Source organism: Streptomyces violens (genome assembly GCF_000717745.1).
Lineage (GTDB): Bacteria > Actinomycetota > Actinomycetes > Streptomycetales > Streptomycetaceae > Streptomyces > Streptomyces violens.
In genome coordinates, this window is record NZ_JOBH01000008.1 from 56,112 (window position 1) to 111,962 (window position 55,851).

Sequence of the window (55,851 nt, forward strand, 5' to 3'; positions counted from 1 at the left end):
CAGCACGGACCAAGCCCGCGCCAGCGCCGCACGCTCTGCCGGGTCCGGGACAGCCCACGCCCCGGTCGTGACCCCGATCCGCACGCCGCGCGGGACGGCACGACGCACCGCGGTGACCGCTTGCGCGACCACCTGCGGCTCCAGCGAATCAAGGCCTTCGGCATCCTTAGGATGCAGATGGATGTCCTCAGCCCCCGCGGCCACAGCCCGTACGGCTTCCGCGGCCAGCTCGCTCGGCGACACGGGCAGAGACCGGCACTCCTCGCGCTTGCGCGCCCCGTTCAGACATACCTGCAACATGGCCGCGACTATGCCAGCCACCACCGACATCGCCGGTCAGGGCCCGGGCCCCTGACGCACCCGGACGAGGAGTAACAAGCCCTGAGGCTGTTCAGTCGGCGGATCAGGAGCATACTGGTAGCAATGACAAAGCCAGCTGCACTGAAGCGCCATTTGCCTACCAGCCCCTTCAAGGCCCCGGATACGCTGCCTCTCAAGCAGTTTGTCGTGGGCGACCGGGTCACCCACGACGTGTACGGCCTCGGCCGCGTGATCGCCATCGAGGACGGGATCGCGGTGCTCGTGGATTTCACCTCGGCGCAAGAGCGGATCATGAGTCCGTACGCCAAGATGAGCAAGCTATAAGACCGTTATGCCCGGTCACGGCGTGCTGGGCTCCGCCATGTCCTTGTCACGAATGGGAGACCTCTCATCGACCTGACCTCGCTGTTCTCCGCCCCGGAAGGGGCGCCCCGCCGTGCCACTCCGGCATCGCTGCCTCCGACGACGAACCCCTTCCAGGCCCCGGACTTTGAGGAGAGCGAGACCTTCCCGTTCCAGGACGCACAAGATGAGCTGCGGCTGACGTGTCCCGGGACCACAAACCCGTGAGCTGAACCCGTGAGCTGAACCCGTCCGGGCGGGCTCGCGGACACACACGGTTCGTCCCCGGCCTGCCACCGGGGACGAAGGGCACCAGGGACGAAGGGACTGTTCGGGGCTCTTGGCGCGCACGCGGCGGAGCGCTGTCAGTGTCAGCCGAGCGGGACGCCTGTCCGGCTCTCCAGGGCTTGAATGAGGTGGGCCTGGAACTCTTCGTCTTGCGATGCGGGATGCGGCGTCTGCACCTGTTGGTGGTACCAGTAGCCACCGGTGCTCGGGGTCACGTCGTGGTGGGTGGCGAGCCACGCTTGTGTCTGGTGCCCGGCAGTCAGGTCATCCGGTGCGCCGGCACCGCCCATACGGGTGGGGACCCACCCGGGGTCGACCGCATGGCTCGAGGTTCCTTCCCACCGGGAGGCGAGCGCAAGCGCGAGGGCGGTGACCCACAGTTTGGTGTCGTCGTAGGAGGCGGTGCCGGCGGTCAGCCTTCGCAGATCGGTGGAGCCGGTTCGGTGCATGGAGCTGCTGAGGTAGATGAGCCTGTCCGGTATATCCAGCAGGGCCGTCAGCATGTAGGGCGCGAGAGTATTAACGGTGACCGCTTCAGGAGAGTGCATGGCGCCGGCGTTGTGGATGACGGCGTCGAAGCGGCCGAACTCGGATGCCTGCCGGGCAACACCATGGATCTCGTCCAGCTTGGCGAGATCTCCGATGAGGACGCCTTTCCATCGGGCAGTGTCATCCGCTTCGGTGAGACGGGCCGGGTTGCGGACGTGGATGACCACGTCGTGCCCGTCGTGGGCCAACGCCTTCGCCGTGTTGTGCCCGAGGCCGCTGGATGCTCCGGTCACCAGAATCAGTGCCATGTCAGTCACCTTTCGTCTGTGGGGCGCCTGTGGGGTGCTGGGTGCGGTGCCTGGCGCGGTGAACTGGACGGCAGTATCCGCCAATTATCGAGGTCGTGCGTTCAGCGGCGACCTTCTCGACCGTGTTCGAGCCTCGGTGTTCGAGCCTCGGTGTCCGGGGCGAGTGTCCCGTAGGCGAGGGTGAAGCCGGGCGCGAACCGGTGCCGGCCCCTACTGGGCGACGTAACCGCCGTCGACGGGGAGGGCCACGCCGATGACGAAGCTCGCACCGGGGCTGCACAGCCACAGCACAGCCTGGGCGATTTCCTCGGCGGTACCGAGACGGTTGATGGGCTGATTGGCCTCGGCCTCGGCACGGTCGAGCTCCCCCTTGGTGATCATGTCGCTGACCATGGGGGTGTCAATGGTGCCGGGGCAGACCGCGTTGATACGGATGCCACGCGGGGCGTATTCAAGGGCGGCGCTGCCGGTCAGGCCGATCACGCCGTGCTTGGAGGCGTGGTAGGAAGCGCGGCCTGGGATGCCGACCAGGCCGCCGAGGGACGAGCAGTTGACGATGGCGCCGCTCCCCTGGGCCCGCATGTGGCGCAGCTCGTGCTTCATGCTGGCCCAAATACCCCGCAGGTTAACGGCGTTGACCTTGTCGAAAACAGACGCCTCCTCGTCGGCGGCATCGGCCGGCGGGATCTGGATGCCGGCATTGTTGTAGGCCATGTCCAGGCGGCCGAAGGTTTCCACCGTACGGTCGACTGCCGCGGCGACCTGCTCCTCATCGGTGACATCACAGACGAGGGCGAGGGCCTGGTGGCCTTCGTCGGTGAGCTGCTTCACGGCCGCGTTCAGGGCGTCCTCGTTGATGTCGGTGAGGGCCACGGCGGCGCCCGCTTCGGCGAAGGCACGGGCGGTGGCCAGGCCCATACCGGAGCTGGCTCCGGTGACGAAGGCGACCTGGCCGGTGAAGTCGTACGTGGGGTTCATCCGGTCTTCTCCCAACAAGAGCGGTGCGAGCGGTACGGGATTCAGTGCCGCGACGGTGCCGATACGGCTTCGTCGTCCCGCGCACGGGCAGCCGTGGTGCGCCGGATGACAACCCGTGCGGTGTGGGACGTGCCGAGTACGGCGAGGGCAACGAGCGGCAGCAAGGTGAGGGCGGCGGAGACGGCGCCGACCAGCGCGGGCCCGGTCAGGCCGAGGGACGTACCCATGGCCGCGCCGGCGATGGCGGAGCCGGCGGCGATGCCGGTGTTGTACGCGGAGGTCGTCAGCGCCGAGGTGAGGGTGGGGGCGTCGCCGGCGAAGCGTACGGCGAGGGAGGTGACGACCGGGTTGACGGTGAAGCCGGCCAGGGACATCAGAAAGACCAGGGCGATGGCCGCCACCGGGCTGGTCGACAGCGGGATCAGCAGGAACAGCATCACGGCGGTGGCCGCGGCGGCGGTGATGGTCGTGGCCATCGGGCGGCGGTCGCCCAGTCGGCCACCGATCGCGGTGCCGCCGAGCGCGCCGACGCCGAAGGCGATCAGGACCAGCGGTACGGCAGCGGCCGGGATGCCGGCCCGGTCGGTCAGCAGCGGGGTGATGTACGTGTACGTCGCCAGGACCCCGCCCATGATCAGTACCGCGGCGGTCAGCGCCAGCCACAGCCGGCCCTGCCGCAGCGCATGGACCTCGGCCCGAACCGACACCCGGACACGCTGCTCCGTCGTGGGGATGAAACGGCCGACGAATGCGGCGGCGAGGGTGGAGAGCACGGCCAGCGCCCAGAACGGGCCACGCCAGCCGACGAACTGACCGGCGAAGGAGCCGATCGGCACGCCGACGACGTTGGCCAGGGTCAAGCCGCCCATCATCACACCGACGGCTCGCGTCGAGTTGCCGGGCCCCGCGGCCGCGGTGACGATCACGAATCCAACGGCCCAGAACGCTCCGGTGGCCAGCGCGGTCACCACACGGGCGAGGAGAACGACCGTGAAGGAGTCGCTGAGGGCAGCGACGACATGGCCAAGGGCGAAGACGGCCAGGGCCCAGACCAGGGTCTGGCGCTGGGGCATGCGCAGAGTGGCCATGGCCATGACCGGCCCGCCGACGATCATCCCGACGGCGAAGGCGGTGATCAGCAGACCGGCGTGCGAGACGCTGACGCCGAGGTCACCGGCCATTTCCGGCAGCAGCCCTGCGATGACGAACTCGGTGGTACCCATCAGGAACGTGCCGGCGGCGAGCACCCAGACGACGAAGGGCAACTTGCCGGGTGCGGGAGTGCTTCCGGATACGGAAGACATGCGTGCGGTTACTCCTTGAACAGAGTGCGAGGTGACAGGATGCGAAAAGGGGGATGAGTTCAGGGCTTGAGCAGCGCCTTGATCGCGCGGCGCTCGTCCATCGCCTTGTAGCCCTCGGCGACCTGTTCCAGCGGCAGGGTGAGGTCGAAGACCTTGCCCGGGTCGATCCGGCCGGACAGCACCCGGTCGATCAGGTCGGGCAGGTAGCGGCGTACGGGAGCGGGGCCGCCACGCAGCCCGACGTGGGAGAAGAACAGCTCCTGACCGTCGACGGCCACCTCGTGGGGCACGCCGACGAAGCCGACGTTGCCACCGGGACGCGCCGACTGCAGAGCCTGCTGCATGGCCTCAGCGGTCCCGACGCACTCCAGCACCGCGTCGGCACCGATACCACCAGTGAGGTCCTTGACGCGCTCCACACCGTCCTCGCCACGCTCGGTGACGATGTCGGTGGCGCCGAACTCCAGGGCGAGCTTCTGCCGAGACTCGTGGCGGCTCATAGCAATGATTCGCTCCGCGCCCAGTTCCTTGGCCGCGATCACACCGCACAGGCCCACCGCGCCGTCACCGACGACCACGGCGGTGGAGCCGGGCTTGACCTCGGCGGACAGCGCGGCGTACCAGCCAGTACCCATCACATCGGACACGGCGAGCAGGCCGGGCAGGAACTCATCGGCCGGGTGCCCGTCGGTGGCGACCAGGGTGCCGTGGGCGTTGGGAATGCGCACGTAGTCGGCCTGGCAGGTGCTCATGAACTCGCGGTGCAGGCAGCTGGACTGCCAGCCGTTGCGGCAGTTCGCGCAGGTGTTGTCCGAGGTGGCGAAGGAGCCGACGACGAACTGGCCGGGCTTGACGTGGGTGACCTCGCTGCCGACCTCCTCCACGACGCCGACGTACTCGTGGCCCATCGGGTGCGGGTCACCGATCGGCTCCAGGCCCCGGTAGGGCCACAGGTCAGAGCCGCACACGCAGGTGACGGCCGTGCGGATGATCGCGTCGGTCGGCTTGAGGATCTTCGGGTCGTCGAGGGTCTCGAAACGCACATCGCCGGGGGCGTGGATCACTGCTCCGCGCATGAGGGGTTCCTTACGTGCTGAGGCGTCCGGTACACGGCGGTACCGACAGGCGCCGAGTTCTGGTGCGTGTGTCCCCGGGGCGGGGCCATGCTGCTGGCCTCGTGCCCAGGGCCGGGCCTCCCTTTCCCGTACGTCGTCGCTGCGGGGCCGGGAAGTGCCACGCCAACCAGGGAACCGCCCTTTCGCGTGCGCAGCGAGTCACCATCGAAGGGTGTACCAGCAGTACACCCCTACGGCGGCGTGCTCGTCGTACCGTCGAGGTGTGGACAACCGCGAAGAAGTCCGCGAGTTTCTGACCTCGCGGCGAGCAAAGATCACCCCCGGGCAGGCCGGCCTGCCCGCCGGGCCCCGACGCCGCGTCCCAGGGCTGCGCCGGAGCGAGGTCGCCGCGCTGGCCGACGTCAGTGTCGAGTACTACGCCAAACTCGAACGCGGCAACCTCGCCGGCGTCTCCCCCGCCGTCCTCGAGGCCGTCGCCCGAGCCCTCCACCTCGACGACGCCGAACGCGCCCACCTCCTCCATCTGGCCCAAGCCGCCGACGGCTCCGACGCCCTCACCAGGCCCCGGCGCCGCCGCACCAAGGGACAGTGGACACCGCACCCCAGCCTGCAGTGGACCCTGGACGCGATCACCGAAGCACCGGCCTTCGTCCGCAACGGCCGCATGGACCTGCTCGCCACCAATCGGCTCGCCCGCGCCTTTCACAGCGACCTCTACAACAGCAGCTGCCAACCGCCGAACTTCGCCCGCTTCAACTTCCTCGACCCGGTCTCCCGGCGCTTCTACCCCGACTGGGACTCCGCCGCCGACATCGCCGTCGCCATCCTGCGCACCGAAGCCGGCCGCAACCCGCACGACAAGGACCTGCACGACCTCATCGGCGAGCTGTGCACTCGCAGTGAGGAATTCCGTACCCGCTGGGGTGCCCACAATGTCCGCCTGCACGGCACCGGAATCAAGCGTTTCCACCACTCGGCCGTGGGCGAACTCACCGTCGCCTACGAGGGCCTGGAGATGGCCGCCGAACCCGGCCTCACCCTCACCATCTACACCGCCGAACCCGGCTCCCCCTCCGAAGAAGGCTTGCGCCTCCTCGCCTCCTGGGCCGCCACGCAGGAATCGGAACCGTCACCGTCGCCGTCGACGGATTCCGTGTCGAGCAACTGACACTCGCGTATTCGGTCGGGTACTTGGCAGGCGAAGTTGTCCGGCCTGTACTGCGGCGCCGGCTCGGGCGGCCAGGGAGTTCCCGGCGAGAGGTGTACTGACAGGGCATCCCACGGCGTCGACCGTGGCCATACGATCGCGGCGTGGACGTTCAGAAGGAAGTCCGCGAGCCCTTGGTCTCGCGGCGAACCGATCTCACCGAGTCAGAACACTCCCCTCCCACCGAGCCGTCCTCGGCGCCGACCCGGCGTACGTTCGTTGCCACCACCGCCGCCGTCGGTGGTGCCGTGATCGCGGGCGGTGTCACCGCCGGGTCGGCCCTCGGCGATGCGCAGGCAGCCGCCGAGCCCGCGCCCACAAGCCGCGTCGCCCTGACGGTCAACGGCACCCGGCGCACCGTCACGGTCGACAACCGCACCTCGCTCCTCGACCTGCTGCGCGAGCACTTCGGCCTCACCGGCTCCAAGAAGGGCTGCAACGCCGGCGCCTGTGGTGCGTGCACCGTGTTGGTCGACGGCCAACGGGTCAACTCCTGCCTGACACTCACCGTCCGGCTGGAGGGCGCCGAGGTCACCACCATCGAGGGACTGGCCGACGGCGACGAACTGCACCCGCTGCAGCAGGCGTTCATCGAGCAGGACGCCTTCCAGTGCGGCTACTGCACCCCCGGCCAGATCATGTCCGGCGTCGGGTGCATCAAGGAGGGCCACACCGGCTCGCCGGAGGAGATCCGGGAGTCGATGAGCGGCAACATCTGCCGCTGCGGCTGCTACGTCAAGATCGTGCGCGCGGTCGAACAGACCGCGGGCCGGAAGTGAGGGTCAGCAGCTGTGCATCCCTTTGACTACACCCGCGTCTCCGACACCCGTGAAGCCCTCAACGCGGGCCGCCGCGGAGGCCGTTACATTGCCGGGGGCACCACTCTCGTCGATCTGATGCGCGAAACCGTGGAACGCCCGGGCGCGCTGGTCGACATCAGCGATCTGCCGCTGCGCGAGGTCACGGTGACCGAGCGCGGGGGCCTGCACATCGGTGCGCTGGTGCGGATGGCCGAGGCGGCCGCCCATCCCAAGGTACGCACCCTGTACCCGGTCATCTCCGAGGCGCTGGAGCTGAGCGCGTCGGCTCAGCTGCGGAACATGGCGACGATCGGCGGCAACATCATGCAGCGCACCCGCTGCACGTACTTCCGCGATGTGACCGCCGACTGCAACAAGCGTGAGCCCGGGGCGGGTTGCGCGGCCCTGCACGGCTACAACCGGACCCACGCGATCCTCGGCACGTCCGACCACTGCGTGGCCACCCACCCCTCCGACGTCGCCGTGGCCTTCGCGGCACTGGAGGCGACGGTGCACGTGCTCGGCCCGGACGGGGAACGGACCGTCCCCTTCGCGGACTTCCTGCTCCTGCCGGGACACACGCCGCACCGTGAACACGCCCTAAGAAACGGCGAGTTGATTACCGCTGTCGAGATCCCCGCTCTCCCCCGCCCGTTGCGGTCCGGATACCTGAAGGTGCGCGACCGTCAGTCGTACGAGTTCGCCCTCACCTCGGCGGCCGTCGCGCTGCACGTACGCGGCGGGGTGATCCGCGAGGCGAAGGTCGCCGTCGGTGGGGTGGGGACCGTGCCGTGGAAGCTGCCCGCCGTCGAGCGGCACCTCGTCGGCGAGCGTCCGTCCGATGCCCTGTGGGAAGCGGCAGCCTCACGGGCGGCGGACGGAGCCCGTCCCCTGGCCCACAACCGGTTCAAGCTCGAACTGCTGCAGCGAACCGTCGAACGCCAGCTGCGCATCGTAGGAGGTACCAAGTGAGCCCGCAGCCGCAGGCCGCCGTCGGAGCGCCGCTGTCCCGGGTGGACGGGCGGCTGAAGGTCACGGGCAAGGCGAAGTACGCCGCCGAGCACAACGTCGATGGTGCCGTGCACGCCGTCATCGTCGACGCCACCATCGGCCGCGGCCGCATCACGTCGATCGACACACGTGCCGCGCTCGCACAGCCGGGCGTGCTGCGAGTGATCAGCCACCGCAACGCACCGAAACTGCCGTACCGCGACAACGCGATGTCGAACAAGTCCAACAACCCGCCCGGCCGGCGGCTCCGCGTCTTCCAGGACGACCGGGTCCTCTTCCACGGCCAGCCGGTCGCCGTCGTCATCGCCACCACCCTGGAGGCCGCCCAGCACGGCGCCAGCCTGGTCAAGGTCCACTACGACGCCGCACCGCCCTCGACCGAGCTGACCAAGGCCAAGGCGGACAAGCCGACGAAGTACGCGCGCGGTGACGCCGAGGCGGGCCTGCGGAACGCGGCCGTGCGGATGGACCTGACGTACAGCATGGCCCGCAACCACCACAACGCGATGGAGCCGCACGCCACCATCGCCCGCTGGACCGGCGACAAGCTCACCGTGTGGGACAAAACCCAGTGGGTCCTCGGTACGCAGACCGAAATCGCGGCCGCGTTCGGCCTCCCGCAGGACGATGTACGGGTCATCTCGCCGTTCGTCGGTGGCGGCTTCGGCAGCGGACTGCGCGGCTGGCCGCATGTCATCATCGCGGCGCTCGCCGCCCGGGTGACCAAGCGCCCGGTCAAGCTCGTCCTCAGCCGCAAGCAGCAGTACTTCGGGACGGGCTTCCGGCCCGCGTACGAGTACCGGCTGCGCGTGGGCAGCGACCGGCACGGGCGCCTGGCCGCCATGGCCCACGAGCTGGACGCCGAGACCTCCTCGTACGAAACGTTCACCGAAGGCGTCCTGCCGCCGGGCCAGATGCTCTACAGCACGCCCAACGTCCAGCAGACGTACCGCACGGTGCCACTGGATGTGAACACCCCGATCTGGATGCGCGGCCCGGGTTTCGCGACGGCGTCCTTTGTCATCGAGTCGGCCATGGACGAACTGGCGCACAAGCTCGACCTCGACCCGATCGAGCTGCGCCGGCGCAATGAACCGGACGAGGACCAGTCCAGCGGCAGGCCGTTCTCCACGCGGCGCCTGCGCGAGTGTTACTCCGTCGGCGCCCGCGAGTTCGGCTGGCACCGCCGAAATGCCAAGCCGCGAAGCCGACGCGAGGGTGACTGGCTGATCGGCATGGGCATGGCCGCCGGCGTCTACGACACCGCGCGGATGCCCGCCCAGGCCCGGGTCCGCCTGGACGCCGACGGCACCGCGGTGGTCGAGACCGCGTCCAGCGACATGGGCCCTGGCACCTACACCTCGCAGACCCAAGTCGCCGCAGACGCTCTGGGCCTGACGATGCGTACGGTCGACTTCCGCCTCGGCGACTCCCTCTTCCCACCGACCCCGCCGCACGGCGGCTCGATGACCATGGCCAGCGTCGGCTCCGCCGTCCTCGACGGCTGCAACCAGGTACGCCGCCAGGCAATCAAGCTCGCCGTCGAGGACAAGGAATCACCGCTGTACGGAGTGGACGCCAACGACATCGTCGTCCGCGGCGGCCGACTGCACCTGAAGAACAACCCGACCCGCGGCGAGAAGTACCAACAACTCCTGTCCCGCAACAACCGCACCCACCTCGAAGCCCAGGGCTCCTTCGCCCCGCCCTCGGGCACCCAGCGGTACTCGTTCTACGCCTACAACGCCACCTTCGCCGAGGTCGCCGTCGACGCAACGCTCGGCCTCGTACGCGTACGGCGCATGCTCGGCGTGTACGACGCGGGCCGCATCATCAGCCCCACGCTGGCCGACAGCCAGGCCATCGGCGCCATGGTCGGCGGCATCGGCACGGCCCTGCTGGAACACACCGTCACCGACCACCGCGACGGACGCATCGTCAACGCCAACCTCGCCGACTACCTCGTCCCCGTCAACGCCGACGTCCCCGATCTCAAGGCGATCTACCTGGACGGCGAGGACCGCGAGGCCGACCCCCTCGGCGTCAAGGGCCTCGGCGAGGTCGTGATGATCGGCGTGGCTCCCGCGATCGCCAACGCGGTCTTCAACGCCACCGGCCGCCGCATCCGCCAACTGCCCATCACGGCCGAGGCGTTGCTCTAACACCTCGGCGTGAGGCCCGAGATCACTGTGCAGCCCCAGGCTGCACAGTAAAGGGTGTCCGTCAGGCGGCCTGAACAAGTTCGGCGCGGCCGAAGAGGATTGCGTAGCCGGAGGGGAGTTGGGCGAGGATGCGGTCGAGCAGGCTGGGGCCGGCCAGGTGGGCTACGACGCCGAGGACGGAGCCGGCGTCCCAGCGCGTGGTGGCCAGGGTGCCGCCTGTGCGGGCCGCGAGGTCCTTGATGAAGAACCAGCCGGTCAGGGAGTCGGTTTCGGGTATCTGCGCGGTGAAGATCTGCGCGGCCTGGCGGGGCAGGCGGGCGGCGAGTTCGACGCGTTCCTCGCCGGTGAGCCGCCGGCCGAGGGCGGCCAGTACGGCGCGGGTGACTTCTTCGGCGCGTTCACGGGTGGGGTAGGCGCCGTCGTAGCGGACGCGCTCCAGCATCTGCGCGTAGGACAGGGCCGGCGTGCTCGCGGTCTGCTGCGAGGGGGGCTGCATCGGTGGATAGGTGCCTTTCTCTGTAAGGGGGGTTTGCTGGTGAGGTCGGCCGGTGACGGACAGGTCGCTCAACGGTTTATTGGGCTGTGTTCGGCGGCGGTGGTGTCCTGCGGACGGCCGAAGAGCAGGTCGTAGCCCGGGGGAAGCTGGAACAGTATGCGGCGGGTGAGCTCCTCGCCGGCCGCATCCGCGGCGACGCTGAGTACGGCGCCGACGTCCCAGGCGGCGGTCCGCTCGGTGGCCCCCTCGATCCACGCCGCGGTGGCGCGCACGAACCGCTCCGGGGAGAGGGGTTCGGCGGCCTGCAGCGGGTTCAGCAGGATCAGGGCGAAGGTCTCCGGGAGCCGGGCAGCCAGCTCGGCCCGCACCTCGCCCACCAAGTGCGCGCCCAGCAGCGCCAGGACGATGCGCGCCGCCCGCTCGGCTTCCGTATGGGTCGAGTACTCGCCGCGTTCTTGAACCTGGTCCAGGAACGCTTCCTGCTGCATGACCACCGCGATCCCCTCTTCCGTTCATCGGTCCGCACGTCGTACGTACGCCGTGCGTGTGCCGGTACGTGTGTCAGTACGTGTGTCAGTACGTGTGTCAGTACGTGTGTCATGGGCGGCGGAGGGTCGGGGGTCGAGGGGGAGATCAATCCGCCCTCCGCCGCCGCGAGGGTGAGTGTCAGAGGGAGGGGCCCACTCTCCGCTGCGAGAAGGGTCCATCCTCCGATCCGGGGGCCCCACCTTCTCCTCCGGCGTCGAGGATCGGCCTCAGCCGCGGATCTCCTTGCGTCCCGAACCTGCGCCGATGGAGATCTTGCGCGGCTTGGCGCGCTCGGCGATCGGGATGCGTACGGTGAGGACGCCTGCGTCGTAGTCGGCGTTGATGTGCTCGGTGTCCAGCGAGTCGGCCAGCATGACCTGGCGGGAGAAGACGCCCAGAGGCCGCTCGGAGAGTTCCACCTGGACCTTGTCGCTCTTGGTGACGGGCCGGCGCTCGGCCTTGATCGTGAGCATGTTCCGCTCGACGTCGATGTCGATCGCCTCGGGGTCGACGCCGGGCAGGTCGAGGGCGATCACGTACTCCTCGCCTTCGCGGTAGGCATCCATCGGCATCGCCGAGGGCCGCGACCAAGTACCGGACGGGTTGGTGCCGAGGAGCTGCTGGGTGAGCCGGTCCAGCTCACGGAAGGGATCGGTGCGCATCAGCATCGGGAAAACACCTCCGTTTTCGCTCGGGCTGTTCATGCCCATGCGCTGCTACCTGCTTCCGGTTGTAGCATGTCATCCAAACGATGACAAGTGAGCACGTCGCCGGAAGGGCGACGCCCTTGAGCGGAGGTGACTCATGCCCGCAGACGACCAGAAACCGGTGTCGCCACCCGCCTCCTTCCCCGCCGCCGAAGCAGCGCTGGAGGCCATCGAGGAGGCCGTACGTACCGCCCAGATACCGCAGCCTGGCCGGCAGCCCGAGCCCGGAGCCAGCGCGGAGCAGGCGCTGGCCGCGCTGTTGCTGCTGCGTCGGCTGCGGGACCAGCTGGCCGGCTGGGAGACGGGGCTGATCGAAATCGCCCGCGAGGCCGGCGCCAGCTGGGCCGACCTCGCCCACCCCCTCGGCGTCGCGAATCGGCAGTCCGCCGAACGCCGCTACCTGCGCCTGCGCCCCGGAGCGCCGGGCACCACCGGCGAAGAACGCATCCAGGCCACCCGCGATCGGCGCGCCGCCGACCGCACCGTCACCACCTGGGCCCGCAGCAACGCCGCCGACCTGCGCCGGCTCGCTGGAGAGATCACCGCGGTGACCGACCTGCCCGCTGAAGCCCGTACGCCTCTCCTTCAGGCGCTGGGCCGCCATGACGTCGCCGCGCTCCTCGGTCCGCTGACCGGCGCCCGCGAACACCTCACTGCCGACCACCCCGATCTTGCGGCTCGCGTGGATGCCCTCACCCGCCACACCGACGACCTGCGCCAGGCCAGCAGCGAGCAGCGTCGGCCCGGCCCCTGAGGAGCCGGCCCGGGCGCCGGCAATGCCGCTCACCCTGATGGGTGAGCATGGGCCGGGCGCGAGCGGACAGACGCCACGGATGAACATGATCGGACGATTCGAGCGAGCTATGGATCGCTGGACGAGTGCCGTATGGGCCTCGGTGCGCAAGCCAGGAAAGAAGCCGATGGACGTGGTGGCCCGGCTGCGCCGGGAGTGCGACGACAATGCCCTGATCATGGGGCACGGGCGCACCGTGGTACCCAACTGTTTCTCGATCGAGCTGCCCGCGGACAGTCACCGACGGCTGGCCGGCCACCGGGAGCGGCTCGGCCCCGAGCTGGCCGCCGAGATCCGTCGGTACGCGGCCGAGCGGTCCTACAGCTTCGCCGGCCCGGTGACGGTGGGTGTGGCGACGCATCCGGACGGTGGGCGCGCCCGCTACCGGGTGCGCAGCCGCCTGGTCCCCTGCCACCCGCCGACGCATACCGACGCCCCGACCATGGCCCTGCCCCAGGTGACTGTGCCGAACGCCGGCACCTGAACCGCACATCGGGCTCAGCGCCTGAAAGAAGTTGCTCAGGTACCGCGGCAGGCTGCGGTTGCTCAGTCCCGGGGCAGGTTGCGGTTGCTCAGTCCCGCGCCAGGCTGCTGCCGAAAGGTGCGGAGTCAGCCACCGGTCCGGCAGTCGGACCGTGGAGCGGCGTTGCGCAGTTCCTCGTTGATCCGCTGGGCCTCTTCAAGCTGGTCTTCGAGGATGACGATGCGGCAGGCCGCCTCGACGGGGGTGCCCTGGTCGACCAGTTCGCGGGCGCGGGCAGCGATACGCAGCTGGTAACGGGAGTAGCGGCGGTGACCGCCCTCGGAGCGGAGCGGGGTGATCAGGCGCGCCTTCCCTATCGCCCGCAGGAAAGCCGGGGTGGTGCCGATGAGTTCGGCGGCGCGGCCCATGGCGTAGGCGGGGTAGTCGTCGTCATCGAGACGGTCGAGCGGGGTCTCTGCTGTCATCTGCTCCTCGTTGGGGTCATGCGTCGAGGGGCCCTGGTGCTGTACGCACCAGGGCCCCGAGGGATTTCAACACCATCTGCCGGCTTACAGCTGCGCCGGCCTTCTCATTCCGCGTCTCCACCTGGGAGGCCGGAGGCGCGGGGATCGCGAATGCGTGACCGGGGACCACCTTCCAATCCGGGGCCTTGCGGTACCCGGGCGGCGTTACGTCCTCACCCGGGCGATCCTGATGGCGTCTGCCTCCTTCTTTCCGGACTTCTGCTTCGTACTGCTGGAACGTGCGGTACTGCTTCGCGGCCCCTACTGGGCCGCCGACCCGGCAGCCAGTGACGGAACCCTTCTTGCCTTTCGGCTCCCTCACTCCGCTGCCGTGCCGTTGTTCCTCTGACCTGCATGCGCGGCAGTTCGTCCGCTGCCGCGCCTCACTGGATCTCGTGGCTACAGACAAAACAGTAACCCCGCGCCCCGCCCATGTCTACCCTCGCCACGACAGATTTCCTGCAATGGAGTGACGGCCATTTCTGCCAGCGGTCGGCGCCGGAAATCTGTACTAGTAGAGAAGAGATGCGCAGCGGTGCGCAGAGGTTCCTGGTGCCCGGTGGAGCGAGCAGACGGCCCGCGCTCCTGGCGGGCATCGTCGCCGGAACACACCGGGCAGCCCTGCGCGAACTCCAACGCCGCATCATGTCCGGCGAATCCCCCGCACGCGCGCGCAACGCGGTCGCCCCGGCCGCACTCCGGTCATTCAACCTGCTGTGCCGCGGGCTGCACGCAGACACCGGCGAACAGATGCCGCAGTAGCAACAGTTCCCTCAGCAGCCCGCCGTCGGCGACACCACGCGCGATCAGCAGACGAGGCCGCCTTCAGCCGACAACCGCGACGCCGTCCACCCAGGACAACCTGCCCAGTCTTCACACTTTCGCTGCGGATCGTTGAGGCGGAACTATGTGGCTGTCGGCGCCGTGTGCCACGCTGAAGCGGTGAGTGCAGCGGCCCGCAGCATGCGACTAATGACCATGAATGTGTTGGCACCGCAGTACGCCGACGGCTCGAGTCGGCGGACGGTCCTGGCACAGGAGCTGCAGAGTCTGAGCCCAGATGTGCTCGCACTCCAAGAAGTGACTCGCAGGGACGTGGAAGCCCTCTCCGAAGAGGGCTGGCATGTTGTTCCGCATCCTCGATGGTCTGCCGACGGCGTGGGAGCCGTACTGGCTGCGCGCCGCCCTTTCGGGCGCACCGTGACGGACACGCTCGAGGTGACCGAGCGGACTGCGCATACCGACTGGTGCGGAGTCGTTGCCGCCGAGCTTCCCCTCCCCGAACCCCTCGGCACGATTCTCGTGCTCCATCACAAGCCGAGTTGGCCCTATGACTACGAGCACGAACGGGAACTGCAGGCCCTCGTCACCGCCCGCCTCGCCGACAGGTTCGCCGCCGAACGCCCCGTGCGCCACACCGTCCTGCTCGGAGACTTCGACGCCTCACCTCAGGCCGCCAGCCTGCGATTCCTGCAGGGCCTGCAATCAGTGGATGGCCTGAGTACCTGCTTTCAAGACGCCTGGTCGACCGTGCATCCCTACGAACCAGGTCCCACTTTCAGCCCCGACAATCCGCTCGTACGGCAAGGTGACATGCCCGAGGCATCGGATCGCCGCATCGACTACATCATGCTCCGCTGCGGCCCGTACGGCCCCACCCTGCGTATCTCCTCCTGCCAACGGGTCCTGGTACAACCAGCGAACGGCGTGCAGGCGAGTGACCACTACGGCCTGGTTGCCGACCTGACGCTTCCGGACCACCTCCCAGGCCACTGGAAAGAAGAGAGCTGAACGCCCCAGGTTGCCGAGCAGATGAGCGCGGGCGGCGTTGCCATGGGCACCGGCCCTTCGACGCCGGTGCCCATGATCAGGACTGCACCGGCCGTGGAGGGGAGCTCGTCGCGGACGGTGCGTCCTAGCTTCACTTTCCTCTGCCCGCAGGGCCCACAACCGATCCGCACGGCGCATTTCCCCTACGCCATAAAGAGATTGGCGGCCCGGCCTCATTCCGTCACTGCGCTGTCGCTGGGCTGTCGCGCCCAGCTCACGAAAAGGGAACTCGGGGCCCGTCTGCGCTTGGGAACCGGACAGGACCATCCGATTGGCGTAGAGAGAAAACGATGCTCCGGGTGAACGGCTCGGCATTCGAGCCGCCGTGCGGTGCGGCACGGCGATCCTTGAGGCGGGCATCCAACCGGATCGGCAGACAAGTTCTTCCAAGCCCGCTCCTCCACGCACCAAGGAGTTCCCCTTGCGTATTCGTCGTATGGTGACCAGCGCCCTCAGTTCCGCCGCTCTTGTGCTCACTTCTCTGGGCGCGGTGACCGCCGCCGCGAGCCCCGCGGCCGCCAACCCGTGTGGCTTCTACGAGACCGGCTCCGACGCCATGTACAACCACTGCACCTCCGACGGTTCGCAGATCGTCATCAAGGTTGAGGTCGCCTGGGCGGCCGACTACGAGCGGTGTGTCGGCCCCGGCAACACCTGGTTGGGCTCTGCCAGCAAGATCCAGGGCGCGCATTACGTCGGGCGTACCTGCTGAGGCGAGCCGGCATTCGACCTCTGGCGATGCTCCGCGACCGCGACCAGGCCGCCGAGAAGGACTGACCACCGATCGTGTGGACGCTGCCCGACGGCTATCAATGCAGCGGTGCGCCCGGATAAGCCGGCAAGTACGAGGTCGGGCAGCTCCGCGAACACCTCGCCGAGGTCCGCCGCTTGGTCACCGGTACCTGTACGGCCTGGACGCCGACGCCGTCACCGCCGGCCTCAATATCTGGGCGCACACCATCATATTCTGCGGCCAGTTCCCCGACGGCGTCCAGCCCTTCACCGAGGAACAGCTCGACGACGAATCCCAAACCCCGGTGCTGTGAGGCGGTGGTGCGGGCGGGCGCTGTTCCGGCGGCGAAGGAGGGCGGGAGAGTACAATGGCCATAGAGGGCATCCCGAAAGTCGGCGCCCGTGCCGGCCTCGTTCTCGAAGAACCACAACACCGGGCGCATGCACACTGCGCCTGGGACAGGGTCCACGATGACCATCGAATATCTGCCCTCCAACCGCAACACTCCGCCGCCGCTACGGCTGCCGATGCCGATGCGGCTCCCCGCAACCGTCTTCGTCAGCGGGGCACTGGACTTTTCCACCGCTCCGGACCTGCGCGATCAGCTCATGGCGCGTGCCAACGAACCCGGCGCGTCCGTCTACGTCGACCTGTCCGGCGTCACTCACTGCGCGGCCCAGCCCCTGGGAGTACTGATCGCAGCCGACCGCCGGGCCCGGTCCCGCCGCGGCCACTTGTTCATCGTCGCACCGTCCCCCGCCGTCGCATCCGCCCTGGCAACCAGCGGCGTGGGCAGGCTCCTGACCATCGTTCCTGCTGTAGCTGCGACTGAGCCGGTAGGGGCTGACGCGGCCTAGGTCGCTTCGTTGAGGTCATCGGATCGTGGTCCGGGCGTACCGCTGACTGACCGCGCGTTGGACGCGGATCGAACCGTTACTGCGGGCGTTCATCGCGCGCTGCCGGCCGCTCTTCTGCCCGTGCCTGCCCGCTGGCGCGCTCCTCGCCGACGCGGGCGGCCCCGCGCCACGCCAGAGGGTTCCCGGCAGACAAGGCTTACTCATCACGCGCCATCCGCGAGCACCTGCGCAAGCACGGTACCTGGCGGTGATCCCCGCCCCCCCGCGGACCAACCCGGTGATCCCAGCGAAACGGCCTAGTCGGCAAAATACAGTGGCGACAGCGGGGCACCACGTTCCGAAGCTTCCAAATCAGGTGGCGTGATGTGGGCGAGGTCGCCATCGATCGGGATACCGAACTCGCGGCCGATCTCCGCGATAGCAACGCCAATCCTGCCGCGCAGCACACCAAGCGCCTGCAGCTGATACGTCCATTGAATCCGATCCCGATCCCTGGCCCATTGGATCGGGTCGCGTCCGCTGGGCGGGTCCTCGGGACACGTTCTGTCGGTTACCCTGCGTGCTGACTCAGCGTCAGTCAGCCACTGTCTCACGGCGGCACGCATCGCGCGCACTTGCAGCCGCAGTTCCTCCGACTCACACTGCTCGACCTGCTCGTTCAGATACGCGCGCAGTGCCTCGATGGATCCCCAGGACCCATTTTCCTCTTCCATGTCATAGGGCGCGTAGAGCACCCGGTGGTCTTCCAAACGGAGCAAAATCGACCTCGCTCGCTCGCGCTCGCTCTGGCTGAACTCCACACTCACGCTTTGCCCGAAGAACGAGAAGCCGATCGTCTTCACCCGGCCGCGCCAGCGCCAAAGCCATTGCTTGAACATCCGCACCCCCAACACATCAACCAGCGAGCCAGCATGCCGCACCCCAGCGGGGAGTCCAAGCCGACCGAGTGGCGCGGGTGCCGTATTGCTCGAGACAGAGCCGGTCCTTCGTACCTTGCGGATGGCGAGGAAGCGGTCTGGCTCGGCGACGATGCGGCCCTTGCCAGTGCCACCTACTCGCTGTTCTCTTGGTGAGACCGGAGGCGTGCCATTTCCTCGCCCGCGAGCTGGATTGTTCCAGCAGCGACGTTCTCAACGAGATGGTCCGGATTGCCGGTACCTGGGATGGCCAGCACGTGCGACCCCTGCTGTAGCGTCCATGCCAGGCGAATCTGTGCGGTCGACGTACCATGCGCGCGTGCGGCGGCGCGTACCGCTTCGCTGTCGTCGGCGCTCGCGCCCGCCTCGCGGCCGGCACCGGCAATCACGAAGAACGGTACGAAGGTGACGCCGAGTTCGCCGCAGACCCGCAGGAGTTCCTGCTCCTGGCTCGGCGCGCCGATGCTGTAAGGGTTCTGTACGCAAACGACCGGCGCGATGGCCTGCGCCTCGGCCAGGTGCTCGGGTGTGGCATTGGATATACCGAGATGGCGTATGAGTCCGGCGTCACGCAGCTCGGCCAACGCCGCGAAGTGCTCGGCAATCGAGCCGGTTTTGCGGCTTGGCGGTATGCGCAGATTCACGACGTCCAGGTGTTCCCGGCCGAGCTGGCGGATATTCTCCTCGACCTGACCGCGCAGCTGCTCCGGCGTGGCCCACCACCAATTACCCGAAGGGTCCCGGCCGGGCCAGACCTTGGTGGTGATGACCAGGTCTTCCGGGTATGGCGCAAGCGTCCGGTTGATCAGCTCGTTGGCGGAACGCATCGATGAGAAGTAGAACGCGGCGGTGTCGATGTGGTTGATACCGAGCTCAACCGCACGCCGGAGCACGCTGATTGACCGCTCACGGTCGCTCGGCGCGCCCAGAGCGAAAGGCGCATTGCCCGTCAATCGCATCGCGCCGAATCCGATGCGGTTGACAGTCAGGTCACCGAGCTTCCAAGTCCCCGCGGCCGCCGCGGTGTTCGTTCGTGAGGACACGATCAGCCACACGCCCTTTCAGATACAGAGACATCGAACCAGAGCGACGAGTGACGCGCCACCAAGGGCGGAACACCTGCCGTCGCCATGCGTACACGTACGTAGGAGGGCCACCTGCTCTGGGGCAAGCCAGCCCTTGGGCATGAAAAAAGCCTCCTCGGCGGATATGGATCCGCAGCGAGAAGGCTCAGAAGACGCCGACATCATATCGAATCGTGAAAGATGTGCGTTGTGGGTAATTCATGAGGGGTGTTGGGTGATACGAGGATCACCCGGCCAACTCCTTGTGTCATCTGCCAGTACGGCGGTTAGACAGGGCGGGTGGACACTTTCTGCCACGACCGCGCCCCGCCCGGCGAGCCTTTGAAGCCGGCGGGCCGGCCTGGCCACGTACAGGACGAAGCACAGGAGGGGACAGCACGTGAGCGTGCAGCAGTACGACGAGATCGGCGAGGCATTCGAGGGGTTCAAGTCCCTGCCGCTGACGCGTTACGGGGAAGTGCCGAGCTTCCTGGGCATGGTCGGGGACGTGAGCGGCAAGTCGATTCTCGACCTGGCATGCGGCACCGGTTTCTACAGCAGGGAGTTCAAGCGGCGCGGTGCCACGGATGTCTTCGGTGTCGACATCTCCGTCGAGATGATCGCCGCTGCACGGGAGATCGAGCAGCGTGACCCGCTGGGTGCGCGCTACGAGGTCGGTGACGTGGCCGAACTGCGGCCTCTCGACCGGAGATTCGACATAGCCGTGGGAGTGCAGTGCCTCAACTACGCCGAGGGCATCGCGGCGATGGAGCGGATGTGCCGCAACATCCACCGGAGCCTGGTGCCGGGTGGAGAGTTCTTCGTGCTCGCGCAGAAGCCGGACTACCGGTTCGACTGCGCGTCCCTGGACCAGTACGGGTTCCGCTGCGAGCCGACCGGTGAGGAAGCCGAGACGGGTCCGCGGTCGCGGGTGACGGCTCTCCTCAACCCGCAGCCGATCAGCATCGTCAGCACGGTGCCGCGCCGCGAGGTCTACGAGGAGTGTCTGCGGGCGGCCGGGTTCAGTGCGGTGGAGTGGGTTCCGCTGCAGGTGTCCGAGGCCGGCATCCGTGAGTTCGGCGAGGATTTCTGGGCGGACCTCCTCGCGCACCCACCGCTGGTGATGCTGCGCTGCCGTTCCTAAGTGGTCGGCTCCGTAAATTCTTCGGGGGTTGACTCCGGCAGTTGTGTCGTGCGTGGTGCCGGGGCAGGTGCTGCCGTGGGAACGGGGGTTGTGACGGTTCTTGTGAGCCCTCGACGTATTTCAGGGGGACCCCCGCGCTGTTCTGCCAGCGGCGAACCCCGGCCCGACCGGACTCGACGATCACTACGGTCCAGTCTCATGACGACGATTACCACGCGCACGGTCCAGTACCCGGCCGACGGCCTGACGATGATCGGGCACCTCGCGCTCCCGGCCGGTGTCGACCGCCGGCCCGCGGTGCTGCTCGGGCCCGAGGGGACGGGGCTCAGCGACGTCGAGCGCCGCCGGGCCGATGCTCTCGCCGAACTGGGATATATAGCGCTGGCCTTCGACCTTCACGGCGGGCGCTATTTGAGCGACCCCGAGGAGATGCTGGCCCGTTGCCTGCCGCTGCTCGCCGACCCTGACCGGATGCGGGGCATCGGCCATGCGGCGCTCGACGTGTTGCGCGCCGAACCGCGGGCCGACCCCGACCGGATCGCCGCCATCGGCTACGGCACCGGGGGCGCCATCGGGCTGGAACTCGGGCGCGACGGCGTCAACCTGCGCGTGATCGGGACAGTCAACGCAACTACCACGGGTCGACCGGGCGAGGCAGCGCGCATTCGCTGCCCGGTGTGGGCCGGGGTCGGGTCGGAAGACCCGATCATGCCGCCCGCGCAGCGGGACGCGTTCACCGCCGAGATGCAGGCCGCGGGCGTCGACTGGCGCCTCGTGGTTTACGGGGGCGCCCTTCACGCCTTCCACCATCCATCGGTCGACCACACCGTGCGCCCCGGCGTCGGCTACCACCCACGGCACGCACAGCGAGCCTGGCGTGACGTCGTCGCTCTGCTCGCCGAGTGCTTGCCCGTGACGGAGTGATCTGGTCAGTCCAAGCTTGGGCGCCCGCTGACCGCCGCGACGCCTGGGCTCCACTGCCACGGCGGGCGGGGAAGGCTGCGGCTTGCCAGTGATCCACTTCGGCCGATCGGCTCGCCCGCCATGCCCCTCCGCACTGTCTGTTCGATAGCCCCGAGTGCCGCCGGACGCGCGCGGCTGAAGGCGATGGCCTACGGCCGCAAGACCGAGCACCGGCTGCGGGTGCGTGCACAGGTGGTGCTGCACGCCGCGCGCGGACGCTCCAACGCGCGTATCGCCCAGGAGACGGGGCTGCACCTGGACACCGTGCGCCGATGGCGTGGCCGGTTCGCCGGACAGGGCTTGCCCGGGCTCAAAGACCGTCAACGCTGCGGCCGCCCGCCGGTGTTCACGCCGCTGCAGGTTGCCGAAGTCAAGGCGCTGCCCTGCCGGCTGCCCGCCGAGAGCGGAGTGCCGCTGTCGCACTGGTCATGCCCGGAACTGGCCTCTGAGGCCACCCGGCGGGGCATCGCCGCGTTCGTGTCGGCGTCCACCGTGCGCCGCTGGCCGGCCGAGGATGCGACCAAGCCCTGGCAGCGCCGCTCCTGGATCTTCATCACCGACCCCGACTTCCGCGCCAAAGCCCAGCGTGTGCTGGACCTGTACGCCCGCACCTGGCACGGCACCCCGCTCGACGCCGACGAGTACGTCATCAGCGCCGACGAGAAGACCTCCATCCAGGCCCGCTGCCGCTGCCACCCCACCCTCGTCCCGGGCCAGGCCCGCGCGATGCGGGTGAACCACACCTACGGACGCGGCGGCGCCCTGGCCTACCTGGCCGCTTACGACGTCCACGCCGCGAAGGTGTTCGGCCGCTGTGAGAAAACCACCGGCATCGCCCCGTGCATGATCCTGGTCACCCAGGTCATGACCCGCGAGCCCTACGCCAGCGCGAAACGCGTGTTCTGGGTCGTGGACAACGGCTCCTCCCACCGCGGCAAGAAGGCTGCCGACCGGTTGTCGGCCGCCTTCCCGAACGCGGTGCTAATCCACACCCCACAGTGCACGCTTCCTGGCTGAACCAAGTGGAGATCTACTTCTCGCCCGCTGACCAGCTGGGCTGGCTGTTGCCTCTCGTCGCGGTGGTGCTACTGGTCTGGCTGGCCGGGTGTGTGGTGGCGGCTCCGGGCGGCGTGGGAGCTGGAGCGCCGGGGCGCGGTGCGGCTGGTGCCGTCGGGCGATTTCGATCCGTGGGTGGCCGATGTCCGGCAGGTGGCGGCGCAGCTGGCACGGGTACGGGGCACGGCCGGTGCGCTGTCGCGGCGGACGGCGGCGGGTGCGGGTGCGGGTGCGTCTGGTTTGTGGTGAGGACGGCCTGCTGCATGAGGGCTCGGAGCGGGCGGCCGAGTGCTGTGTCGGTGCAGCTGGAGAAGAGCTCTGGCAGCGATGTGAAGACGCTGTATGCGCCGCGGGCGGAGCTGGTGCTCGCGCCCGAGCCTGACCACCGGGTGCTGCGCGCGAGGTGGGGCTGGTCCCGGGGCCGTTGCAGCGGATCGCGGCGGCCTTTCCCGGGGACTGTCGCGTGCGCCTCACCGAACTCGCCTGCCACGCACTGCTCTCCCCCGGCCCGAGGCCCCTCTTCCACCAGGTCGCACAAGCCTGGCCCGCCAGGGCGAGGCGCCACTCCCCGCAGGTCCCGTGTGCGGCAGGGTTGCCCCGATCGGGCAACTCGTCCGCGTGCCGGCGCCCCGGCAAGCAGCGCTCATCGCTCGGCCGGCTCGGCATCCGGCAGCTCGAACCGTTATTCACATACCGACCAGTCGGGTTGACAGGTGACCCGTGGACCGATGAGATGCGTCGCACCAACACGCTGTTCGCCTCTGGAGGGTCCAATGTGGAGTCCCGCACGAAAAGCGTTCACAGTGCTCGGTACCACGGCCACGGTTACCGTGCTGGTCACGGGGTCAGGCGCTGCTGTCACTGAGCAGCCGCATCGCAACGGGGGAAATGACGGGCCATTGCGGATCCTGATCAGTAATGACGACGGCTACCGCCACTCGTACATCCGGCAGCTGCAGGCCGTGCTGAAGAGAGCCGGGCACGAAGCGGTGGTTGTCGCCCCCGCCGCGGATCAGTCCGGTCGTGGTACCGGTATGACCCTCTCCTCGAGTGCCACGATCCGCGCCGAGCGGGCCGAGCCGGACATCTGGTCGGTCACCGGCACGCCCGGGGACGCGGTGAACTTCGGGATCGGGCATGCCTTCGGGGGCGCGAAGCCGGACCTCGTTGTGTCCGGTGTCAACGCCGGGCCGAACTCGGGTTCCGCCGTCAACCACTCCGGTACGGTGGGCGCCACGGTCGTCGCGTCGGAAGCGGGCATACCGGCGATAGCCGTGAGCGCCGACGCCGACCTGACGAATCCTCAGGACCGTTATCCGTCCGTACCGCAGGCTGCGGCGTTCACCGAGCGGGTCGTCGAACGGCTCGTGGAGACGGCGCGCAGCGGAGCGCTGCTGCCGGCCGGCATCACGCTCAACATCAACTATCCGGCGAAGCCGGACGGCCCGGTCGCCTTCACCAACGTCGGCAAGGCGCGGAACATCACCGTCTCCTACGCCCCGGACCCGGACTCCTGCGCCACCTGCTACAAACCCAAGCTCGTTTACGACCCGAGCGCGCCCGAGCCGGTGCGCAACGCCGACACCACGGCGTTGGCCGCGAATGACGTCTCCGTGTCAGTGCTCACCGCCGACTGGGGCGCAGCCGGCTGGGCCACCGGCTCCCGGCCGCCCTCCACGAAGGACGTCAAGCGCACGAAGACACGGCTGACCGGCCTGCGACCCTGACACGTGGGGTGCTTGGCCTGTTGGCTCACATTCGAGGAGCAGCAGGCCGTTCGGGGTCGCCTCGTGGTGTACCAGGCGGAGGCCGTGACCGTCCCGTCCCACACGCTCGCTCACAGATCCGGGTGCTTGGTCGCCACGTGGTAGTAGCCCGAGTGGAAGACCAGAGGAGTGCCGCCGTTGGAGTCGTACTGTTCGACCTCGCCGAGGAAGATGATGTGGTCGCCGGCGTCGAGGCGTTGGACGGTGCGGCATTGGAAGCGGGCGACTGTGCCGTCCAGGAGGGGGGTGCCGGTGATGCCCGGGGTGGTGGGGGTGCCGCGGAACTTGTCGTCGGCCGGGGTGGCGAACTGGCGGGAGAGGTGGTGCTGGTCGGCGGCCAGTACGTGGACGGCGAAGTGCGAGGCGTCGGTGAAGTCCGGGAGGCTGGGGGCGTTTTTGCCGGGGCACCACAGGACGAGGGGCGGGTCCAGGGAGACGGAGGTGAAGGAGTTCGCGGTCATGCCGACGTTGCGGCCGTCGGGGGCGCGTGCCGTCACCACGGTCACACCGGTGGCGTACTGGCCGAGCGCGCGGCGCAGTTCGCGGCCGTCGAAGCGGGCGGCGTGCTGGGCGCGCTTCTCGGCGAGGAAGCGGTGCGCCTCGGCCTCCTCGAACCACCAGCGGTAGAGGGTGCGCGGGTCGTCGAAACCGGCGGCGAGAGCGGCGGCGACCGAGGGGACTTCGGCTGCCGCGGTGAGGAGTTCGCGGTGGTGTGGACTCAGGTCGGCCAGGAGGGAGTTGGTCCAGCCGACGGCCCACTGGGCCCAGCCGCGCCAGAAGTTGTCGAAGGTGCGCTGCATCCACTGCGGAGTGAATTCGGCGGTGCCGTGGCGGAGGATGCTGTCGAGGTAGTGGGACGCGGCCTGGGCGGCGTTGTTCGAGCCCTGGCCGGTGATCGGGTCGTTGAGTACGACGGCGTCGGCCATGCCGAGGACGTGCCGGCCAGAGGCGAGGCGGGCTACGGGGTGCCGGACGGTCGGGGTGATTCGGCCGCGCAACACGCCGCCACTGTCCGTGAGTTGGGCGTGTCGGCAGCGCTCGTATTCGTCGGGGAAGAAGCGGTGGAGGATTTCCAGTGAGCGGGCGAGGTGGGCTTCGGGCGTGCGGATGTCGTCCCAGCAGTCCATCGGGCCGCCGGGCACGCCCTCGAAGACCATGATGTCGCAGGGCCCGGTGGTGGTGAGGGCGGGGAAGGAGAAGTATTCACCGACGCCGGGGACCATGCGGTAGTGGACGGCGGCCTCCCCCTCCCGCGGTGCCGTTCCCGTGACGTACGTCAGAGCCAGCGCACGGCGCGGCCGGTCGTACGGGGAGAGTTCGGCGTTGCGCGGGAAGAGGCGGCTCAGCTCGCCCTTGCTGGTGGAGACCACGACGAGATCGTGCGTACGGGCGTACCACTCGAGGTCGTTGACGCCCGCCTCGTGCAGCACGATCCCGCCGCGGCCGCCCTCCGCGAACTGCTCCATCCAGGCAGCACACTTGACCCGCTGGTCGACGGAGTGGGCGGGGCCCTCCAGCGGCGCGCGCCAGGAGACTTCCGGCGTGCCGTGCGGACCGATGAGAGAGAGCGCGATTCCGGTGATGTCCGGGGCCCGGTCCTCCCAGTGGTGCAGGCCGAGTTCGCGCTCGCTCTGCAGCGCGGTGTCGAACATGCACTGGCTGGACATGACCGCGCCGCGGCGAATCTCGTCGGGGCCGCGGTCGGTGACCAGGGTGACGTCGTAACCGTGCGCCTGGAGTCCCAGGGCGAGTTGGGCACCCGCCTGCCCGGCGCCGATCACCGCGATCCTTCTCATGGTACTGCTGTCCTGCTCTCGTTACGGTACGACGGGCCGCCATGGCGTCCATGCCACTGCTGACCCACCGTCAGGTCACTGGTCCCGGCGAGGGCTCAGGCGCTGACCCCGGCCAGGTAGTTCTTCGCGGCGACCGGGTCCATGAACCAGTGGAAGAAGTCGCGCGGGTCGTCGAAGCCGTTGACGAAGCGGGCGGCGATACGGGAGTTGGCGCTCGCCGCGCCGAAGAGCTCCAGGACGTGCTGCGGCGGGGCGCCGAGCATCGCGTTGGTCCAGGCCGTGGCGGACTGCACGTTGTCCCAGAAGCGGCCGAAGGCCAGCTCCATGAACGCGGCGTCGTACGGGCGCTCGCCGTGGTCCAGGATGGTGGCGAGGTAGGAGGCCGCGCACTTCGAGGCGTTGTTGGAACCCTGGCCGGTGATCGGGTCGTTGAGGACGACGACGTCGGCGAGGCCGAACACCTGCGCGCCCGAGGGCAGCGTGGCGACGGGCTTGCGGACGGTCGGCGCGAAGCGGCCCGCGAGGGTGCCGTTCTGGTCGGTGAGCGCGACGTCGGTGCAGCGCTCGGCCTCCCACGGGACGTACGTCCGCAGCAGCTCCTGGAACTTCGCCAGCTGCTGGTCGGGGGTGAGCCCGCCGAAGCAGTCGAACGGGCCGCCCGGGATGCCCTCGAAGAACATGATGTCGCAGGGGCCGGTGGTGGTGAGGCTGGGCATGGTGAAGTACTCGCCCACGCCGGGGATGACGTTGAAGCTGACGCCGGGGCGGTCGGGCAGCGGCGCCATGCCGGTGACGTACGCCAGGGCCAGCGCGCGCTGCGGAGCGCCGTACGGGGAACGCTCGGCGTCCCGCTCGAACAGCCCGGAGATCTCGCCCTTGCCGGCCGCGACGATCACCAGGTCGGACTCGGTGGCGTAGCGCTCCAGGTCCTCGATGCCGGCCTCGCGGATGACCAGACGGCCGCCGCGGCGCGCGAACTCGCCCATCCAGATGGGCATTTTGACGCGCTGGTCGACCGAGCGGGCGGTGGCGTCGAGGCGGGCGTCGAAGGAGAGCGCCCGGCCACCCTGGCCGTCGGCGATGTTCACGCCGAGCCCGGCGATGGGCGGGCAGGCGTTGCCCCAGAAGTCGAGGCCGAGGTTGCGTTCGTGGGCCAGCGCGGTGCCGAACATGGCCTGGCTGGACATGACCCGGCCCTCGCGGATCTGGTCGCCGGTGCGGTTGGACACGAGGGTGACGTCGTAACCGTGGTCGAGCAGGCCGATACCGAGCTGGAGGCCGGCCTGGCCGGCTCCGACGATGGTGATCTTGCGCATGAGGGGACCTCCGGGGTTCGGGTTGTGCAGTTTGAGCGGTGCCGTGCTGTATGTAGTGCCGCCAGTGCCGTGCTGCGTGTAGCGCCGTCAGTGCTGTGCAGCACTGTGCAGTGCCGTGCGCTGGTACAGCGTTTCGGTGATGTAGCGGCCTCTACAAGTGGGGGGTCGGTTGTGAGGAATGCGGCTGCCCGCCGGAGGGGGGATCCGGCGGGCAGCCGCGGGAAGCCGGGTAATCCGTACGACCGGGGGATGGGTCCTGGATCACCCGGCGGGCTAAAGGGGCCCGGCCGACTCGGCGGGCACGGCCTCGGCGGCTCTCGCCGCGCCGGTCGCGCGCACCACGCGTACCACGCGCAGCACGCGTGCGTCGGGCTGTCCGCTGGGCGTGGCTCCGCCCGTGACGAGCGCAGTCCGGCCCGGCACTCCCTGCATCGTTGATTCCCTGGTTTCTTCTCGGGTCCGCGACGGTCGGGGATCAACCTTGGTATGGCAAGATCATCGTCGCTATCCGGATCACGCGGGTTGCTGTCCCGATCACGCGTCTCGGCGGTGGAGGTTTACATGTCCGCTGAAGAGCTCCCTCTCGCAAACCACCAGCAGTTTCATACAGCGGACATTTGGGAGGCACGAGCCGAGGTCGGCCGCGCCTTCTGCCCGCATGAGCTGCGCATCACGCAGCGCTCGGCGACGCTCGACGCCCGGCTGCACGGCGCGCCCTTCGATCGGACGGGCCTGTATTACCTCGATTACGGAACGGAAGTCCGGATCACACCGGGCGACCTGGAGAGCTTTTTCCTCGTCCAGATCCCGCTCGCCGGTTACGCCGAAATCGCCTGCGGCCGCGAAGAAATCATTTCCTCCCCCGAACTCGCTTCTGTCCCCTCTCCGACCGGAAAGGTGGATATGCGCTGGGGTGCCGGCAATCCGCAGCTGATCGTGTGGTTCGACCGATCGTCCCTGGAATCACACCTGGGCAGTCTGCTCGGTCGCTCCGTGCGCCGCCCGATCCTCTTCTCGCTCGGCATGAACCTCACGGCACCGGGCTCCCGCTCCTGGCTCAACATCGTCGACCTCATGCGCCGGGAGGCGGAGGGGCCCGGCGGCATGACCAGCCAGCCCATCGTGACAAAACAGCTCGAATCACTCCTGATGACCCAGCTGCTGATGGCCCAGCCCAACAACTACACGCCGGCGCTGCTCGGCGAGCAGCCGCGCGTCGCACCGCCCGCGGTCCGCCGCGCCATGGAGATCATCGAGGGGCACGCCGCCGAGCCGCTCACGGTCGCGGAGATCGCGGAATGCGTCGGCGTCGGCGTACGGGCTCTCCAGGAGGGCTTCCGCCGGCACCTCGACACGACGCCGATCGCGTACCTGCGCGAGGTCCGCCTGGACCGTGTACGCAAGGAACTCCTGGCCTCCGATCCGGGCACCACGACCGTCACCACCGTCGCCTCCCGCTGGGGCTTCTTCCACCCGGGCCGCTTCTCACTCGCATACCGCGAACAGTTCGGGGAGTCACCTTCGGAGACGTTGCGGTCGTAGCACGGGGACCGGATGTGGCCGGTCAGGACCAGGGGCCGATTGATCCAGGAAAGCTCGGAGGGGTTCCCGCCGGGTATCGGGAACCCCTCGACTGCGAATCCGAAGAAGACGGTTCGGTCAGTAGATGTTGGCCTCCACGGGCGGGCCGTCGCCTCGGGTGCTGTTGATCTGGGCCCGCAGTGCGATCTCGTCGTAGACGCGGAACTCTCGTACGATGCGGCCGTTCTGGATCAGGAACTGGGAGACGCCGAGCATGGTGACCGGCTGGTCTGTCAGGGGGCCGAATGCGGGGGTGCCGCGGTAGGTGCCGTGCATGGTCCACAGGACGGCCACGCGCAGACCGGCGTAACGCTCGGCGTAGTTGGTCTGGATGTCCCGCACTTCGAATCGTGCGTCGGGGAACGGTGCGACGGTCGACAGCAGATCGGCCTGGTAGCGGTCGGGGCGGATGACGGTTCGGTCGCCGATCGTGTGCAGGAAGAGGTCCCGCACCATGAAGTCGTTGACCTTCTGCAGCCGGCGCTGGGTCCACACCTCGTCGATGAATTCGAGGACCATCTCGCACTCGGGTCGGTAGTCGTCGGGGCGCGGGCCGCTGACGCCTTCCAGGAGTACGTCCTTCGGCGGCGCCTCCAGCATCGAACCGGTGTAGCCCTGGAAACGCAGGGCGCGGGCCGCCTCGTCCGGGTCCGAGCCGCGCTGCAGGCAGTCGGCGAGCTCGTCGCGGACGACCCACTCCTCGACCATCCGCCCCCTGCGGTAAAGACAGTTGGCGACCGTACGCTTGCGGATACGGATGTTCTTGCCGTCCACGAGGTGCTCGTCGGCGGAGAAGACCAGGTGCGAGCTGAGGAAGGCGTCGTTGCCGCGGGCCTCCCACACCACGTCCTCGGCCTGGCCGATGTGGTGCGGCGTGCTGCCCATCCGCATCGTGCTGCCCTCGATCACACCGTCGCGACCCACGACGGTGCCGAGGCTCGCGTGGACGATCGAGTCCGGCTCGTAGTTGTCGACGATGTACGACACATCCCGGTCGACCCAGATGCGGTCGGTGACCTCACGGATGAAGTCGTCCGGGTCCTGGTAGGGGAGGTACGCGACGGGATCCAACGGCATGGACTTTCCCTTCCTTGTGTGGGTGTTGATGCGTGTGCAGGGGGTGAAGCGGTCAGCGGGCGAACTTGTCGGCGCCGAGGTGGCTTCGGTATGTCTCCGTCATGAAGGCACTGACCACGACCAGGGCCAGTACCGCCGCCGCTGCGAGGTAGACCCACACGGCGTAGATCGTGTCGAAGCTGGTGACCAGCAGGGCGGCGACGAACGGGGTGATGCCCATGAAGACGGAGAACGAGCTGTTGTACGCGATGGCACTCGCGCTGAAACGGGTGCGGGTGGCGAAGAGTTCCGCGGCGCAGACCGTGACGATGCCGGTCAGGAAGAACTCCGGGATGATGTAGATGAGTTGGCTGGCGATCGCGGCGCCGAACGTGGCCTGTTCACCGACGTAGAAGGCCAGTGGGACCAGGACGATACAGGCGATGGCCCCCATGACCAGCATCGGCTTGCGGCCGATGCGGTCCGAGAGGATGCCCGCGAGGGGCAGCAGCGGAATGAGGACCGCGACCGAGATCGCGTTGGATGTCAGCGCCATCCAGCGGGGCAGGCCCAGCGTCCCCGTCAGGTACTCGGGGTAGAAGGTGACCCAGCTGTACGAGAGGATCGCCAGCATCACCGAAACACCGCAGAAGACGAGCATCGGCCGCAGCTGCGAGCGGAACGCCTCGCGGATGGGTGCCTTGACGACCTGGGTGCCGTCCTCCGTGGCGCGGACGAACTCGGGCGTCTCCGCGATGCGCTTGCGCAGCCAGACCCCGACCGCGCTCAGCGGGAGCGCGAGGAGGAACGGGATGCGCCAGCCGTAGGAGTTCAGGGCCGGCCCCTCGAACACCGCGCTGGTCAGCGCGGCGGTGCCGGCCCCCGCGAGGATGCCGAAGAAGCAGCTGTTCGAGGCGTACGAGGCGTAGTAGGCGCGTCGCTTGGGCTCGGCCCATTCCACGATGAAGGCCACCGCTCCGACGTACTCGCCGCCGGAGACCATGCCCTGGACGATGCGGATCACCAGGAGGAGGAGCGGTGCGAGGATGCCGATCTGCTGGTACGTCGGCAGTGCGCCGATCATGGCGGTGGTCACGCCCATGACCACGATGGTCCACAGCAGTGCCTTCTTGCGGCCCACTCGGTCTCCCCAGCGGCCGACCAGAGTGCCGCCCAGGGGGCGGAACAGGCACGCGATCGCGATGAGCGCGTAGGTGCTCAGCACCGCGACGGCGGGGTCGCTGCCGGGGAAGAAGGCGGGGGCGAGGACCGGGGCCATGTAGCCGTAGAGCCCGTAGTCGAACTGTTCCACGAAGTTGCCGATACTTCCCGCGCCGATGGCCCGGCGTATCGCCTTCCGGTTCTCGGGGTCGGCGGTGTTTCTGTCGCCGGCGGCTGTGGGTGGCGCTACAGCGGACATGGCTTCTCCGTTCGCGCGGTGGGAGGGAGTCAGGAGGTACGTACGCGACAAGCGATGTGCATACGTATGAACTGGGGGGTTGTGCGGGACCCTAGAGAGGGCGGTGGGGGGCGTCAATAGGTGGGACGTGGATCAGTTGTTGGGCTTCGCAGGCTCGGCAGGAGGCGCCGTGAGGCCCTGGAAGGTGTCCATCAGGACGGCCGCCATGTTGTAGAGCACCAACTGCGCACCCGCCTGCTCGGCGGCCCTGGCACCGGCCGTGTCGGGGACGATGGACATGACCGCGCGGCCGGCGTCGTGTGCTGCCCCGTGCGTCGCGGCGATGAGCTTGTCGATGGCGTCCTTCCCGGGGAAGCCGCAGTCCACGGTCAGGTCGGCCGGGCCGACCAGGACCGCGTCGATGCCCTCCGTAGCGACGATCTCGGCCGCCGCCGCACAGGCCCGCGCCGTCTCGATCATCGCCACGACCAGGGTCTCCTCCGAGGCGGCGAGGTGCTCGGCGGCCGTCACCGTACCGAAGCGCCCCGCCCTGCTGTACGTGGCGAAACCCCGCTCCCCCAGCGGTGGATAGCGATCCGCTGCCACCGCCCGCCGTGCGTCCGCGGCGCTGTCGATGTGCGGATGAATGAGGCCGGCGGCGCCCAGATCCAGGCAGCGCAGGGCGAGTGCGGGCTCCGCGGTGCCGACGCGGACGAGTACGTCGATGCCCTGCGCGGCGGCCGCGGTGAGGTGGTTCTGAAGCACCGTCATGTCGGCCGGGCCGTGTTCACAGTCGATGACTACGTAGTCGAGGCCGGCGACACCCGCCATCTCCACCAGCGTCTCCGACGGGAGGCGGAGCAGCACACCGTAGAGCCGCTCCCCCGCGGCCAGCCGTTGCTTGAGGGGGCGGCGGCCCCCTGGCCCGGCCGTCATCGCGCCACCATCCCCGCGGACAGGTCGATGTCGGCACCGCACAGGCCCGGCATCCGCAGCATCGCCGTCACGGCCGCACCCACCTCTTCCTCGGTGACCATCCGGCCGAGGGCCGACCGTGACACGAAAGCCGCTTCGGCTTCCTGGTAACTGCTGCCGGTCCGCTCCGCCTCCAGGCGGAAGTTGCGTTCCATCCGCGGGCCCGAAACCGGGCCGGGAGAGAGGGAGTTGACCGTGACGCCCAGCGGGCCCACTTCGCCCGCCAGCGTCGTGGTGAGGCCGATGACCGCCATCTTCGACGCGCAGTAGGGGGTGCGCCGCAGCAGTGGCCGCTTCCCCGACACCGAGGCGATGTTGATGACGTCGCCCGCGCCCCGCTCGGTCATGGCGGGCAGGAACGCGCGGCACATCAGGAACACACCTCGCACGTTGACACTGAACACCTCGTCCCAGTCGTCCGCCGAGATGTCGGTCAGCGGGGCCACCGGTCCGGCGATCCCGGCGTTGTTGACGAGGATCGAGATCTCCTCGCCGGCGAGGCCTTCGGCGAGCGCCGCTACGTCGGAGGGGTCGGAGACGTCGCAGACCCGGTGGGTGACGTCCGGGCCGAGCCGCGTTGCGGTCTCTTTGAGGGCGCGCTCGTTGCGGCCGGTGATCACCACTCGCGCGCCGTCGGAGAGCAGCGAACGGGTGATGGCGGCCCCGAGCCCGCTGCCGCCGCCGGTGACGAGTGCGGTGCGTCCGCCCAGGGGTGCAGCGGCGCCCGTCATGCGTCACCCCCGACGTTCCACGGCAGCGTGGCATCGCCGTACTTCGCCGCCCGTACGTCGCCGGAACGGGCGTGCCCCTCGAAGAGCTCGACGCGGGCGGCGCGTCCGCACACCTCGCCGAGCTTCGCCGACGAGGCGGGGTCCGTGACCTCCTGGTACGTCACCGTCTTGAGGTACTTTCCCACCCACAGGCCGCCGGTGTAGCGGGCGGCGCCGCGGGTCGGCAGGACGTGGTTGGTACCGATGACCTTGTCGCCGTACGACACGCAGGTGCCCTCGCCGAGGAAGAGCGCGCCGTAGTCACGCATCCGGTCCAGGGCCTGGCGCGGGTTCTCGGTGAGGATCTCGACGTGTTCGCTGGCGTAGGAGTCGGCGATGTCGAATGCCTCATCGAGGGAGTCGGCGACGACGATCTCGCCGTGGTCCCGCCAGGCCGGCTCGGCGAAGTCCTTGGTCGGCATGCCCGGCAGCAGCCGGTCGATGTGCCGCTCCACCTCGCGGCCCAGTTCCTCGGAGGTGGTGACGAGGACGGCGGGCGAGTCCGGGCCGTGCTCGGCCTGCGAGAGCAGATCCACCGCGACGACGAACGGGTCGGCCTGCTCGTCGGCGACGATGAGGATCTCGGTGGGACCGGCGAACAGGTCGATGCCGACCTCGCCGAAGAGCTGGCGCTTGGCCTCGGCGACGTACGCGTTGCCAGGGCCGGCGATCAGCGGCACCCGGCCGATGCTCTCGGTGCCGATGGCCAGGGCCGCGACCGCCTGGACGCCGCCGAGCAGGTAGATCTCGTCGGCCCCGGCCAGATGCATCGCGGCGACGGTGGCCGCGGGGATCTCACCGCGGATCGGCGGGGCGCAGGCGGCGACCCGGGGCACGCCCGCGACCTTCGCGGTCACGATCGTCATGTGCGCGGACGCCGTCAGTGGGTAGCGGCCACCGGGTACGTACGCACCCGCGCCGGCGACCGGCACGTGCTTGTGTCCGAGATGCACGCCGGGCAGCGTCTCGATCTCGATGTCCTGCATCGAGTCGCGCTGCGCCTGGGCGAAGGTGCGCACCTGCTGCTGTACGAAGCGGATGTCCTCCAGCACCGTGTCCGGCACCCCGGAGACGATCTTCTGGATCTCGTCCGGGCCGAGCCGGAAGGACTCCGGGCTCCAGTTGTCGAACTTCTCGGAGTACTGGCGGACCGCCGCGTCCCCCTGTTCGCGGATGTCGTCGAGGATGGCGGCGACACGCTCGGCGACATCCGCGCGGGCCGCGCGCACCTCACCGGCGGGTATCGGGGACTTCAGATGACGGGGCATGGAAGGCTTCTCCTCGGAGTGTGTGGGATTGCGATGAGGACTTTCACAAGGCGGGCTGCGTGCGTTTCGCTGTCCCCAGCAGGTCACGTACCGCGGCGGAGACGGACGCCGGCTGCTGGACCGGCAGCAGGTGCCCGGCGCCGGGGACCGCGCTCAGCCGGGCGCCCGGCACCGCCTCGGCTATCGATCGGTGGAATTCCGGCGGGCACAACGCGTCCCGCGTGCCGTACAGGACTGTCGTCGGGCAGCGGACAGTGCGCAGTGTGTCGTGCGCGTCCGAGCGCGTCGCCTGGGCGGCGAGCTGGGCGCGGGCGGCGTCCGGGCCGACCCGGTGGGCCATGCTCCGGTAGCGGTCCGCCAAGTCGCCGGGCGGCTCGGTCACATCGAACATGCCCGGCAAGGTCTGCTCGATGACCTCCTCGAACCGGCCTTCTGCGATCAGCGCGTCCATGGCGCGCCAGGCGGCGTACTGCTCCGGTCGCGGGGCCCCCGCGTTGGTCGACATCGCGCAGAATCCCGCGACCCGCTCGGGCGCCCGGCGCAGTACTTCGAAGCCGACGATCGCCCCGAGGCTGAGCCCCACCAGGACGAACGGGCGGCCGGGGACGGTGGACAGTACCGCATCCGCCTGCCGGCCGATGTCCGGTTCCGTCAGCGCGATGTGGTGCACCTCGTGGTGCTCGGGGAACGCCACGTCGGTCCAGAGGCCGTGGTCGCACAGCATGCCGGGTACCACGACGAGCGGCAGGGGCCCGGACGCACCGGACGCACCGTCAGGAAGCGCGGGACCGTCAGGAAGCGCGGCGGTCATCAGCGACGCGCGGAGCGGGGCAGCAGTGCGTACGGGGCGACGTAGCCGTTGTGGTCGATGCCCAGCCCGGCGTCGGCCGCGGCCTTGACCACTTCCTCGTCCCAGTCCAGGCGCACCCGGCCGTCGCCACCGTTGACGATCAGGAGGTCGCCCTCGGTGTCACCCACGTTCCGCAGGGTGCGCCACGCGCCCTCGGGAACGGAGAGGATGTCGCGCGGTCCCAGGCGGACGGTGACCGGGTCGGTGCGGTTCAGTGTGACCTCCCAGAGCCCGTCCTTGACGATCAGCGCCTGGGTCTCGTGCTGGCGGTGCAGGGAGACGCCCTGGCCGGGCTCGGCGCGCAGCCAGGCGGCGTTGTGTCCGTGCGGATTGAAGATCCGGGGCTCCTGGTGCGGGTCCTCGGTCATGCCATAACCGATGACGCAGCTCAGGCGCGCCCCGCCGCCCGGCAGTGTGCTGTCGAGGAAGGGCCGGTCCGACCAGATCAGTTCGTCCGCTGCGGCGACCCGCCGCTTCATCTGCTCGGGGGTGTAGTGGCGCAGCCGGTCGATGTACTCCTCCGCCATCGGCTCGGTCAGCTCGGCGCCCTCGGGGATCTCGTCGCCGGCGACCGTGTCGATGAGCTGGTTGTCGGCCGTGAGGTACAGGCCGTGGCCCTCCGCCTCGCGCAGCACCGAGGGGCCCCAGATGATGCCGCCGGTGTTGTCCATGCCGAGCACGGTGAACATCCAGCCGTCGTCCGGGCCGGTGTTGGTGAAGCCGCGGAAGATCCAGGTGGGGACGGACGCGATGTCGCCCGCCTTGAGGGTCAGTGCGCCCTCGGTGCCGTCGGCGCCCCAGCGCAGCAGGTACTCGCCCTCGGTGCAGACGAACACCTCGGCGGTGTAGTGCAGGTGGAGATTGTTCGTGATGCCGTGCGGCATGGCCGCCGCACCGATCTGGAAGCCGTGCGGCAGGCGGAGGTTGACGTGCTGGCCGGAGGACTGCGAGACGCCGGGGCCGATCATCGCGTAGTTCTCCTTCCGGTCCGAGCCCGGCGTACGGCAGTCGATGAACGCCTGGTTGCAGGAGACGAAATCGCTGCGGCGGATCGTGCGGCGATCCAGTTCCGCGGTGGACACGACGACATCGGACATGGTCGCTCCTTCGCTCTGAGTGCGTGGGGAATGCGTGGGGAGGGCGTTGGGAGTGCGCTGGGAACTCACCGGAACGCGTATGGAATACGTATGCATTGATCTGACAGCCACGGCTCCGGTGCTGTCAAGGGGTCGGTCGGGACGGAGTGCAGACGTATACTCACGGCCGTACGGGCGAGTGAGGGGCTGTACGAGCGAGTAAGGGGCCGTACGGCGGACCGGGGCGAGGGGACGAGGACGACCGATGACGATCACAAGTCACGACGTGGCGAGACTGGCGGGCGTATCGCAGGCCACGGTGTCCCGCGCACTCCGTGACGACCACCGGGTGTCGGCGGCCACCCGGGAGAAGGTCCGGCGGGCCGCGCAGGCGCTGAACTACGTTCCCAGCGAGGCGGGGCGGACCCTGTCCACCCGCTCGACGCGGCGCATCGGCGTGATCGTCACCGACCTGACGAACCCGTTCTACCCGCACGTCGTCGCCCCGCTGCACGACGAGCTCCAGGCCCTCGGCTACCGGATGATGCTGATCACCGAGCGGTCCGACGAGGCGGTGGCGGGCGAGAACCTCCTGGACCAGTCCCTGGACGGGGTGGTCCTGGCCACCGCGACCACCGAGTCACGGCTGCCGGCCCAACTGGACCGCCGCGGCATCCCGTATGTATTTCTCAACCGCGACACCGGGCAGCCGGGCGACTACGCGTCCGTCGTGGACAACGAAGGCGGCGGCCGGCTGGTGGCCGGCGTCCTCGCCGAGCTGGGACACCGACGCATCGCGGGCATCTTCGGCTCGCCCAATACGACCACCGGCCGGGACCGCGAGCTGGGCTTCCGGCTGGCGCTGGCCGAGGCGGGGATCGGCCTGCCGGACAGCCGTGTCGTCCGCGGTGCGTTCGAGTACGACACGGGGTACGAGGCACTCCCCCGGCTGCTGGCCGCCGACGAGCCGCCCACGGCGGTGTTCTGCGGCAACGACGTGGTCGCCATCGGCGTGCTGAACGCTGCGATCGCGGCCGGGCTCCGGGTGCCGGACGACCTGACGGTGATCGGCTTCGACGACCTCCCGATGGCGGACTGGGAGGTGTTCCGGCTGACCACGGTCCGCCACGACCTGCGGGAACTGGCCCGCCAGGCGGCACGGCTGCTGGTGCGCCGGATCACCGGCGAGGCCGACCCCGCCGGGGAGCGCCTGATCCTGCCTACGGAGTTCGTCCCGCGGGCCACGCACGCACGCCTTACTTGACCGCGGGCAACGCAGGCGCGCATTCCTCGCGCTCCTGCCCGCCGCCCTGTTTACGCTGCAGCCGGAAGCCCACGGTGACGAGGACCGCGGCGAGGCCGAACGAGAGCCACAGTTCGAGCCGGTGGCCGGGCAGGATCGCCATGAGGAGCAGTACTGCCGCGATGAAGACGATCGTCGCCACGGTGAGGTAGGGGAAGAGCCACATCCGCACCTCGGCCGTCCCCTGCTGCCGGCGCCGGGTGGCGTACTGGGTGACCGCGATGACCAGGTACATCATCAGTGCGATCGCTCCGCTGGACGCCAGCAGATACGTGAAGATCTTCGGCAGGAGATAGTTGGCGAGCACCGCGGCGATGCCGACGACGGTGGAGGCGACGACCGCGTTGCGTGGCACGCCGCCGCGGGAGACGACGGCGAAGGCCGCCGGGGCGTCATTGCGCTTGGCGAGGGAGAAGGCCATGCGGGAGGCCGTGTAGATGGCCGAGTTCAGACAGCTGCACACCGCGATGACGACCACGATGTCCATGATCTGGCGCGCGCCCGGGATGTTCATGCGCTCCAGGACGGCCTGGTACGAGCCGGCGGCCAGCCCTTCGGCGTTCCAGGGCACCAGGCAGACCACGATGAGGATCGAGCCGAGGTAGAAGAGGCCGAGACGCCAGACGACGGCCTTGATGGCCTTCTTGATGTTCTTCCTCGGGTCTTCCGACTCGGCGGCGGCGATGGTGACGATCTCACTGCCCTGGAAGCTGAACATCGCGGTGAGCAGGGCGGCGAGGACGGCGATGCCGCCCTTGGGCGCGAAGCCGCCGTTGCTCCAGAGGTTCGACACGCCGCTGGTGCCGGAGCCGGGCAGCAGGCCGCATATCGCGAGGGCGCCGAGGACGAGGAAGCCCACGATCGCGATGACCTTCAGGAGGGCGAACCAGTACTCGAACTCGCCGTAGTTGCGGACGGCGAGCAGATTGGTGCCGGCCAGTACGACGATGACGGCGAACGCCGGGATCCAGCTCGGCACGCCGGCCAGTCCCCCGAGGACCTCGCCCGCGGCGATGGCTTCGATCGGGATGACGAGGACGTAGAACCACCAGTAGAGCCAGCCGATGGAGAATCCGGCCCAGCGTCCCAGGGCCCGGTCGGCGTAGGTGGAGAAGGAGCCGGTGTCGGGGTTGGCGACGGCCATCTCGCCGAGCATCTGCATGACCAGGACCACCAGCGCGGCAGCGGCCAGGAACGAGACGATGACGGCCGGGCCTGCGGTGGCGACGGCGGTGGACGAACCGACGAACAAGCCGGCTCCGATCACTCCGCCGATGGAGATCATCGTGATCTGGCGGCCCTTGAGCCCCTGAGTGAGTTCTGCTCTGCCGGGGCCGCCGGGCGGCGGCGGGACGGGTGACTCGTGTGGCATGGCGTGGTCCTCGGGAGAGTGTGCTGGGCCCCGCCTCCCCGGCTGCCGTGGAGGCGGGGCACTCGAGGTCAGAGCTGGTCGCGCAGGGCCGGGGGGACGGAGTCGAAGGCTTCCGAGCGTCGGCCGATTTTGTCAATGCGCAGCGTGGCGGTGGCTCCGTGGGCTGCCAGGCCCTCGAAGGCGGAGATCCGCTCGACGGCGGGGGCCAGTGCTGCCGTGCCCTCCTTGGCGGCCCGCTGGTAGGTCAGGGGCTTGAGGAAGCGGGAGACCGAGAGCCCCGCGTTGTAACGGGAGGTCTTGCCCGTCGGGAGTACGTGGTTGGTACCGGCGATGCCCTTGTCGGAGTACGCCACGGTGCTCCAGGGGCCGAGGAACAGCGAGCCGTAGTTGGTCAGGTTCTGCAGGTAGAAGTCGTCGTCCTCGGTCTGGATCTCCAGGTGCTCGGGGCCGATGACATCGGCGACGGCAACGGCCTCGTCGGCGTTGCGTACGACGATGACGGAGCCGTAGTCGCGCCAGGCGGCGCCGGCGATCTCCCGGGTCGTGAGCGTTTCGAGCTGCCGGTCGACCTCGGCGATGACCTTGCGGCCCAGCTCCTCGGAGGTGGTGATCAGCGCTGCCGGGGAGTTGGGTCCGTGCTCGGCCTGGCCGAGCAGGTCCGCGGCGACCCAGGCCGGGTCGGCGGTGTCATCGGCGATGACGGCCACCTCGGACGGGCCGGCCAGCAGGTCGATGCCGACGCGGCCGAAGAGCTGCCGCTTGGCCTCGGTGACGAAGGCGTTGCCGGCGCCGACCAGCATGTCGACGGGGGCCTCGCCCAGCAGCCCGAAGGCCAGCGCGCCGAGCGCCTGCACGCCGCCGACCGCGAAGACCCGGTCGGCCTGGGAGAGGTACGCGCTGTACAGCACGGCCGGGTGGGCACCGTGCTCACCGGACGGCGGCGTGCACGCCACGACCGTGGGCACACCGGCCGCCTTGGCGACGCCGACGGTCATGAAAGCGCTGGCCAGCAGGGGGAACCGGCCGGCCGGGAGGTAGGCACCGACGCGGGTGACCGGTACGTAGCGCTGCCCGCCCTTCACCCCGGGGGCCAGCTCGATCTCGAAGTCGGTGAGGTGCTCGCGCTGGGCGGAGGCGAAGCGGTGCGTCCGCTCGTAGCCCATTTCGAGCGCGGTACGGACGTCGGGCGGCAGGGCGTCGCCGGACTTCTTCAGCTCCTCGGCGCTGATTTCCAGGTCGCCGGACCAGCCGTCGAGCTCTTCGGCGTACGCGCGGACGGCGTCGAGGCCCTTGCGCTCGATGGTGGAGAGCATCTCCGAAACGCGCTCGACGACCTTGGGGTCGCGCTGCGCGGGAGGGCCGTCGACGGCCGGCTTCTTGAGCCACTGGAACGGGGCGAGGGCTGCTGCTTCGTGCTGCGTGATCTGCATGTCAGGGACGGTAGACGCGCGCCAGGCACAGGACTAGGTGAGTGATTCCTGGGCTTCCCACAGGGTTTCCCTATGGCTTTCTGCTCCCCTACGCCTGACCTTCGATCTCGGCACGCAGCTCGCGGATCGTGTCCTCCGCGAGACGGGCCAGCTCCCGGGTGGCCCGGGACAGTGGATGCCCTTGGCGCCGGACCAGCGCGATGGTGTCGTACAACGGCTCGGCGAACGGCACGGTGTGCAGCCCTGCCGGGAAGCCCGGGCTGTCGATCACCGCGCGGCTGGCGATCGTGTCGCCCACCCCCGCGGCCGCGAGCTTCAGCGCGGCCTCGACCCACTCCAGCTCCATCAGCGGTTCCACGCGCACGCCCGCCAGTTGGGCGCGCTCGGCGATCTGCCGCCGGGTCGGGTCCTGCCAGCCGTAGTGGGCGTCGTACAGCACGAGCGGTGCCGCGGCGAAGGCTTCGATGGTGACGGGGGCGGCGGCGCGTTCCGGGTCCGCGGTGACGTAGAAGACCTCGTCCCGCATGAGCGGCCGCACGACCAGTCCCTCGTCGTCGATCGGCAGTACCACCAGCCCGGCCTCGATCTTTCCGGCGGCGACCGCGTGGGCCGTCTCGGCGGAGTTCTGGCCCACGAGACGCACGCGCACGGCGGGGTACCGGGCGTGGAAGGTCTGCGCGAGGTTGGCGAGCAGGTAGTAGTCGGCGTTGCGCAGCACACCGAGCGTGGCCGTGCCACCGCCCAGCGACCCGAGGGACCGCACCGCCTTCACACCGCCGTCCGCCGCCCGCAACGTCTCCTGCGCGTACGGCAACAGTTCCCGCCCGGCCGCGGTGAGGGTGAGCCGGCGGCTGCCGCGGACGAACAGTACGGCGTCGAGTTCCTCCTCCAGGCGCCGTACCAGCTCCGACACGGAAGCCTGCGCGATCTCCAACGCGGCGGCCGCGCCGGTGAACGACCCGAGCCGCTCGGCCTCGACGAATGCCTTCAGCTGATTCAACGTCATGGCGTGGCCCGCCCGGTGCCTGCACCGTCCACCAGGGCTCGGTGGCCGGCCTCGCGGACGATACGTTCGGCGGTCTGCTCGGGCGTGAGGGCCGCGGTGTCGAACCACCAGCCGACGTCCCCGAGCTCGCGCTTCATGGCGGCGTCGAGGCCTTCGTAGCCGTCGAAGTAGAACCGCTCCCGTGGGTTCCGGAGGGTGTTGCGGTGCCGGCACACCTCGATGCCCGGTGCGAGGACGACGAACAGGACCTGCCGGGACGGCAGGAGGGAGAGGAAGAAGTGCAACTGCTCGCGGTCGGGTATCACCCAGTCGATCACGGGCGTGAAACCGGCATCGGAAATATTGTCCGCCAGCATGCAGAGATTGCGGTTGCACAGCTCAAGTTGCCGTGCTGCTTCGTCGGCGGGCTCGCCAAGGGCACCGACGCGACCGCTGACGATCAGCCTGCTGATGAAGTCACCGTCGAGCCGGGCGGAGCGTGCCAAACGCTCAGCGACCAGCCTGGTCACCGTCGACTTCCCGGCGCCCGGCATCCCTGTCACGATCAGGCAGCTCCGCGTTCCCTCAGTGATCACGCCCGCAATCGTGTCAGCGCGCCCACTGGCCGGCAACAGGCGGGGGCCGGATTGCGGCCGTAAAATCGCGGTATGGCTGAGCGGTCGGATGCTGTTACCGCGCCTGAGCTCATTGTCGAAGCGGGGGGCGGCAGCCAGGTGCTGAGCCCGCTCCGGACGTACCACGTCGGGCGCGATCCCGCGAGCGAGGTGGTGCTGGAGGATGCCAGGGTCTCGTGGCATCACGCGGTGCTGCACACCACGGACGGCCACTGGGTGGTGGAGGACGAGGAGAGCACCAACGGTACGTACACCGAGGGGCGCCGCGTGCAACAGTCGGACGTGGGGCCCGGCAGTGTGATCAGGTTCGGCAATCCGGCCGACGGTCCGTGCGCGGTGCTCAGCGGCGTACCGCGACCGCCGCGGGCCGCCGGCCGGCCGTCCGCCGTCACCTCCGTCCCGCACCCCGCCGCCACCCGCACGTTCCGGCAGCCGAGCGCCGTGCGCCCCTTGCCCTCGGCGCGGGTCACCCGCATCGGCCGGGCGCCCGACAGCGACCTGGTCGTCGAGGACCTCATCGTCTCGCGCCGGCACGCGGAGCTGCGGGCGGGTCCGGAGGGGTACGAGATCGTCGATCTCGACAGTCACAACGGTACGTATCTCAACGGCCGGCCGGTGACCCGCGCCCCGGTCGTCCCCGGCGACATCGTCGGCATCGGCCACTCCGCGTTTGTGCTGGTGGGCGAGGAGCTGCAGGAATTCATCGACACCGGTGAGGTGTCGCTGGACGTGCAGGAGCTGACCGTACGGGTGGACAAGGGGCGGAAGACGCTGCTCGGGCAGGTGTCTTTCCCCGTGGGCGAGAAAACACTGCTGGCGGTGGTCGGGCCGAGCGGTGCGGGGAAGTCCACACTGCTCAACGCGCTGACGGGGCTGCGGCCCGCCGATGAAGGCACGGTGCTGTACGACGGCCGTGACCTGTACCGGGACTACGCCGAGCTGCGGCAGCGCATCGGGCTCGTACCGCAGGACGACATCCTGCACTCCCAGCTCACCGTGCGCCGCGCCCTCGGCTACGCCGCGCGGCTGCGCTTCCCCGAGGACACCGCGAAGGCCGAGCGGCAGGCACGGGTGGACGAGGTCATCCACGAACTGGGGCTGGACCAGCGGAAGAACCAGCCGATCCACTCGCTCTCGGGCGGCCAGCGCAAGCGCGTGAGCGTGGCCCTGGAACTGCTGACGAAGCCGTCGCTGCTCTTCCTCGACGAGCCGACCTCCGGCCTCGACCCGGGCATGGACCGCTCGGTCATGCACATGCTGCGCGGGCTCGCGGACGACGGCCGTACGGTCATCGTCGTCACCCACAGCGTGCTCAGCCTGGACGTCTGCGACCGGCTGCTCGTCCTCGCACCGGGCGGGACGATCGCGTACTACGGGCCGCCGGAGGACGCCCTGCCCTTCTTCGGGTTCGAGGAGTGGCCGGAGGCGTTCGAGGCATTCGAGAACGACACGGACCGGGACTGGGCAGGGCAGTTCGCCGCCTCACCGGTCCACCGGCGCTATGTCGCGGCGGAATCCCATCAGCCGTGGCGCGCGCCCGAGGCGCCGCGCGGCCCGGTCGACGCGCCCAAGTCGCAGAGCTGGGGCGCACAGCTGCGTACGCTCGTACAGCGTTACACGGCGGCGCTGACGGCCGACCGTACGTTCCTGGTCATCATGGTCGCGCTGCCGTTCGTGATGGGAGCGATGGCGCACGCCCTGGCGGGCAGCGAGCTCACCCGGGACTCGGCGCTCAACGCACTGCTGATCCTGTGTGTCGGCGCGGTGCTGACGGGCGCCGCCAACGCCGTACGCGAACTGGTCAAGGAACGCACGATCTATCAGCGGGAGAGAGCCGTCGGCCTGTCGAGATCGGCGTATCTGATGTCCAAGGTGCTGGTGCTGGGGACGATCACAGTCGTCCAGGCGGTGGTGCTGACCATGGTGGCGCTGTTCGGCGTCGAGCTCAACGCGCCGGGCGGGAAGGGGGTGTTGCTGCCACCGCTCATCGAAATCACTCTCGCTGTCGCCCTGTTGGCCTTCACCGCGATGATGCTCGGCCTGTTCGTGTCGGCGCTCGTGCGGAAGGAGGAGGTCACCATGCCGCTGCTGGTCCTCCTCGCGATCGTGCAGGTCGTGTTCTGCGGTGCGCTGCTCAAGCTGCAGGGCGTCATGGTGCTCGAACAGCTGGCGTGGCTGGTGCCGTCGCGGTGGGCGCTGGGCGCCATGGCGGGCACGATCGATCTGCACCGGATCGTGCCGCAGGGCATCACCACCGATCCGCTCTTCCGGCACCAGGCGGGGATCTGGCTGCTCGACATGGGCATGTTGATCGTGCTCTCGATCGTCCTCGGATTCCTGGTGGCCAAGCTGCTGCGGCGGCGCGAGCCCGAGATCATGCGCAAGTAGCCGTGTACGTACGTGTACGTAGATGTGCGTAGCGCCGAGGAGCCGCCTGTGACCGTCCCCGACTTCCTCCCCAGCCATGTCGTCCCGCCGGACGGCCTGACGACCTGGTCGACACCGGATGCCGCGTGGCCGGGTGTCCGGCTCGATCCCCTGCTGCCCGTACAGGTCGTCGAACGCCGGGGCGACTGGGCGCTGGCGTTGTGTTCCAACGGCTGGTCGGCGTGGGTGGACGGGCGGCTGCTGCTGCCGGTACCGCACGGCCCGCCGGCCGCCGGGCAGGCCGCCGCCAGGACCGCGGATCCCCGGCCGTTGCTGGGCGCGGTCGCCGGTGAGCTGAGCCGCTACCGGGAGCTGGTGGAGGAGCTGGCCGCCGGACGGCTGGACGGGGAGTCGTTCGCGGAGCGGACCCGGGGCATGCGGCTGGGGATGGTCGTGGACGGCGAGGCGATGTGGCTGTACGACGCGCGGCACGAGCGGTGGTGTTACTGCGACGGGGGGACGCTGGAGACATACGCGGTGGAGCGGGGGCCGTCGGAGGGGGCATCGGCCGCTTCGTACAGGGAGGCTGAGCCGTGAGCGTCTCCGGGGCCGGGACCGGGCTGCGCGGGCGTCGTATCGCCGGGTATCTGCTGGAGGACGAGCTGGGCCGCGGCGGCATGGCGGTCGTGTACCGGGCGCAGGACCTGCGGCTGGGCCGTACGGTCGCGGTGAAGCTGCTGGCGCCCGAGCTGGCGCGCAACGACACCTTCCGGCAGCGCTTCGCGCACGAGTCGAGGGTGGCCGCGGCGATCGACCACCCGCACATCGTGCCGGTCTTCGAGGCGGGCGAGACCGACGGGGTGCTGTACATCGCCATGCGGTACGTCGAGGGGCGGGACCTGCGGGCACTGCTCGACCGCGACGGGCGGCTGCCACTGGAGACCGCCTGCCGTGTCGCCCTGCAGGTCGCGTCCGCGCTGGACGCCGCTCATGCGCACGATCTGGTGCACCGGGACGTCAAGCCGGGCAACATCCTGGTGGCCGACGGCACCGACAGCGACCACCCGGAGCATGTGTATCTGACGGACTTCGGGCTGACGAAGAAATCGCTGTCGCTGACGGGCTTCACGCGCGTCGGGCAGTTCGTGGGCACGCTGGACTATGTGGCGCCGGAGCAGATCTCGGGACGCCCGGTGGACGGCCGTTGCGATGTGTACAGCCTGGCGTGCGTCGTCTTCGAGATGCTGACCGGGGCACCGCCGTTCGTGCGCGATGACGACATGGCACTGCTCTGGGCACACCAGTACGATGCCGCGCCGCCGCTGACGAGCCTGCGGCCCGACCTTCCGCCGGCCGTCGACGCGGTACTGGCCGCGGCCCTGGCCAAGGCGCCCGGTGACCGCTACGACACCTGCCGCGGGTTCGTGACGGCGTTGCGTACGGCCGGGCGGACCGCGGCGCCGGCCGCGCCACGGGCTCAGGAGCACGCACCGACGCGGCTGGACGGGCGTGCGGAGGCGGCACCGACGCGGGTGGACGGGCGTGCGGAGGCGTACGGCCGGCTGCCGCGCTATACGGCTCCGCCGCCACCACCGGAGTGGGCCGCGCCGGTGTTTCCGGGGCGGGCGGGGTGAATTCGGCGTTACGGGGGCGGGGCTGGAGCCGGGGGCGTACCCTCGTCCCGCGGCCGTGCGTCCCGTACGTCGCCGGGATGCGGTACGAACCGTGCCAGCAGGCTGCCGAGGAATCCGGCGACCAGGCCCCAGACGGCACCCACCGCCACCAAACGCGGGAGTTGCGGCCGCAGAGTGACCTCACCGCCCAGCCCGCCGCCGAGGTCCCCGATGCCGATGAGCGAGAGCCCGTAGTGCGCGGAGATCCGGGTGAGCAGCCCAACGACGAGCAGCGTCAGCGCCAGGGCCGCGGCCATCTCCAGCGCGTGCCGCCAGGCCGGCAGCCGGGCCGGGGACCGTACCGCCGCGGTGAAGGCGGCGGCGAGCAGCACCACGGCCGCCACCGCCACGAGCAACCAGGCACGCCCGTCGTGCTCCGCGACCGCGCCGAGGTCCAGCGTCCGTTGCCCACCACGAGTACGCAGCACCTGGTCGAGCACGCCCGGCATGGGCAGTCCGATCGCCTTGTCGACATGCCCCACCCAGGCACCGCCGATCCCGACCCCCAACGCCACCCAGACCAGGTTCGGCAGCCCGAGGAACAGTACGGCGATGGTCTCGGCAGGGTGGCCGCGGGTGAAGAGCACGATCACGCCGATGACCAGCCCGATGGCCGCGTAGGCGAGCAACACCACGAGCATCGCGAAGGCGGGCGGCCGCACGGAACGCTGGAAGTGCAGCAGCCGGGAGGAGAGTGGCGCCTTGCGCGACACGATGAACGTGAGCGCGAGGACGGCCAGCACCCACAGCAGTCCGAAGCCGAGTGTCGCGGGTACATCGGCCCGGAATTCAACGGTGGGGATCGCGCCGAGCTCCTCCCCGATCTGCTCGGCGATGTCGTTGCCGGTGGAGATCCGGAAGCTGTGGCGCGCGATCAGGGCGACGATCAGCAACAACAGCAGCCAGCATGCGGCCGTACGGGCGATGCGGTCGAGCAGTTCGCCGGTGGAGGCCACGGCCCGGTGGCGCAGCGGCCGCAGGAAGACGGCGGCCGTCACCAGCGCGCCGGCCAGTGTCACGGACAGCGGTACGGCATCGATGGCGGCGTCCGCCTGCGCGAGGACGCCGGTGTCGCCGGAGAGCGCGACCGAGCCGCCGGCCGCGATGACGACAACGGCCGCGACCACTCGGGGGAACGCCCCGCCGGGCAGGTCCGCCGCGCCCGCCGCCCACAGTCCGAGCGCGGCGACCACGATCATGGCCACGATGCCCGCGCCCGCCGCGGCGAGCGCATCTCGCATCCGGCTCACACTGTCTCCTCACCGTCGGTTACCGCGATCACCACGGTAAGTACGGGTGCGCCGCCCCGCTTGCGGACGACACCCGGGACGGACACACAATGGCGTAAAGAGGAAATAAACGGGCGAATTCGGCTCGCCGGATAGTCCACGCGGCCGACACCCGGCACACGCGGGAATGGAAGAAGGACCGACCCGTGACATCTCAGCCACCGCCCGAAGGCCGCCCGACCGGCCCACCACCGGGTCCGCCATCGGGTCCGCTCTCCGGGCCGTCGTCAGGTACGCCTTCCGGGCCGGGCCATGAGCCGACGCAGGTGGGCTCCGGCTCCGGGCAGTGGCCGGGCGGCGGGGCCGGTGGAACCGGTGGATCGGGCGGCCCCGGTGGCGGCGGGTCCGGCGACGGCTCCGGCGGTGGTTCCGGCAGCGGTGCGGCCGGTACCCCCGGTGCGGGCCGCCCCGGCGGTGGCAAGCCCTGGTGGCGGTCCTCGTCACGCGTCGCGCTCATCACCGCCGTCATCGTCGCGGCCGTGGCCCTGACCGTCTTTCTCACGCGTCCGGACGGCGGTACCGGCTCGGGCGAGGTCTTCCTCCAGCCGGCCGCGGCCGAGGGCAAGGACCCCTTCACCAAGTCGACGGCCAAGGACTCCACCGCGCCCGCTTCGCCGACCGCCACGCCGACCGCGCCGTCCGGTGACAACGGCGGCACGACCAGCGTTGAGGGCTCGGCGCCGGGCCTGTACGGCGGCAGCCGTTCCACACCGAGTTGTGATGTCGAGAAGCAGATCGACTTCCTGCGGGGAGAGCCGGCCAAGGCCAAGGCGTTCGCCGGCGTCGAGGGCATCGCCCAGCGCGAAGTACCGTCGTACTTGCGGTCGTTGACCCCCGTACAGCTCCGCCAGGACACCCGGGTCACCAACCACGGCTTCAAGGACGGCGAAGCCACCGCCTACCAGTCGGTCCTGCAGGCCGGCACTGCCGTACTGATCGACTCGCGCGGAGTGCCGCGCGTGCGCTGTGCCTGCGGCAACCCACTGCTGCCGCCCGTGGCCGTCAAGGAGACACCGAAGCCGGTCGGCAAGCCCTGGCCGGCGTACCAGCAGTCGGACGTGGTGGCCGTGCAGCAATCCGCCAGCACGGTCAACAGCTTCACCCTCGTCGACCTGGACACGGGCGCCTGGTTCAAGCGCGCCGCGGGCGACGAGACGGGCAAGTCGGATCCCCCGGCCCCCCCCCCCCCCGCCACAACCCCCTCCGATTCCCCGTCGCCGACCTGCCCGCCCGCCGAGTCCCTGTCCTCGACGTGCCCGTCCACCGACTCGACATCCCCCGCCCCGTCCACCCCGACTCCCTCCCCTTCCACGGAGCCGCCAACCACCTCCGTACCCCCGGACACCTCAACGCCCGACTCCCCCAGCGGCCCACCCCAGGAAGAGCCCGGCACCACCCCGGAACTGCCACCGCCCGCCACGTAACACCGGACGGGTGACACGCCGGCGGCCGTGGGTGCGGATCCGGTCGTGGACGGCTGACGTCACTCGTCCGTGGCGCCCTCGGCCTCCCAACGCAGTAGATCGCCCGGCTGACACCCGAGTACCTCGCAGAGCGCGGCGAGCGTCGCGAAACGCACCGCCTTGGCGCGGCCGTTCTTGAGCACCGCCAGGTTGGCCGGTGTGATCCCGACACGTTCCGCGAGCTCGCCCACGGACATCTTCCGCCTGGCCAGCATCACATCGATGTCGACGACGATCGGCATCAGATCACCTCGTCCAGCTCGGCCTGCATCTGCGCCGCCTCGACGTCTCGCGCGACGGCCTGCGCGAGCAGCATCCGCAGCACGATCACAACGAGCGCGACACCCAGGACGGCCACTCCGGCCCCGCCCAGCAGAAGAACGACGCCCGGGGCAACGGCTTCGCCCGGCGCCAGGACAACTCCGAGCGCGAAGACCAGCAGGGCGGCCGCCACGACCGCGCCGATCACGACATCCACGTACCGGAAGGCGGCGTGCGAGAACACCGTTCCACGTCGCACCATCGACACCAGTCGCCACACACAGACCAGTACGACCTCGACCGCCACGGCACCGAGGACCGTGATCACAAGGATCGGGGTACGCAGGTGCGCGAGGCCCGCGTCGAGGCCCTTCAGGTCGCCGGCCAACAGCGGCACCAACACGGTCTGTACGCCCACCGAGCCGGCGAGCAGCAGCACGATCACGGCGCGCAGCGCAAGCACCGTCACTTTCCCCATCATCTCTCCCTCGATCGAGCAACGATGGAAACCTATCGAAATTCGATAGGTGTGACAAGCGACCGGCTCTCACCCATTCCTCCGCTGAAAGGCCAGGAAGCTGTTGCGGGATTACTCCGTACGAGTGTGTTCGGAAGCCGGCCGGCAGTGCTGCCCACCGACCCTGCGAGGGCGGCGAGGGCTTCGCCCGGGACGGATGACATCATGACCACAGACCGTTTGCGGTCAGGGCCTGGTGGACTGTCATCAACTCGATCGCGGTTGTCGCCACAATTCCGGAGCGCCGGTACGTGGTTGGTAACGGTCTTGCTCAGGGCAAGTGGGACCTTATACTCAACGACTTCGGCAACATGGTGAAATGCCGTCGCCGCAGAACTGCTTCCGGCGAAGCTCCTGACCGGCATTGCCGTGGCGGGCCAGTGAGCCCAGACCCACACAAGTACATCCAGCGTCCGGCAGCACGAACTGATATCTGGCCGGCCGAAGCAGAAAGGCACCACATGACCACTACCGTCAGCACACCGGGCAGCATCGCCGCCACAACGGACCTGCTGCAGGCCGAACTTCCCCGACTGGAGGCGCAGCAGCAGACGCTGGAAAAGGAACTGGCGGCCGTCACCACCCGGCTGGATTCCGTGCGCACCGCCCTGAGCGCACTGCAGGCGCTGTCCACCACCGAATCCGCGCCGCAGCCTGCTGAGCAGGCCCCCGAGCCGGCCGCCACTCCCGCACCGGCCGCCGACACCACGGCCGCAGCCGAGCCCGCTCCCGCGGCCGTTGCGTCGACGAGCGAAGCAACTCCCGAAGCGGTCCAGGCGCCCGAGGCGGACTCCGCCCCGGCTCCCGTTGTGCCCAAGCCCCGCAAGGCGCCCGCCACTGCCCGCAAGAGCCCGGCCAAGTCGGCTGCCGCAGCGGAGCGGAAGAGCCGCACCGCCGGAAAGTCCACCGCCTCGGCCAAGAACGGCAAGGCCAAGACGGAGAAGGCGGAGAAGGCGGAGAAGGGCAGCGCGGCGAAGAGCACGGCTGCCAAGGGCAAGGCGGCTAAGGAGACCACCCCCGCCGCAACGGCCAAGGACAGCAACGGACTCACCGACCAGGTCCTCAAGGCACTGACGGAGATCGGCAGCAGCCCCGTCCGGGCGCGCGATGTCGCCGAAGCCGTGGGACGCGCCCAGACCACGGCCGCCATCAACACCGTGCGCAGCACCCTGGACCGCCTGGTCGCCTCCTCCCGGGCCCAGCGGGCGGGCCGCGGCCTGTACCAGGCCGTTACCGCCTGATGGACCGTACGGGCCGTTGAGCAGCGCATGGAGCGGGGCGGCGCCCCGGGTGCCGACTCGCTCCAGCGCTGCCGGCCGCCCGCATCACACCCACGACTCGTCGTGTCCTCGTGTCCTCACTCCAATCCGGTGATCTGAGTGCGCGAGGTGAGGCCGAGTTTGTTCAGGATGTGTTCCACGTGGGCGTCGGCTGTGCGTTTCGAGACAACGAGGCGTTCCGCAATCTGTCGGTTGGTCAGGCCCTCCGCTACCAGGGCGGCCACCTGGCGCTCGCGGTTGGTGAGGCCGGGCGCGCGGGCGGTGGTGCGGTCCGGTGCGGGCAGAGCGGCGGCGCCGGGTGCGGTCTGCTGCGTGGACGGGACCGAAACGGCGCCGGTGGAGGCCGTTGTGTTGCTGGACCCGGGCTTGGGGAGGACATCGGTGTCCTGAACCGCGTACGCCACGGACTCCGCGAGGTCGAGCGCCCCGCCGCGGGCGTGAAGCTCTCCGTATACGGAGTCGCCCAGCGCTGTGCGCGCCGCGCTGACGGCCGTGTCCCGTTCCGCGTTCAGAATCGGGACGTTGAACAGTCGCGCGCCGCCGATCCTGGTCCAGAACGCCTCGGCGGCGCCCAGTAGCCACGCCGCCCGTTCGAAGCGTTGCGACCGCGCCGCGGACCAGGCCAGCAGTTCCATGGTGATCGCCGCGCCGAGACGGTCGTTCACGGCCAGCTTCAGGGCCAGTGCCTCGCGGCCGAGCCGGTCGCGTTCCTCCGCCCGGGAGTCCTCGTGCGCCATCCACAGCGCGAGCTGCCGGTACAGCAGGCAGTAACTGCGGGTCCAGCACTCGTCGGGGGCCGACTCCAACGCCCGCAGGCCCTCCCCCGACACCTCCCAGGCGTGCTCGACGTCGCCGACGAGGGCCGCGCCGAAGGTCTGGATGAAGCAGGTGATGGCCAGCCCGTCGTGGTCGCGCAGTGTGCGGAAGGCGCGGCGGGCCTCGTCGAGGTCGCGGTGCGCCTCCGCCAACTGCTCGCGGAACAGCGCCAGACAGCCGCGGAACTCGGTCGCGTACGCCGCGCCGCGCCGGTCGCCGATCCGTTCGGCCATGGCCAGCGATTCCAGGACGTACGGCTCGGACGCGTCGCACTGTCCCAGGACCATCAGGATCCAGCCGAGGCGGTGCAGTGCCTCGACGCGCTCGAGGCAGTCGTGCTTCACGTTGGCCAGACCGAGCTCGAGCCAGCGGGCGCCCTCCTGCATCCGGCCCGTCATGATCCAGTGCGTCCACAGCCGAGTGGCCAGGTCCAAGCCGCGCAACGCCAGTTCGGGATCGTCGGTACTGGTGCCGTACTCCATGGCGATACGGAAGTTCTGCAGCCAGCGCGCGAGGGCCCGTAGGTTTTCCGCCTGCCGGTCGCTGTGGAACGGGCGGTCGGCGCGCTCGGCGAACGCCGCGAAGTAATCGAAATGCGCCCGGCGGTACGCCTCCTCCTCGCCACTCTGGGTCAGCCGCTCGGCACCGTACTCGCGCAGGGTGTCCAGCAGCCGGTAGCGCGCCTGCTCCCCATCGATGCGCAGTACCACCGACTTGTCGACCAGCCCGATGAGCTGCTCCAGTACGTCCTCGGGGGGCAGCTCACCGCCACCGCACACGGTCTCGGCGGCCTCCGCGTCGAATTCCCCGGCGAACACCGACAGCCGCCGCCACAGCAGCTGTTCCCGCGGGGTGCACAGGTCGTGGCTCCAGTCGATGGCGTCCTGCAGGGTCCGGTGCCGGGGCACGGCACCGCGGCGGCCGCCGGTCAGCGCCTGGAAGCGGTTCTCCAGCCGGGCGGCCAGATCGCCGAGCGAGAGCACCCGCAGCCGCACCACGGCCAGCTCGATCGCCAGCGGCATCCCGTCCAGCCGGCGGCAGACGGAGGTGACGTCCTTGCGGTTGGCGTCGGTGACGGCGAAGCCCGGCGCGACGGCGGCGGCCCGCTCGGCGAAGAGCTGCACCGCCTCGCGGTCGGTGGGCAGCGGCGTGATCGGATAGACGAACTCGCCCGGTACGTCGAGTGGTTGGCGGCTGGTGGCCAGTACGGTGACGCCCGGCGCCATCCGCAGCATCAGATCGGCGAGCATCGCGCAGGCGTCCAGCAAGTGCTCGCAGGTGTCCAGGACGAGCAGCAGCCGCTTGGCGGCGAGGTAGGAGACGAGGAGGCCCACCGGGTCGCGGTCACCCTGTTCGGACAGGCCGAGCGCCGCCGCCACGGTGTGCGGCAGCAGTACCGGGTCGTGCAGGGACGACAGCTCGACGAAGCAGGCGCGGTCGGGGAAGGACGGCAGCGCGGCACGGGCGGTCCGCAGCGCGAGCCGCGTCTTGCCGACGCCGCCGGGACCGATGAGCGATACGAGCCGGGCTCTGTCGAACAGCGCGCCGATCTCCTGGAGTTCCTGCTCACGCCCGACGAAACCCGTGACTTCCAGGGGCAGCCCGCCGGCCTGCTGGTCCCTGACGTATCCCAAGGCCATATGGTGCTCGCCCCTCCGCCTGCCGTGCGCCCGAGTGGGAGCTCCTAGGCTACGCGGGGCAGCATGGCCTGCGGTGCGGTTCTTCGCAGTTGATGTCCGGTCACGGGTCGCGCAGCAGCCAGGTCAGGCAGCGCTGCAGGAACTCCCTTTCCTCGCCCAGGTGGTTCAGCCACTGCCGGCCGTGCGCGCGAGTGGACCACGGCATCCTGTACTTGGTGCCGTGCGGCCCCTGCGGCAGGATCAGCGACCGCCGGTCCAGGCCGCCGAACGCCGCCGCCAACGCCCCCGAAGGCAGCCGCTCGTCGGCGCACACCTCCAGCGCGTCCCGCAGTCCGAAAGGGCCGGGAAAAACGGTGCAGCGCGCCCAGAGCAACTGCTCCTCGCGCACGCACAATTGGTGTGTACTCAGCAGCGATTCGCGCAGTGTGCGCTGCCGCGCGGGCAGGCCGGGGATGGTCAGATCGAGGAGGGTGTCCGCCCGGGAGACCAGCGTGAGGACCTCGCTGGGCGAGTGCCGGGCGAGCTGTCCCGCCGCGATGTGGACGGCCAGCGGGAGGCCGTCCAGGAACGTACAGATGTGCTCGACCGTCTTGGTCTTGGGAGCCGGTGCGTCGACGAGGCCCCACCGCCGGCCGCTCGCCTCGAACAGACGGGCGGCTTCCTCCAGCGGGAGCGGGCGCAGCCGATAGTGGCCGGCGGTGTTCATGGGGGTACGGCTGGTGGCCAGTACGTACAAGCGGGGGCACGCGGCCACCAGTTCGGTCAGTATCCCGGCGCAGGCATCGGTCACGTACTCACAGGTGTCCACCACCAGCAGCGCCGGGGCACCGCCGAGCGCGTCGGCCAGCGCCTCGGCGGTGCCCCGGTCCGGGAGGCCGTCCTTGCCGAGGGCGCGGGCCAGCCGCTGCGGCAGCAGCTCGGGGCCGTCCAGCCGGGCCAGATCCACCTGCCCGACGGTCTCCCACGGACCGGGCAGCATGCGCTGCACCAGCTCCGTGACCAGCGCGGTCTTGCCCACTCCCCCGGGCCCGGTCACCGTGACCAGCCGTTCGGCCCGCAAGACCTCCGCCACCTCCGACAACGCCCGGTCCCGGCCGATCAGACCGGCCGGCCCGTGGTCCCTGTCCCCCAGCATGAACTGCCTCCAGCGGTGCGCGCTCGCGGATCGCCGTCCGATCCGCGAGCGCGACCAATGTGCAGCAGAAGGCCGGGAGTAGGCATCGGTCATCAGCCGATATCGGTATACCTCAGTACACCGAGGCGCTGGGTGCCCCTGGTTTCCGTTTCTACTGTTCTGCCGTGCCGTCACGTACCGCGAGCAACAGCCCGGCACCCGCGATCACCGCGACCAGCGCGTAAAGAAAAGCGCTACGGAAGCCGTCGGCCCCGCCCGTACTCGTACTCCCGACCGAGACTCCCACCAGCACGGCGAGCCCGAGGGAACCACCCAGTTGATCGACGGAGCGCTGGATGCCCGCCGCGGTTCCGGCGTCGGCCTCCGTGACGCCGTGCAGCGCGGCGTTCTGCAGGGCGAGCAGCCCGACGCCCATACCGACGGCGACGCCCACCATGCCGGGCAGTACATCGACGGCGTACTGGCCCCGGTCGGGGAGGCGGGCCAGCCAGCCGAGGCCCGCTGCCGTGAACGCCATCCCCACCAGCGCCGTACGCGTCACACCGAGAGCACCGATCAGCCGGGACACCAGGGAGATGGCCAGGAACAGCGCCGCGCAGAAGGGGAGGAAGGCCAGGCCCGCCTGCAGCGGCCCGAGTCCGATCACGTCCTGCATGTACAGCGTGAGGAGGAAGAACGCGGTGGAGAGCGCCGCGCTCAGCAGTACCGTCGCGGCGTTGGCAACGGCCCGGGTGCGGTGGGTGAAGAAGGAGAGCGGTACGAGCGGGTGCCGAGTGCGTGCTTCTACGGCGACGAAGGCGGCCAGCAGCAGTACACCTGCCGCGATCGCCCACGGCGCCGACTCCAGCGCTCCGTACACCAGGCTGAGCGGGCCCGCGGTCAGGAGCGCGGCGCCCGGCAGGTCGAGGCGTCCGGTGCGGGTGCGTGGTCCGTCGGCCGGCACCAGCTTCGGTGCGATCAGCAGTACCGCGGTCGCGAGGGGCACATTGATACCGAAGATCCAGCGCCAGTGCAGCAGTTCGGTGAGTACTCCGGACAGCAGCCCGCCGACGACGAGGCCGCCCGCCGAGATGGCGCCCCAGATGCCGAGTGCCCTGGCCCGTTCGGCGGGTTCGGGGAAGAGCAGTGCGATGAGTGACATCGCCGCGGGCGACGCGAGTGCCTCGCCGGCGCCCTGCGCGAAGCGGGCGCCGATCAGCGTCGGAAGGCCGGGGGCCAGCCCCGCGGCGAGCGAGGCGAGCGCGAACAGGCCGGTGCCGAGCAGGAACATCCGGCGCCTGCCGAGCAGATCGGTGAGCCTGCCGCCGAGCAGCAGCAGACCGCCGCCGACCAGGGTGTAGCCGGTGACGACCCAGGAGAGGGACGCGGCCGGGGCGTGGAACTGCGCGCCGACGGACGGCAGCGCGACATTGACGACGGTGACGTCAAGGGCGATGAGGAACTGCAGGAGGGAGAGCAGCGCGAGAGCCGC

The 55,851-nt window shown here is 69.6% G+C and carries 53 protein-coding genes (2 of these 53 running past the window's edge); 22 read left to right on the forward strand and 31 right to left on the reverse strand.

Annotation, left to right across the window (positions count from 1 at the left end; genetic code table 11):
• Positions 1-300, reverse strand: the beginning of a protein-coding gene (locus tag IF04_RS0116425) for a 3-keto-5-aminohexanoate cleavage protein (RefSeq protein ID WP_030257194.1). Its footprint begins 429 nt before the window's first position; the window shows 300 of its 729 coding nt (coding positions 1-300); the start codon lies at positions 298-300; its stop codon lies off the left edge, out of view.
• Between the two features lie 123 nt (positions 301-423).
• On the opposite strand from IF04_RS0116425, the gene IF04_RS0116430 reads away from it, so the two are divergent.
• Positions 424-645 carry a hypothetical protein gene (locus IF04_RS0116430; RefSeq protein ID WP_030257197.1) on the forward strand — a complete coding sequence of 74 codons (222 nt, stop codon included), beginning with the start codon at positions 424-426 and terminating at the stop codon, positions 643-645.
• Positions 646-1,034: 389 nt separating this feature from the next.
• On the opposite strand, the gene IF04_RS0116435 is transcribed toward IF04_RS0116430, so the two are convergent.
• The 4 genes from IF04_RS0116435 to IF04_RS0116450 form a co-directional block, all read right to left on the reverse strand.
• Positions 1,035-1,748, reverse strand: coding sequence for an SDR family NAD(P)-dependent oxidoreductase (locus IF04_RS0116435; protein ID WP_030257200.1), 714 nt, complete (start codon positions 1,746-1,748; stop codon positions 1,035-1,037).
• 210 nt (positions 1,749-1,958) lie between these two features.
• Complete coding sequence (locus IF04_RS0116440) at positions 1,959-2,726, reverse strand: glucose 1-dehydrogenase (RefSeq protein ID WP_030257203.1); 768 nt, start codon at positions 2,724-2,726, stop codon at positions 1,959-1,961.
• Positions 2,727-2,767: 41 nt separating this feature from the next.
• Positions 2,768-4,030: an MFS transporter gene (locus tag IF04_RS0116445; protein WP_030257205.1), complete on the reverse strand. Its 1,263-nt coding sequence runs from the start codon at positions 4,028-4,030 to the stop codon at positions 2,768-2,770.
• Between the two features lie 59 nt (positions 4,031-4,089).
• Positions 4,090-5,106: a zinc-dependent alcohol dehydrogenase family protein gene (locus IF04_RS0116450; protein WP_030257206.1), complete on the reverse strand. Its 1,017-nt coding sequence runs from the start codon at positions 5,104-5,106 to the stop codon at positions 4,090-4,092.
• Positions 5,107-5,368: 262 nt separating this feature from the next.
• Here IF04_RS0116450 and IF04_RS0116455 point away from each other — a divergent pair, with 262 nt between their 5' ends.
• The 4 genes from IF04_RS0116455 (at position 5,369) to IF04_RS0116470 (ending at position 10,286) form a co-directional block, all read left to right on the forward strand.
• A complete protein-coding gene (locus IF04_RS0116455) occupies positions 5,369-6,274 on the forward strand; it encodes a helix-turn-helix transcriptional regulator (protein ID WP_030257208.1) in 906 nt (301 codons plus the stop codon).
• Positions 6,275-6,447: 173 nt separating this feature from the next.
• Positions 6,448-7,092, forward strand: a complete 645-nt coding sequence (locus IF04_RS0116460) for a (2Fe-2S)-binding protein (protein ID WP_030257211.1) — start codon at positions 6,448-6,450, stop codon at positions 7,090-7,092.
• A 12-nt stretch (positions 7,093-7,104) separates the two neighbouring features.
• Positions 7,105-8,085: an FAD binding domain-containing protein gene (locus IF04_RS0116465; protein WP_030257214.1), complete on the forward strand. Its 981-nt coding sequence runs from the start codon at positions 7,105-7,107 to the stop codon at positions 8,083-8,085.
• Positions 8,082-10,286, forward strand: a complete 2,205-nt coding sequence (locus tag IF04_RS0116470; RefSeq protein WP_030257216.1) for a xanthine dehydrogenase family protein molybdopterin-binding subunit — start codon at positions 8,082-8,084, stop codon at positions 10,284-10,286. The genes IF04_RS0116465 and IF04_RS0116470 overlap by 4 nt, the downstream gene beginning before the upstream one ends.
• 61 nt (positions 10,287-10,347) lie before the next feature.
• On the opposite strand, the gene IF04_RS0116475 is transcribed toward IF04_RS0116470, so the two are convergent.
• The 3 genes from IF04_RS0116475 to IF04_RS0116485 all read right to left on the reverse strand — a co-directional run bounded on the left by IF04_RS0116475 (position 10,348) and on the right by IF04_RS0116485 (position 11,978).
• A complete protein-coding gene (locus IF04_RS0116475) occupies positions 10,348-10,782 on the reverse strand; it encodes a DUF2267 domain-containing protein (protein WP_030257219.1) in 435 nt (144 codons plus the stop codon).
• 68 nt (positions 10,783-10,850) lie between these two features.
• On the reverse strand, positions 10,851-11,270 hold the full coding sequence (locus IF04_RS0116480; protein WP_106975626.1) for a DUF2267 domain-containing protein: 420 nt from the start codon (positions 11,268-11,270) through the stop codon (positions 10,851-10,853).
• A gap of 267 nt (positions 11,271-11,537) precedes the next feature.
• Positions 11,538-11,978 carry an Hsp20/alpha crystallin family protein gene (locus IF04_RS0116485; protein WP_030257225.1) on the reverse strand — a complete coding sequence of 147 codons (441 nt, stop codon included), beginning with the start codon at positions 11,976-11,978 and terminating at the stop codon, positions 11,538-11,540.
• Positions 11,979-12,114: 136 nt separating this feature from the next.
• Between IF04_RS0116485 and IF04_RS0116490 the strand changes: the two genes are divergently transcribed.
• Both IF04_RS0116490 and IF04_RS37485 read left to right on the forward strand, forming a co-directional pair.
• Positions 12,115-12,771 (forward strand): hypothetical protein, encoded by a 657-nt coding sequence (locus IF04_RS0116490; protein ID WP_030257229.1) that lies wholly within the window; start codon positions 12,115-12,117, stop codon positions 12,769-12,771.
• 85 nt (positions 12,772-12,856) lie between these two features.
• Positions 12,857-13,294 carry a DUF3662 domain-containing protein gene (locus IF04_RS37485; RefSeq protein ID WP_157847661.1) on the forward strand — a complete coding sequence of 146 codons (438 nt, stop codon included), beginning with the start codon at positions 12,857-12,859 and terminating at the stop codon, positions 13,292-13,294.
• Between the two features lie 125 nt (positions 13,295-13,419).
• On the opposite strand, the gene IF04_RS0116500 is transcribed toward IF04_RS37485, so the two are convergent.
• Positions 13,420-13,758: a MerR family transcriptional regulator gene (locus IF04_RS0116500; RefSeq protein ID WP_030257236.1), complete on the reverse strand. Its 339-nt coding sequence runs from the start codon at positions 13,756-13,758 to the stop codon at positions 13,420-13,422.
• A 471-nt stretch (positions 13,759-14,229) separates the two neighbouring features.
• Between IF04_RS0116500 and IF04_RS0116505 the strand changes: the two genes are divergently transcribed.
• From IF04_RS0116505 to IF04_RS0116515, 3 genes are all read left to right on the forward strand, one after another.
• Entirely contained in the window at positions 14,230-14,559 is a 330-nt protein-coding gene (locus tag IF04_RS0116505) for a hypothetical protein (RefSeq protein ID WP_157847662.1), read from the forward strand.
• A 210-nt stretch (positions 14,560-14,769) separates the two neighbouring features.
• Entirely contained in the window at positions 14,770-15,588 is an 819-nt protein-coding gene (locus tag IF04_RS0116510) for an endonuclease/exonuclease/phosphatase family protein (protein WP_030257244.1), read from the forward strand.
• 478 nt (positions 15,589-16,066) lie between these two features.
• Positions 16,067-16,339 carry a DUF6355 family natural product biosynthesis protein gene (locus tag IF04_RS0116515; RefSeq protein ID WP_030257247.1) on the forward strand — a complete coding sequence of 91 codons (273 nt, stop codon included), beginning with the start codon at positions 16,067-16,069 and terminating at the stop codon, positions 16,337-16,339.
• 97 nt (positions 16,340-16,436) lie between these two features.
• On the opposite strand, the gene IF04_RS38745 is transcribed toward IF04_RS0116515, so the two are convergent.
• Positions 16,437-16,802, reverse strand: a complete 366-nt coding sequence (locus IF04_RS38745; RefSeq protein WP_157847663.1) for a hypothetical protein — start codon at positions 16,800-16,802, stop codon at positions 16,437-16,439.
• Positions 16,803-16,830: 28 nt separating this feature from the next.
• On the opposite strand from IF04_RS38745, the gene IF04_RS0116525 reads away from it, so the two are divergent.
• Positions 16,831-17,217: an STAS domain-containing protein gene (locus tag IF04_RS0116525; RefSeq protein WP_157847664.1), complete on the forward strand. Its 387-nt coding sequence runs from the start codon at positions 16,831-16,833 to the stop codon at positions 17,215-17,217.
• 296 nt (positions 17,218-17,513) lie between these two features.
• On the opposite strand, the gene IF04_RS0116530 is transcribed toward IF04_RS0116525, so the two are convergent.
• Both IF04_RS0116530 and IF04_RS0116535 read right to left on the reverse strand, forming a co-directional pair.
• Positions 17,514-18,101 carry a hypothetical protein gene (locus IF04_RS0116530; protein WP_030257256.1) on the reverse strand — a complete coding sequence of 196 codons (588 nt, stop codon included), beginning with the start codon at positions 18,099-18,101 and terminating at the stop codon, positions 17,514-17,516.
• Between the two features lie 167 nt (positions 18,102-18,268).
• Positions 18,269-19,177 (reverse strand): aldo/keto reductase, encoded by a 909-nt coding sequence (locus IF04_RS0116535; protein ID WP_030257260.1) that lies wholly within the window; start codon positions 19,175-19,177, stop codon positions 18,269-18,271.
• A 421-nt stretch (positions 19,178-19,598) separates the two neighbouring features.
• Here IF04_RS0116535 and IF04_RS0116540 point away from each other — a divergent pair, with 421 nt between their 5' ends.
• The 4 genes from IF04_RS0116540 to surE all read left to right on the forward strand — a co-directional run bounded on the left by IF04_RS0116540 (position 19,599) and on the right by surE (position 24,088).
• Positions 19,599-20,342, forward strand: a complete 744-nt coding sequence (locus IF04_RS0116540) for a class I SAM-dependent methyltransferase (protein WP_030257263.1) — start codon at positions 19,599-19,601, stop codon at positions 20,340-20,342.
• 198 nt (positions 20,343-20,540) lie between these two features.
• Positions 20,541-21,266: a dienelactone hydrolase family protein gene (locus IF04_RS0116545; RefSeq protein WP_030257267.1), complete on the forward strand. Its 726-nt coding sequence runs from the start codon at positions 20,541-20,543 to the stop codon at positions 21,264-21,266.
• Positions 21,267-21,449: 183 nt separating this feature from the next.
• A complete protein-coding gene (locus IF04_RS35745) occupies positions 21,450-22,322 on the forward strand; it encodes an IS630 family transposase (RefSeq protein WP_211259822.1) in 873 nt (290 codons plus the stop codon).
• 938 nt (positions 22,323-23,260) lie between these two features.
• Positions 23,261-24,088 carry a 5'/3'-nucleotidase SurE gene (gene surE / locus IF04_RS36630; protein ID WP_051831299.1) on the forward strand — a complete coding sequence of 276 codons (828 nt, stop codon included), beginning with the start codon at positions 23,261-23,263 and terminating at the stop codon, positions 24,086-24,088.
• A gap of 110 nt (positions 24,089-24,198) precedes the next feature.
• Here surE and IF04_RS0116560 read toward each other — a convergent pair whose 3' ends face one another.
• On the reverse strand, positions 24,199-25,923 hold the full coding sequence (locus IF04_RS0116560; protein ID WP_030257274.1) for a styrene monooxygenase/indole monooxygenase family protein: 1,725 nt from the start codon (positions 25,921-25,923) through the stop codon (positions 24,199-24,201).
• Positions 25,924-26,018: 95 nt separating this feature from the next.
• Entirely contained in the window at positions 26,019-27,239 is a 1,221-nt protein-coding gene (locus tag IF04_RS0116565; protein ID WP_030257277.1) for a styrene monooxygenase/indole monooxygenase family protein, read from the reverse strand.
• 561 nt (positions 27,240-27,800) lie between these two features.
• Here IF04_RS0116565 and IF04_RS0116575 point away from each other — a divergent pair.
• Complete coding sequence (locus tag IF04_RS0116575; protein WP_030257281.1) at positions 27,801-28,781, forward strand: AraC family transcriptional regulator; 981 nt, start codon at positions 27,801-27,803, stop codon at positions 28,779-28,781.
• A 117-nt stretch (positions 28,782-28,898) separates the two neighbouring features.
• On the opposite strand, the gene IF04_RS0116580 is transcribed toward IF04_RS0116575, so the two are convergent.
• The 7 genes from IF04_RS0116580 to IF04_RS0116610 form a co-directional block, all read right to left on the reverse strand.
• A complete protein-coding gene (locus IF04_RS0116580; RefSeq protein ID WP_030257285.1) occupies positions 28,899-29,897 on the reverse strand; it encodes a nuclear transport factor 2 family protein in 999 nt (332 codons plus the stop codon).
• A gap of 52 nt (positions 29,898-29,949) precedes the next feature.
• Positions 29,950-31,296 carry an MFS transporter gene (locus IF04_RS0116585; RefSeq protein ID WP_030257289.1) on the reverse strand — a complete coding sequence of 449 codons (1,347 nt, stop codon included), beginning with the start codon at positions 31,294-31,296 and terminating at the stop codon, positions 29,950-29,952.
• 132 nt (positions 31,297-31,428) lie between these two features.
• Positions 31,429-32,211: an HpcH/HpaI aldolase family protein gene (locus IF04_RS35755; RefSeq protein WP_051831300.1), complete on the reverse strand. Its 783-nt coding sequence runs from the start codon at positions 32,209-32,211 to the stop codon at positions 31,429-31,431.
• A complete protein-coding gene (locus tag IF04_RS0116595; RefSeq protein WP_030257294.1) occupies positions 32,208-32,981 on the reverse strand; it encodes an SDR family NAD(P)-dependent oxidoreductase in 774 nt (257 codons plus the stop codon). Before IF04_RS0116595 ends, IF04_RS35755 begins: the two co-directional genes overlap by 4 nt.
• The gene (gene hisD, locus IF04_RS0116600; RefSeq protein WP_030257297.1) at positions 32,978-34,288 is read right to left on the reverse strand and encodes a histidinol dehydrogenase; all 1,311 of its coding nucleotides are present in this window, start codon (positions 34,286-34,288) and stop codon (positions 32,978-32,980) included. Before hisD (IF04_RS0116600) ends, IF04_RS0116595 begins: the two co-directional genes overlap by 4 nt.
• Before the next feature lie 43 nt (positions 34,289-34,331).
• A complete protein-coding gene (locus IF04_RS0116605; protein WP_030257300.1) occupies positions 34,332-35,012 on the reverse strand; it encodes an alpha/beta fold hydrolase in 681 nt (226 codons plus the stop codon).
• A gap of 86 nt (positions 35,013-35,098) precedes the next feature.
• Positions 35,099-36,235, reverse strand: a complete 1,137-nt coding sequence (locus IF04_RS0116610; RefSeq protein ID WP_030257303.1) for a cupin domain-containing protein — start codon at positions 36,233-36,235, stop codon at positions 35,099-35,101.
• A gap of 244 nt (positions 36,236-36,479) precedes the next feature.
• Here IF04_RS0116610 and IF04_RS0116615 point away from each other — a divergent pair, with 244 nt between their 5' ends.
• Complete coding sequence (locus IF04_RS0116615) at positions 36,480-37,478, forward strand: LacI family DNA-binding transcriptional regulator (protein WP_030257305.1); 999 nt, start codon at positions 36,480-36,482, stop codon at positions 37,476-37,478.
• Here the strand turns inward: IF04_RS0116615 and IF04_RS0116620 are convergent.
• The 4 genes from IF04_RS0116620 to IF04_RS0116635 form a co-directional block, all read right to left on the reverse strand.
• The gene (locus tag IF04_RS0116620; RefSeq protein WP_051831301.1) at positions 37,471-38,889 is read right to left on the reverse strand and encodes an amino acid permease; all 1,419 of its coding nucleotides are present in this window, start codon (positions 38,887-38,889) and stop codon (positions 37,471-37,473) included. The genes IF04_RS0116615 and IF04_RS0116620 overlap by 8 nt on opposite strands.
• A 68-nt stretch (positions 38,890-38,957) precedes the next feature.
• Positions 38,958-40,319 (reverse strand): histidinol dehydrogenase, encoded by a 1,362-nt coding sequence (gene hisD / locus IF04_RS0116625; protein WP_030257310.1) that lies wholly within the window; start codon positions 40,317-40,319, stop codon positions 38,958-38,960.
• Between the two features lie 88 nt (positions 40,320-40,407).
• Complete coding sequence (locus IF04_RS0116630) at positions 40,408-41,325, reverse strand: LysR family transcriptional regulator (RefSeq protein WP_030257313.1); 918 nt, start codon at positions 41,323-41,325, stop codon at positions 40,408-40,410.
• Positions 41,322-41,858 (reverse strand): nucleoside/nucleotide kinase family protein, encoded by a 537-nt coding sequence (locus IF04_RS0116635; RefSeq protein WP_051831302.1) that lies wholly within the window; start codon positions 41,856-41,858, stop codon positions 41,322-41,324. Before IF04_RS0116635 ends, IF04_RS0116630 begins: the two co-directional genes overlap by 4 nt.
• A 114-nt stretch (positions 41,859-41,972) precedes the next feature.
• Here IF04_RS0116635 and IF04_RS0116640 point away from each other — a divergent pair, with 114 nt between their 5' ends.
• The 3 genes from IF04_RS0116640 to IF04_RS0116650 are packed head-to-tail and all read left to right on the forward strand — an operon-like array spanning position 41,973 to position 45,940.
• Positions 41,973-44,327 (forward strand): ABC transporter ATP-binding protein/permease, encoded by a 2,355-nt coding sequence (locus IF04_RS0116640; RefSeq protein WP_030257320.1) that lies wholly within the window; start codon positions 41,973-41,975, stop codon positions 44,325-44,327.
• 48 nt (positions 44,328-44,375) lie between these two features.
• Entirely contained in the window at positions 44,376-44,903 is a 528-nt protein-coding gene (locus tag IF04_RS0116645) for a hypothetical protein (protein WP_342668210.1), read from the forward strand.
• Positions 44,900-45,940 carry a serine/threonine-protein kinase gene (locus IF04_RS0116650; protein ID WP_030257325.1) on the forward strand — a complete coding sequence of 347 codons (1,041 nt, stop codon included), beginning with the start codon at positions 44,900-44,902 and terminating at the stop codon, positions 45,938-45,940. Before IF04_RS0116645 ends, IF04_RS0116650 begins: the two co-directional genes overlap by 4 nt.
• A gap of 8 nt (positions 45,941-45,948) precedes the next feature.
• Here IF04_RS0116650 and IF04_RS0116655 read toward each other — a convergent pair whose 3' ends face one another.
• On the reverse strand, positions 45,949-47,220 hold the full coding sequence (locus tag IF04_RS0116655; RefSeq protein ID WP_051831303.1) for a streptophobe family protein: 1,272 nt from the start codon (positions 47,218-47,220) through the stop codon (positions 45,949-45,951).
• Positions 47,221-47,534: 314 nt separating this feature from the next.
• Here IF04_RS0116655 and IF04_RS35760 point away from each other — a divergent pair, with 314 nt between their 5' ends.
• Positions 47,535-48,692 (forward strand): DUF6777 domain-containing protein, encoded by a 1,158-nt coding sequence (locus tag IF04_RS35760; RefSeq protein ID WP_157847665.1) that lies wholly within the window; start codon positions 47,535-47,537, stop codon positions 48,690-48,692.
• 59 nt (positions 48,693-48,751) lie between these two features.
• On the opposite strand, the gene IF04_RS0116665 is transcribed toward IF04_RS35760, so the two are convergent.
• Positions 48,752-48,973, reverse strand: a complete 222-nt coding sequence (locus tag IF04_RS0116665; RefSeq protein ID WP_030257331.1) for a helix-turn-helix domain-containing protein — start codon at positions 48,971-48,973, stop codon at positions 48,752-48,754.
• Positions 48,973-49,470 (reverse strand): DUF2975 domain-containing protein, encoded by a 498-nt coding sequence (locus tag IF04_RS0116670; RefSeq protein ID WP_030257333.1) that lies wholly within the window; start codon positions 49,468-49,470, stop codon positions 48,973-48,975. Before IF04_RS0116670 ends, IF04_RS0116665 begins: the two co-directional genes overlap by 1 nt.
• Before the next feature lie 500 nt (positions 49,471-49,970).
• Here IF04_RS0116670 and IF04_RS0116675 point away from each other — a divergent pair, with 500 nt between their 5' ends.
• Positions 49,971-50,750 carry a hypothetical protein gene (locus IF04_RS0116675; RefSeq protein WP_030257335.1) on the forward strand — a complete coding sequence of 260 codons (780 nt, stop codon included), beginning with the start codon at positions 49,971-49,973 and terminating at the stop codon, positions 50,748-50,750.
• Between the two features lie 116 nt (positions 50,751-50,866).
• On the opposite strand, the gene IF04_RS0116680 is transcribed toward IF04_RS0116675, so the two are convergent.
• The 3 genes from IF04_RS0116680 to IF04_RS0116690 form a co-directional block, all read right to left on the reverse strand.
• On the reverse strand, positions 50,867-53,239 hold the full coding sequence (locus IF04_RS0116680) for a LuxR C-terminal-related transcriptional regulator (RefSeq protein WP_037959750.1): 2,373 nt from the start codon (positions 53,237-53,239) through the stop codon (positions 50,867-50,869).
• A gap of 106 nt (positions 53,240-53,345) precedes the next feature.
• The gene (locus IF04_RS0116685) at positions 53,346-54,380 is read right to left on the reverse strand and encodes an ATP-binding protein (protein ID WP_030257340.1); all 1,035 of its coding nucleotides are present in this window, start codon (positions 54,378-54,380) and stop codon (positions 53,346-53,348) included.
• A 151-nt stretch (positions 54,381-54,531) separates the two neighbouring features.
• A protein-coding gene (locus IF04_RS0116690) for an MFS transporter (RefSeq protein WP_078600396.1) crosses the window boundary here: on the reverse strand, positions 54,532-55,851 show its 3' portion. The gene runs 51 nt beyond the window's last position; 1,320 of the gene's 1,371 nt are visible here — the last part of the coding sequence; its start codon lies beyond the right edge, outside the window; its stop codon occupies positions 54,532-54,534.

Bases quoted from the DNA above. Each gene is read 5' to 3' on its own strand.
- IF04_RS0116565 (WP_030257277.1), bottom strand. From the start codon at position 27,239: ATGCGCAAGATCACCATCGTCGGAGCCGGCCAGGCCGGCCTCCAGCTC.
- IF04_RS0116610 (WP_030257303.1), bottom strand. From the start codon at position 36,235: ATGTCCGATGTCGTCGTGTCCACCGCGGAACTGGATCGCCGCACGATC.
- IF04_RS0116500 (WP_030257236.1), bottom strand. From the start codon at position 13,758: ATGACAGCAGAGACCCCGCTCGACCGTCTCGATGACGACGACTACCCC.
- IF04_RS0116670 (WP_030257333.1), bottom strand. From the start codon at position 49,470: ATGGGGAAAGTGACGGTGCTTGCGCTGCGCGCCGTGATCGTGCTGCTG.
- IF04_RS35745 (WP_211259822.1), top strand. From the start codon at position 21,450: ATGGCCTACGGCCGCAAGACCGAGCACCGGCTGCGGGTGCGTGCACAG.
- IF04_RS0116490 (WP_030257229.1), top strand. From the start codon at position 12,115: ATGCCCGCAGACGACCAGAAACCGGTGTCGCCACCCGCCTCCTTCCCC.
- IF04_RS0116620 (WP_051831301.1), bottom strand. From the start codon at position 38,889: ATGCCACACGAGTCACCCGTCCCGCCGCCGCCCGGCGGCCCCGGCAGA.
- IF04_RS0116480 (WP_106975626.1), bottom strand. From the start codon at position 11,270: ATGCAGCAGGAAGCGTTCCTGGACCAGGTTCAAGAACGCGGCGAGTAC.
- IF04_RS0116665 (WP_030257331.1), bottom strand. From the start codon at position 48,973: ATGCCGATCGTCGTCGACATCGATGTGATGCTGGCCAGGCGGAAGATG.
- IF04_RS0116580 (WP_030257285.1), bottom strand. From the start codon at position 29,897: ATGCCGTTGGATCCCGTCGCGTACCTCCCCTACCAGGACCCGGACGAC.
- IF04_RS0116440 (WP_030257203.1), bottom strand. From the start codon at position 2,726: ATGAACCCCACGTACGACTTCACCGGCCAGGTCGCCTTCGTCACCGGA.
- IF04_RS0116585 (WP_030257289.1), bottom strand. From the start codon at position 31,296: ATGTCCGCTGTAGCGCCACCCACAGCCGCCGGCGACAGAAACACCGCC.
- IF04_RS0116525 (WP_157847664.1), top strand. From the start codon at position 16,831: ATGACCATCGAATATCTGCCCTCCAACCGCAACACTCCGCCGCCGCTA.
- IF04_RS0116485 (WP_030257225.1), bottom strand. From the start codon at position 11,978: ATGCTGATGCGCACCGATCCCTTCCGTGAGCTGGACCGGCTCACCCAG.
- IF04_RS35755 (WP_051831300.1), bottom strand. From the start codon at position 32,211: ATGACGGCCGGGCCAGGGGGCCGCCGCCCCCTCAAGCAACGGCTGGCC.
- IF04_RS37485 (WP_157847661.1), top strand. From the start codon at position 12,857: ATGATCGGACGATTCGAGCGAGCTATGGATCGCTGGACGAGTGCCGTA.
- IF04_RS0116655 (WP_051831303.1), bottom strand. From the start codon at position 47,220: ATGCGAGATGCGCTCGCCGCGGCGGGCGCGGGCATCGTGGCCATGATC.
- hisD (WP_030257297.1), bottom strand. From the start codon at position 34,288: ATGCCCCGTCATCTGAAGTCCCCGATACCCGCCGGTGAGGTGCGCGCG.
- IF04_RS0116475 (WP_030257219.1), bottom strand. From the start codon at position 10,782: ATGCAGCCCCCCTCGCAGCAGACCGCGAGCACGCCGGCCCTGTCCTAC.
- IF04_RS0116560 (WP_030257274.1), bottom strand. From the start codon at position 25,923: ATGAGAAGGATCGCGGTGATCGGCGCCGGGCAGGCGGGTGCCCAACTC.
- IF04_RS0116675 (WP_030257335.1), top strand. From the start codon at position 49,971: ATGACCACTACCGTCAGCACACCGGGCAGCATCGCCGCCACAACGGAC.
- IF04_RS0116545 (WP_030257267.1), top strand. From the start codon at position 20,541: ATGACGACGATTACCACGCGCACGGTCCAGTACCCGGCCGACGGCCTG.
- hisD (WP_030257310.1), bottom strand. From the start codon at position 40,319: ATGCAGATCACGCAGCACGAAGCAGCAGCCCTCGCCCCGTTCCAGTGG.
- IF04_RS0116435 (WP_030257200.1), bottom strand. From the start codon at position 1,748: ATGGCACTGATTCTGGTGACCGGAGCATCCAGCGGCCTCGGGCACAAC.
- IF04_RS0116510 (WP_030257244.1), top strand. From the start codon at position 14,770: ATGACCATGAATGTGTTGGCACCGCAGTACGCCGACGGCTCGAGTCGG.
- IF04_RS38745 (WP_157847663.1), bottom strand. From the start codon at position 16,802: ATGCGCCCGGTGTTGTGGTTCTTCGAGAACGAGGCCGGCACGGGCGCC.
- IF04_RS0116575 (WP_030257281.1), top strand. From the start codon at position 27,801: ATGTCCGCTGAAGAGCTCCCTCTCGCAAACCACCAGCAGTTTCATACA.
- IF04_RS0116430 (WP_030257197.1), top strand. From the start codon at position 424: ATGACAAAGCCAGCTGCACTGAAGCGCCATTTGCCTACCAGCCCCTTC.
- IF04_RS0116635 (WP_051831302.1), bottom strand. From the start codon at position 41,858: ATGCCGGGCGCCGGGAAGTCGACGGTGACCAGGCTGGTCGCTGAGCGT.
- IF04_RS0116505 (WP_157847662.1), top strand. From the start codon at position 14,230: ATGTCTACCCTCGCCACGACAGATTTCCTGCAATGGAGTGACGGCCAT.
- IF04_RS0116640 (WP_030257320.1), top strand. From the start codon at position 41,973: ATGGCTGAGCGGTCGGATGCTGTTACCGCGCCTGAGCTCATTGTCGAA.
- IF04_RS0116445 (WP_030257205.1), bottom strand. From the start codon at position 4,030: ATGTCTTCCGTATCCGGAAGCACTCCCGCACCCGGCAAGTTGCCCTTC.
- IF04_RS0116615 (WP_030257305.1), top strand. From the start codon at position 36,480: ATGACGATCACAAGTCACGACGTGGCGAGACTGGCGGGCGTATCGCAG.
- IF04_RS0116450 (WP_030257206.1), bottom strand. From the start codon at position 5,106: ATGCGCGGAGCAGTGATCCACGCCCCCGGCGATGTGCGTTTCGAGACC.
- IF04_RS0116630 (WP_030257313.1), bottom strand. From the start codon at position 41,325: ATGACGTTGAATCAGCTGAAGGCATTCGTCGAGGCCGAGCGGCTCGGG.
- IF04_RS0116605 (WP_030257300.1), bottom strand. From the start codon at position 35,012: ATGCTGTGCGACCACGGCCTCTGGACCGACGTGGCGTTCCCCGAGCAC.
- IF04_RS0116685 (WP_030257340.1), bottom strand. From the start codon at position 54,380: ATGCTGGGGGACAGGGACCACGGGCCGGCCGGTCTGATCGGCCGGGAC.
- IF04_RS0116595 (WP_030257294.1), bottom strand. From the start codon at position 32,981: ATGACGGGCGCCGCTGCACCCCTGGGCGGACGCACCGCACTCGTCACC.